This is a genomic window from Arthrobacter sp. FW306-07-I (assembly GCF_021800405.1).
GTDB lineage: Bacteria > Actinomycetota > Actinomycetes > Actinomycetales > Micrococcaceae > Arthrobacter.
The window spans coordinates 4267803-4324476 of record NZ_CP084550.1 but is presented as its reverse complement, the minus strand read 5'-3'; the positions used below and the strand labels follow the sequence as shown (position 1 = coordinate 4324476).

The following is a 56674-nucleotide window of genomic DNA, read 5'->3' as shown; positions in this document are numbered from 1 at the left end:
AACCGCCTGGTCCTGTTCCAGCGAAACACCAGTGTCTGGTTGGTACTGGAGGATGTGCTCCGGCCGGAGGTAAATGGTTGTACTGGTACCGGCGTCGGGGTGGGCGCCGCCGTCTTCCCGGACCAGGAGGCGTATGTCCGCGCCGTGGCTGCGGACCACATAGCGGCTGTGCAGGCCGTGGTAGGTGCGTGAGACCACGGTGGCGGGAAGTCCGACGGCGCTCCCTCCGTCCCCAGGCCGGTCCAGTGAGGCTTTTTCCACGCGCAGGTACGACCTGGCGTCCGTGCTAAGGGCGGCTCCCGAGTGCCGGTTCACTTCTGCGACAAATTCCGGCGTCAGCGTGGAGCTGTCGCCGATGAAGTTGCAGACGAACTCGGTGGCGGCATGGTCGTAGATTTCCTGAGGGGTGCCGACCTGCTCCACGACGCCCTTATTGAACACGGCGACGCGGTCACTCATGGCCAGCGCCTCGTCCTGGTCATGGGTGACGTAGACAGTGGTGATTCCGAACTCGCTCTGCAGGTCCTTGAGCTGCTGGCGCAACTGGTGGCGGAGTTTGGCGTCCAGGTTGGACAAAGGCTCGTCCAGCAGCAGGATCTTTGGTCGCAGCACCAGGGCACGCGCAACGGCCACCCGCTGCTGCTGGCCTCCGGAAAGTTCGGATACATTTTTCGTGAGCTGCTCGTCGCTGAGCTCCACCCGCCTTGCAATATCCCGGACAAGGCGGTCACTGTCCGCCGATTTTTCCTTCCGCACCCGGAGCCCGAAGGCGATGTTCTCCCACACGCTCATGCTGGGGAACAGGGCATAGTTCTGGAACACCATGCCTACCTGCCGCTTGTCGCTTGGGAGGCGGGTCACGTCCTTCCCGTCCACCCGGACGGTACCCCTGGCCGGCTGGATGAAGCCGGCCAGGGTGCGCAGCGCCGTCGTCTTTCCGCAACCGGAGGGCCCCAGGAGGGTGAAGAACTCGCCGGGGCGGACATGCAGGTCCAGGTGCGGAATGGCGGTGAAATCGCCAAAGGTAACTTCGATGTTTTCCAAGCGGATCATGGCAAACCTGTCTGATGGAACGCGGGGACGGCGGCTGGTAGATCGTGTTACGTCATGTACTCAAGTTCGATCTTCTCCACCCAGGCGCCCATGTTTTTCTGGACGAAGCCCCAGTCGATGTCCTGCTGTTTGAGGCCTGCAAAGAAGTTCACAACCTCAGGGTTGGCCTTTGCTTGGGCGCCCTTATTGACCGGCATGGCGTTGAACTTCTGCGCGAACTCGCCCTGGACCTCAGCGCTCCCGAACCAGTCAATGAATTTCTGCGCCTGCTCCTTCTTCTTGGTCCCCTTCACCAGAGCTATCTGCTCCACGGCAAGCGGAACACCCACGGAAGGGATGACCGTGTCCACGTTCACTTTGAAGGACTTTTCACGGTCGGCGATGATCGAGGACGGCATCTGGCCCATGTCCACCTCGCCCGAAGCTATGCGGGCAAAGAGGTCGGTCTTGGCGACGGCGGGGCTGCCGTTCTTGAAGTACTGCTCAACCTGCTTCCACCCGTCGTCGGAAATCCCCAGATCGCCGGAGTCGTCCCGGTACCGGGAGAGAATGCCGGCGAAGACCAGTTGCGCGGTGGCCGTGCCCATGCCGGTGACCCGTTCATAACGGCTCTTGAATTCGTCCTTGGTCCAGAGATCCGTCCAGTCCTTGGGTGCGGCGTCCTTGGCGATCTTGTCCGAGTTGTAGCCAAGGAGGATGGCCTGCTTCACCAGGGGCCAATACGTCTCACCGTCACCCAGGCCCTTGTCCACGTCACCGGCCCATGTGGGCTGGTAGCTCTCCAGCGCGCCTTCGTTCTTGATCTGCGAGAAGTACATGTTGTTTAGGCCGAAGGCGACGTCCGCGATGGGATTGTTCTTTTCGGCAATGAGCTTGTTGGTGGCATCGGCGCCCCCGGCCCCCACGATCTCGATCTTGAACCCGGCCTCGGCAGCCTTGGCGGCCAGCCAGTCCCCCCGGCCTTCGCCGTTGGAGTTGGTGTAGATGACCAGGGTGTCACCGGACGCACCTGCCTGCGTTCCGGAAGCTTCACCGGTTGATGCCGGCTGGGTGGAAGCACCACCGCATCCGGCGAGAAGGGTGGCGGCGACGGCGGCGGCAACCAAAGTCTGCATTTTACGCACGATCAGGACTCATTTCTGGACTGGAATCGGAGCATGTCCGCACAGCCTATAGCCGGGCATGACGAAAACCGGGCTGTTATAGCTATCGATTCGATAAACAGCCCGGCTGCTCACTTTGAACCAGTCAGGGAAACAATGGGGTCCGTGAGGGTGAACCGGGGGCGAACTTAGTCCTGTGACGGAGCCGCGCGGTACACCGGCAGGCTAGGCCATGGCGGTCTGGGCGGCGCTGTGGGCGTTGATGGTTTTGGCGTAGCAGGAAGAGTGTTCGACTCCGACGTAGGGTCCGAAGTTCGGGATCGCCTCGAAGCCGGAGTTCCGGTAGAAGTTGCGGCCGTCCGGCTGGGCGGAGCCAGCCTCCGCCTTGATCCGCGTGATGCCTTGCCTGTAAGCCTCCGCCTCAAGTGCGGCCAGGATTGAGCTGGCAACCCCGGAACCGCGGGTGTACGGCAGTACATAAAGGCGCTTGATTTCGGCCGTAGATGCATCCAGGAGCCGCAAACCGCCGCAGCCGACGGGTTGACCTGAACCTTTGTCATACGCCACGAGGAACACTGCGCAGTCGGCGCCCGACGGCGGCAGGCCGGGTTCGTGGTCAGGGCGGCCAAAGCGGGCATCCAGTTCGGCCTGCTGGGCACGGCGCAGGTCCGCACCTACGGGGTTGGGCCAGGGGACCTGACGGATGTTCAGCCGGGGGTTGGTCTGCATAACTGCCTCGTTTCGCCGGAGGGGTATGCCTGATAAGGCTAGGCGGGCGCGGTTACGCGGGTGTTTCCTGCCGGTTAGGGCCTGGATAACGGGTCTGGGAGGCGGCACAGCACTTTACTTGGCAGGCTAGTTATCAGCTGGTCTAGAATGATGGCATGGTTTCTACGGGCAACGAAGGATCCGGCTACTGGTATGGGCCCGACGGGCAGCTGGACTACAGTGCAGCGGTGTTGAAGTCACTCCGGGACTATCGGGCGGCCGAAACGGAAATCCGGCGCAGCACCAGGGACTCCATGGGCATGGGGGAAACGGACATCCTTGCCCTGCGGTACCTGCTGAGGGTCCAGGCGTCGGGCAAGCAGGTTGTTCCGAAGGATCTCAGCCAGTTCCTCAATATTACTAGCGCCTCCACCACCTCGCTCATCGACAGGCTGGTGGCCAGTGGGCATGTCCGCCGCGAGCCGCATCCCTCCGACCGCCGCTCGGTGGTGGTCGTGCCGACGGTCGAGTCCGACAAAGAGGTGCGCGAAACCCTCGGCGCCATGCATCGGCGGATGATGTCCGTGGCGGAGAGCCTCACTGCGGACGAAGCGCGGGTTGTCGTCGATTTCCTCCAGCGCATGACCGAGTCCCTTCAGGTGCAGGAAAACGAGGAATTACGAGTTCACTAGGCTGACTAGCTAGTTCAGCTAGTTATATGTATGCTTACGAATGTTCCTGAAGTTGCTTCCAACGGAGTCGTGAGTGTCTTGGTTACCTACACCGAAGTTTCACCGCCTGAGCCTCGCCTGGGCCTTGTAGTCCCTGACAACCACACCGGCCTCCCGGACAGCCATTCGGACCTGACCCGATCTACCCTGGACGGCACCACTGCGCCGCAGGGCGGACGCGTGGTCCACTGCGGCACTCCCATGCAGCTCGTGACGCCGGCAGTTGGCTTGGAAGCAGTGAGCTACACCTTCGCACCCGCCGACGCCGTCGGTACTGAGCTTCCGCCCGTTTGGCGCTGCGGCTGTGGGTTTCAGCTCGATGCCTGGTCCGCCGGTCCCCGCCGGGGACACGCGTCAGTGGTTTCCCCCGTATGAGGCTCCTGGACACAGAACTTGCTGCGCCGCTCCCTGTTCGTGCCGAGGGTGTCGTTGCCGGGCGCTGGCAGCTTCGGGAACGCCTGGGCCGCGGGTCCGCTGCCGAAGTTTTCCGGGCCGTAGACCCGGAAGGCGGTCCCGATGTTGCAGTCAAGATCGCCGCTGCCAACGGCCGGAAGCAGCACCAGCGCATCCAGAACGAAGCCACCGTCCTGGCTGGGCTCAACCACCCGTCCATTGTGCGGCTTCTTGCCCAGGGTGTTATGTCCCAGGGTGGTACCTACGCCGGGCGTCCCTTCTTGGTGGAGGAGCTGGCTCTGGGAACAAACATGGCCGAAACCATACGGCTGCAGAGCCCGCAATCAGGTGACGTAGCACGTTGGGCGCGCGGCCTTTTCGAAGCGCTCGCCCACCTTCACACCAGCGGCCTTGTGCACCGTGACATCAAACCGGCAAACCTGATGCTGAGCGGCCTGCGGAGAAGTCCCGTCCGGATCGTTGACTTTGGGATCGCAGCGGCGGCCGGGGCGGCTCCCGAGCCCGGGATTTCCTCCGGAACCGTGCATTACATGAGCCCGGAGCAAGCAGCCGGCGGGGCAGCGGAGCCGTCCTGGGACGTGTATGCCATGGGGCTGGTCCTGCTGGAACTGCTCACCGGCACCAAGGCGTTTCCCGGTACCGCCATCGAATCCCTCGTGGCCCGCACCTTGCGCTCGCCCGAGATCCCGGATTCCTTGGGTGACTGGGCTGTCCTGCTGCGTTCCCTGACGGCGATGGATCCCAGTGAACGCCCGACGGCGGCAGTCGCCGCGGCGATGGCGTCCCGGTTGATTCCGTCGGCATCGCCTTCCAGCCAAGGTTTCCAGCGCACGCTGCACAGCCCAAAGAGTCAGTGGGGCCGGCGCGGCGAGGCAGTTGCGGGGACGTGCCCGGCGACGCGCCCGTTCCCTCTCCGGCGCCACCGGCAGCAGGCCTAGGGAGCCGCTACGTCCCGGCCGGTGGGATCCCCGGCCGTTGGGTCTGCCAAGGCAAGACCGCCCACCGGACTTCCGTCCCAATGGATCAGGGTCCAGCCGGCAGCCAAGTCACCCTCCAGGGCAACGATCCCGGTGTTGGCCAGGACATGCCGTGCTGCGAACTCGTGGTCTGCGCCCTCGGCCCGACGTCCCGCCCAGGTGCGGATGGCAGCTCCGTGGCTGACCACGGCGACCGTGCCGTGCTGCTGCCGCTCCGCCCGTTCCACCACCTGCGCGATGGCAGCGTCGAACCGCTCGAAGAAGGCATGGCCGTCCGGGCCGGCAGGCATGCGGCGGTCCAGGTCACCGGCGGCCCAGGAGATCACCGTCCCCATATAGCGTTTGTGGGCTTCGTGGTCGGTCAGCTTCTCCAGTGAGCCGGCCTCAATTTCGTGCAGCCCGTCCAGGACCTCCACATCGAGGGTGTGCAGCCGGGCCAGCGGGGCGGCGGTGATCTGCGTCCTGACCAGGGTGGAGGCGTAGAGTGCCCCGATGCGTTCGTTGGCCAGGGCCCGCGCCATGGCTTCCGCCTGGCGTTCGCCCAGTTCGGTCAGACCGGGCCCGGGGTGGTCGGTATCCAGTTGGCCCAGCACATTGCCGGGGGTTTCGCCATGGCGGATCAGGAGCAACTTCATGTTTCCCAGTTTCCCACCTGAACCCTTCCGGACGTGCGCCGGCAGCGGCGTTGCCCTGCCGGGTGCAAGGAAGAAGGCGCCGGGCCTCGTCGAAGCCCGGCGCCGCCGTCGTACGTTCCTGCCCTGCGTGCGGGCTTATTTCAGGTGGTCTACCAGCTGGTCCGCGATGCCGGTGTACTTGCCGGGAGTGAGGGCCAGGAGTCGTGCCTCAGCCTCGGGGGAGAGGCCCAGGCCCTGTACAAACTCCTGCATGCGGGCGGCATCCACACGGTGGCCGCGGGTCAGGTCCTTGAGGCGCTCGTACGGGTTCTCCATGCCTTCGACGCCGGCAATCGCCTCGGCGCGCATGACCATCTGGATTGCCTCGCCCAGGACCTCCCAGTTCGTGTCGAGGTCCGCGGCGAGGACATCCCCGGCCACGTCCAGCCGGTCAAGGCCCTTGGCGACGTTGGAGATAGCCAGCAGGGAGTGGCCGAAGGCCACGCCGATGTTGCGCTGGCTGGAGGAGTCGGTGAGGTCGCGCTGCCAGCGGGAGGTCACCAGGGTGGAGCCCAGGACATCCAGCAGGCCGGAGGAGATCTCCAGGTTGGCCTCGGCGTTTTCGAAGCGGATGGGGTTGACCTTGTGCGGCATGGTGGACGAACCCGTTGCGCCGGCCACCGGGATCTGCGCGAAGTAACCAATGGAGATGTAGCTCCAGATGTCCGTGCAGACGTTGTGCAGGATGCGGTTGAAGCGCGCAACGTCGGCGTACAGCTCTGCCTGCCAGTCGTGGCTCTCGATCTGCGTGGTCAGCGGGTTCCAGGTGAGGCCAAGTCCCTCGACGAACGACTTGGATACCTGCTGCCAGTCGGCGCCGGGAACCGAGGCCACATGGGCTGCATAGGTGCCGGTGGCGCCGTTGATCTTGCCCAGGTATTCGGTCTTGGCGATCCGGTCCAGCTGCCGGGTCAGGCGGTGTGCGATGACGGCCAGTTCCTTGCCCAAGGTGGTGGGCGTGGCGGGCTGGCCGTGCGTACGGGACAGCATGGGCACGGCACGGTTGTCTTCGGCCATCTTGCTGATCTGGCCCACCAGGGCGCGTGCGGCCGGCAGCCACACGTCCTCCACAGCACCCTTGACTCCCAGGGCGTAGGAGAGGTTGTTGATGTCCTCGGACGTGCAGCCGAAGTGGACCATGGCGGTCAGGTTTTCGATGCCGATCGCGGGGAGGCGGCGTCCGATGTAGTACTCCACGGCCTTCACATCGTGGACGGTGACGGCCTCGATCTCGGCCAGCTCTGCCACGGACGCGGCATCAAATTCGGTGACGATGGCACGGAGCTGCTGTTGCTGTTGCGCGCTCAGGGGTCCCGCGCCGGGAAGCACATTGTTGCTGGTCAGGTGGATGAGCCATTCCACTTCGACGGCCACGCGGTCGCGGTTCAGCGCGGCCTCGGACAGGTAGTCAACGAGGGGTGCGACGGCGGACTGGTAGCGGCCGTCCAGGGGACCGAGCGCGATTTTTTCCGGTGACGCGGCGAGGGCCAGGCGTCCTGAGGGCGTGCGGGTATCAGCTGTGGCGGCAGTTTCAGGCATGTGCTGATTCTTTCACGAAGTCCGGCGCCGCCTTAAGCGCGTTCCTCACGTTACTTGTCCACATAGCCGACGGCGGCGCTTACCCGGGCAGGCAAGCGTCCCTAGCGTTGGGAGCGGCAAGGTTGGGGCGGGATCATCTGGCCAGGGAGACCGGGACGGGAAGCAGCATGGGGAACGAACTGATGGACGGGATCTGGGGCAGCGGGTTAGGTGTCAGCCTGGAAGTCCAAGAGGTGGGCAGGAGGGTGGCGCAGTGCTCGGAAAGTGCTGAAGGGGTGCTCTCGGGATTCCAGGACATCCAGCTGTTGGACTGGCAGTCGCCAGCGGGACAGGCCTACCGGGATTCTGTCGCTTTGCAGGCGGTGGCGGTGCGAAGGGCGCTGGACCGGATCCGGGAGGCTTCTGCCGCGGTGGCAGCACATGCCCGCGCCGCACTGACCTCAGAATGTTCGCCTGACGGCCGGTTCTGATGGCTGACGCAACTCCATCCGGAACGGGAGGACCTATCCGGGTTTTGCCGCCACTTCCGGACGGCAACCTGAAAGTCTCCGGCGGGGTGGGCGGCATTACGGTCCAGCTGGAGGAGTTGGAGCTGGGAGCCGGAAAGCTCGATCGGCTCGCCGAGCGGCTTGCCGCCATCGAATCCGGGCTTTTCACCGCATGGCAGGATCTCGCTGCACACCAGAACCGCCCGCGCACTACGGGAACTGCCGCCCTCATTGCCATGTGGGAAGCGAAGGATGCCGTCCAGGAAGTCTGCCTGGAACTGCAGCGGATCAGCGGCCAAGTGCGCAGCTGCAGGCGGGAGTATGAGATTGCCGAATCTGCTGCCCACCTGAAGTGGAGGCTGGGTCTGTCGGATCCCGACGTGGAGCTCCAGAAGCACGTGGACTTCTGGCGGACGGGTTTCCTGAACGGGGATGCCACGGAAATGCTCGTGGCAGACGCCGTCATCCTCCTCCCCGCGATCAAGCCCGCGGTTGAAGAAAATATCCCCTCACTGCGCACAGGCCCGGTAACGGCCACACAGGAAGAAAGTCTGCCCATCGATTTCGACGCCAGCCCGGGCGGGCTGCTTGAACGGGTACGGCTGATTGAGGCACGCGGCAGCGGCTACATCGAGGTTATCGAGGTGGACGCCGGAGGCAGGAAGGCCTACGTTGTGGTGGTTCCCGGAACCCAGGTCAACGAATCCGATGGCGGCACCAATCCTTTCGATCTGGGGGGCATCGTCGATGGCATGGGCGGCCGGTCCGAACGCGTGAATGCCGCCGTGATCCAGTCGCTGAGGGCGGCGGGCGCGGAACCGGGAGCGGATGTTGTTGCCGTTGGGTACAGCCAAGGCGGCATTCATGCCATGAACCTGGCGGCAGACGAGGCCTTCTTGAAGGAGTACCGGCTCAAATACGTCCTGACCGCCGGGTCGCCCGTTTCACGCATCATGCCTTCCCCCGCTGTCAGCTCCCTGCACTTGGAGCACCGAACAGACTGGGTGCCCGGCAGCGACGGCTTGCCGAACCGCGACGCCAGGAACCAGGTCACGGTAACCATGACCAATGACCTTTACGTGCGGGGCGGAGAAGATGCCGGGCTGGGTCCCGGACACAGCCTCACGGGCTATCAGGAGGCGGCCCGGCAGGTGGGCGCCAGCAAAGACCCCTCACTGGTCCAGTCCACGGCGGTGCTTGGCAGTGTCCTCGGCGCCGGAGGTGCTGCGACTGCCACCCGCTTTGTGTTGTCCAAGACTCCGCCGCCCCCTGTTCCCAAGGACCGCAGGGACCCCTTTTCCGGGCGGCCGCAACCGGGTGCCCGGTAGGGCGCCGCCTGGTCCCGGAGGTGGAGTCAGTAGAAGCGGGGCCAGTCAAGAGATCTGCGCGGCATGCAGCTCAGCGGACAGGTTTGGCCGTGTCTTCTCCGGCTTGGGGGCAGGCTCCGGAGCGGGTGGTGGCGCGGGCTGCGGAGCTGGCTGTGAAACCGGGGGCGGAACTGCGCCAGGGCACCGGTAGTTGTAGTCGAGGTCGTTCTCCGTGAACTGGGTCGTGGTTACAGTCCCGCCGGGCGTCAACGGGGCGGCCTCGCAGTATTCCTCTGCCGACTCAGCGGAGTAGGCGCCCGCCAGCCAGTTCTGAAGTTTGTAGAGGTTGCTGTCGGGACTGACATCGCCCACGATCTCGCCGAACTGGTACCCCGTGGAGTAAATCCCGACTTCTGCCCCGGCACCCTGCAGGTAGGCCGTCATGCCTTCCAGCTCGGCCGCATTGACCGCCTTGTCCCATAGCCAGCTGTTCCCGAATTCGACATCGAGCCACCACATCCGGTGGGGCACGTTGTGCCCGGCATGCTGCAGGATGTCGGCCGCGTTGGCGGCCATGGCGTAGCCGTGGACGTAGGCGCAGGCCGGCGAGCCGGTGCCGTCACATGTCCCGTAGGGGTTGCCGACAACAGCGTCGCGATAGGTGTTGCCTGCGGGCCACCACAGAGTGTCCACAGGACCGGTTGCGGCGGTGTTCACATACACGGCCGCCGGTGTCCCTCCTGCCGAGGCCGCGCTTTGGTCCGCCCAGGCCAGCTGGTCCGACAGGCACGGGTTGGCCGTATCCGGCCGGCCACCGTTCACGCCGACGATCGCAAACGCAGGGGGTGAAGGAAGATCTGTGCCGCATTGGGGCCAGGAGATGTCGTTGCCCAGCCCTGCGGGACTGGGTACAGGCCCCGATTCGGCGTCCGCGTAAGCGGGACCGGCCTGCCAGGCGAAAAGCAGGCACGCAGCGAGCAGGATTCTTATGGGCTTCATCTTTGGCCCCCATGTTCCGGAACTGACACCAACGGGCCTTCTTGCGGCCCGGTTCGCAGCCTAAAAGGCCGGCGCCACGGGGGTCATGGGTGGCTGGTACTGGTCTTTTGGGAACCGGCACGGGGGAAGGCACTGTTAGGTACATGGTTCCGCGGGCACTCCTACTTGGGTGGATGAATCCCGGCCGGTCCGCGGGCGCCGCCAGGGCGGCAGGTCACCCGGCGGACGTCAGCGCCGTCCGCCGGGCAGCAGCCCTGCCACCAGCGAGACCAGGGCGATGATGATCACGGCGAACACCGCGGTCCAGAAGAAGGAATCGATGGTGAGTTGCACGGACGTATAGCTGCTGATCCATGCCGTCAGGTAGAGCATGGCGGCATTGATGACGATGGCGAACAGGCCAAGCGTCAGGATGGTGATGGGCAGTGCAAGAAAGCTGACCAGCGGCCGGACAAAAGCGTTCACCAGGCCGAAGATGAGGCCGATGAAGAGGTAGGCGAGGACAATCCCGATGATTCCGGGGTCCTGGGAGATGCCGGTTCTGGCCACCGCAGCGGACGCCCCGGTGCTGGTGATGTCCATGCCCGGCAGGATCCAGTTGGCGATCCAGAGGCCGGCAGCATTAACCACGATCCGAAGGATGAAGGAACCCATGGCACCATGCTTCCATACCGTCCCTCCGGGCGACTGGCGGCGGCCTGAATTTCTGCCGTTCGTTCCCCGGAACCCTTGAGGGCCTCGAAGTAGGCTAGGGGCCATGACTTCATCTGAGACCAGGGCGGGCGGAATCACGCCGCGCCCGGTGCTGGACCGGCTGCCCCGCTACGCCGCCGGAAAGCCGCCGGCCGCGGTCAACGGACTGGCCAGCTACAAGCTGTCCTCCAACGAAAACCCGCTCCCGCCGATTCCGGCCGTGCTGGACGCCATCGCCAACCAGAAGGACGTCAACCGCTACCCGGATCCCCTGAGCAGCAAGCTCCGTGCCGCGCTCGAAGAGTTCCTTGATGTGCCTGCCGAGGACATCGTGACCGGAGCTGGAAGCCTGGGCGCGTTGAACCAGATCCTGGCCGCCTTTGCCGGCCAGAACGATGACGGCAAGGCTGACGAAGTCATTTACGCGTGGCGCTCCTTTGAGGCGTACCCCATCAGCGTGGGCCTGGCAGGCGCCGAGAGCGTACGGATCCCCGTGACAGCCGACGGACGGCACGACCTCGCAGCCATGGCGGCCGCCGTGAGTGCCCGCACCAAGGTGATCCTGCTCTGCACGCCCAACAACCCCACCGGCCCCGCCCTTACCGCGGCTGAAACGGAGGCCTTCATCCGGTCCGTCCCGGCCGACGTCGTGGTGGTTATCGATGAGGCCTACCAGGAGTTCGTCCGGGCGGAGGATGCAGTGGACGGGATCTCGCTTTACCGCAAATACCCCAACGTTGTGGTGCTCCGGACGTTCTCCAAGGCACATGGCCTGGCCGGACTTCGCGTTGGCTACAGCGTCTCCCATCCGGAACTGACCCAGTACCTTCGGGTCGCCGCCACACCCTTTGCCGTGTCCCAAATTGCCGAAAAAGCGGCAATTGTTTCCCTGGAGAATTACTCCCAGGTTGTGGAAAGGGTACAAAAGCTCGTGGCCGAGCGGACACGGGTCCTGGCCGGCCTCCGGGAGCTGGGATGGGCGGTTCCCGATGCCCAGGGCAACTTTGTGTGGCTTGCCCTTGGCGCTGAAAGCACAGCCTTTGCGGAGTTCGCGGGCACCCGGGCCCTGTCCGTGCGGGCATTCGCCGGGGAAGGCGTCAGGGTCAGCATCGGGGAACCCGAGGCAAACTCCCGGTTCCTCCAATTGTGTGCCGACTATACAAAGGCGCCAGCAAGTTCCTAGCGCTTAACAAGTAGCCCTCCAGCTACTTACCGCAGATAAAGTTAGGATCAGTAAGCCAATGTATATGCCGTAAGAGGAATGTATTCCTTGTAAGGCATATATCCTCACGACATCGCATTGCATCCGGATGCGGCAGGCAAGGAGACGGTATGGGCACTCATCTGCCTTCCACCGAGTTCGACGGAACAGCTGTAGACGACCAGCGCGAGGCCGATGCTGAGGCCGTCATGGGAGAGCCCCCTGCCCAGATGGTGCAGTTGCTGGGCCCCGACGGAAAGCTGGGCGCCGATCCGGTCTTCAGTGAGTACGCGGACAAACTCACCCCGGAGGACCTCCGCGGCCTCTACGCCGACATGGCCGCCATCCGCAGGTTCGACGTCGAAGCCACCGCCCTCCAGCGCCAAGGGCAGCTGGCATTGTGGGTCCCGCTTACCGGCCAGGAGGCAGCACAGATCGGCTCGGGCAGGGCCAGCCAGCCGCAGGACTACATCTTTCCCACCTACCGGGAACACGGCGTAGCGCTCACCCGCAACGTGGACCTGGCAGAACTCCTGCGCCAGTTCCGCGGGGTTTCCAACGGTGGCTGGAATCCCAAGGACACCAACTTCCACCTGTACACCCTGGTCCTGGCCGCGCAGACCCTGCATGCCGTCGGCTACGCCATGGGAATCCAGCGGGACCAGAAGCTCGCGGCGTCAGACCGTGCAGGAAGGCAGCCGGATGCGGCCGTCATCGCTTACTTCGGCGACGGTGCCAGCTCCGAGGGCGATGTCCACGAATCGATGGTGTTCGCCTCCTCCTACAAGGCTCCCGTGGTGTTCTTCTGCCAGAACAACCACTGGGCCATCTCCGTGCCCACCAACGTCCAGACCCGCGTGCCGCTCTCCAACCGTGCCAAGGGCTACGGTTTTCCCGGCATCCGGGTGGACGGCAATGACGTGGTCGCTGTACACGCGGTCACCGAGTGGGCGCTTGAGCACGCACGCCAGGGCAAGGGCCCGGTCCTGATCGAGGCCTTCACCTACCGGGTGGGTGCGCACACCACCGCGGACGATCCCACCAAGTACCGGCACTCCGACGAAGAGGACGCCTGGCGCGCCAAGGACCCGCTGGCCCGGCTCGAAAAGTACCTGCGCGCCGAAGGCCTGGCCGACGACGCCTACTTCGCAAAGGTGAAGTCCGACGGCGACGAGCTGGCTGCGTATGTCCGACGCACCGCCCATGATCTTGAAAACCCGGACATCCGGACGGCCTTCGCCAACGTCTACGCCGAAGCGCACCCGCTGGTGGCGGAGGAACTGGCGTGGTTCGAGGAATACAGCGCAGGATTTGCCGGCGAGGAAGAATCCGCCGGGCAGGCAGCAAAGGCAGGCCACTGATGACCACCATGACCATCGCGAAGGCCATCAACGAGGGCCTTCGCGCCACCCTCGCCGCCAACCCCAAATCGCTGCTCATGGGCGAGGACATCGGCCCCCTGGGCGGCGTCTACCGGGTCACCGACGGGCTGATCGGCGAGTTCGGCCCGGACCGCGTGGTGGACACTCCGCTGGCGGAGTCCGGCATCATCGGCACCGCCATCGGCCTGGCCCTGCGCGGCTACAGCCCCGTCTGCGAAATCCAGTTCGACGGCTTCGTATTCCCCGGCTTCAACCAGATCACCACGCAGCTGGCCAAGATGCACGCCCGCAGCAACGGCAGCCTCACCGTTCCGGTGGTCATCCGCATTCCCTACGGCGGTGGCATCGGCTCGGTGGAGCACCACTCGGAGTCCCCCGAGGCCCTGTTCGCCCATACGGCGGGACTGCGGATCATCACCCCCTCCAACCCGCATGACGCCTACTGGATGGTCCAGCAGGCCGTGCAGTGCCAGGACCCGGTGATCATCTTCGAACCCAAGCGCCGCTACTGGCTCAAGGGGGACGTGGATGTCCAGGCGCCGGGCCCCGCCGAAGACCCGTTCAAGGCACATGTGCTCCGTGAAGGGACCGACGCCACCGTCGTGGCCTACGGCCCCCTGGTTCCCGTGGCCCTGGCCGCCGCCAACGCAGCAGAAGAGGACGGCCGCAGCGTTGAGGTCATCGACCTGCGCTCCATTTCGCCGATCGACTTCGACACCGTCACCGCGTCCGTGAAAAAGACCGGCCGGCTGATCGTGGCGCACGAGGCACCCACGTTCGGCGGAATCGGCGGCGAAATCGCCGCCCGCATCAGCGAACGGGCCTTCCACTCGCTCGAATCCCCGGTGATCCGTGTGGGCGGATTCCACATGCCGTACCCCGTTGCCAAGGTGGAGGAAGACTACCTTCCGGACATCGACCGCATCCTGGAGGCGCTGGACCGCGCCCTCTCCTACTGAGGACACCATGACCCTGAACAAGTTCAACCTGCCCGACGTCGGCGAGGGCCTCACCGAAGCGGAAATCGTCTCCTGGAAGGTCAAGCCCGGCGACGCCGTGGCCATCAATGACGTCCTGTGCGAGATCGAGACCGCCAAGTCCATCGTGGAACTGCCGTCCCCGTTTGCCGGGACCGTCACCGAACTGCTGGTGCAGGAAGGGGTGACGGTCGACGTCGGGACTGCCATCATCAGCGTCAGCGACGAGGTTGCCGGCGACCCCACCCCCGCGGACGTGCGCGCACCCGAAGCACCCGCACAGCCGCAACGAACGGCGCAGCCGCTCTACGGCAAGCTCCCCCAGGATGAGGCGCCGGAGGGGACGGACGACGGCGGCACTGGCGCCGGTGCCCCGGCCGGCGGTCCGCTGGTAGGTTCCGGCCCGAAGGCCGACGCCGTCAAACGGCGCCCGCGCAAGACCTCACCAGCCGCTGCCGTGACGGTCAACGCACCCGAGGTTGAGCCTGTGCAGCCGCGCACTCCCGCTGAGGTGTCCGCCGGCGCGCCCGCCGTCGTCGACAACCGCCCAACCCTGGGCGGCACCATCACCGGCCTGGTCAACCGGGTCCTGGCCAAGCCCCCGGTCCGCAAGATCGCCCGTGACCTGGGCATCGACCTGGCGGACGTCGTGGCCACCGGCTCCCGTGGCGAGGTGACGCGGGAGGACCTGGTGAGCTACCAGGCCCAGCGCGACGCCGAACTGGACAAGGCGGACGGCTTCTGGGGCAAGGCAGGAAAGCCGCAGGACCAGCGGGTGGAGCGGATCCAGGTCAAGGGCGTCCGCAAGGCCACGGCGAAGGCGATGGTGGAATCGGCCTTCGCGGCGCCACACGTCAGCATCTTCGTGGACGTCGACGCCAGCCGCACCATGGAGTTCGTCAAGCGGCTCAAGGCCTCCCGGGACTTCGAGGGCGTCAAGGTGTCGCCGCTGCTCATCCTGGCCAAGGCCGTCATCTGGGCAGCAGCCCGCAACCCCAGCGTGAACGCGTCCTGGGTGGACAACCAGGACGGATCTGCCGAGATCCAGGTCAAGCACTTTATGAACCTGGGCATCGCCGCAGCCACGCCCCGCGGCCTCATGGTGCCCAACATCAAGAACGCCCAGGACCTGTCGCTCAAGGAACTCGCCCTGGCCCTGAACAGCTTGGCCACCACCGCAAGGGCCGGGAAGACGCAGCCAGCGGAAATGCAGGGCGGCACGCTCACCATCACCAACATCGGCGCCCTGGGCATCGATACGGGTACGCCCATCATCAACCCGGGCGAGGTGGCCATCGTGGCGTTCGGGACCATCAAGCAGAAGCCCTGGGTCCTGGACGGAGAGGTGATTCCCCGCTGGATCACCACGCTTGGAGGGTCCTTCGACCATCGCGTGGTGGATGGTGATCTGTCCGCCCGCTTCATGGCCGACGTCGCGGCCATCCTGGAAGAGCCCGCGCTCCTCCTGGACTAGCAGGTGACGGTAAGTGGCGGGTCAATCCGGGTCAAGAACCGGACGGCCAGATGGCTGACTGAGGTTTTCCAGCCACCGGTGGTGGTTTCCCTCCAGCTGCTGATCAGCCCGCTGGCGGAGGCGGGGTTTCCCGGGTCCATCGGTTACGGCGCGCTGGCGGCGGTCTTTGTGTGCGTGCTACCGCTGGTGGTGCTGCTTGTCCTGGTCCGAATGGGGAAGGTGACGGATCACCACGTCAGCGACCGGAAGCAGCGTGCGCCCGTGCTCCTGATGGCACTGGCCTGCATCGCTGTCGGCTTGCTGGTGCTCAACGCCGTGGACGCCCCGCCGAGTGTGGTGGCCATGGTCCTGGCGGTGGTGGGCGGAGTCGCCGTCCTGGCAGCGGTCAGCCCGTTTTGGAAAATGAGTGGCCACGCCGCGGCGATGTCCTGTGCCGCCGTCGTATCCGTGCTGATGCTGGGCCCGGCGTGGGCGCCGCTGCTGCTCCTGGTCCCGGCGGTCAGCTGGTCAAGGGTGGTCCTAAGGGCGCACACGCCGGCGCAGGTGGTGGCCGGTTCGCTCTTCGGCGGCGTGGTGATGGCCGGAATCTGGTGGCTGTTGCGGGGCTGGCTGGTGGGATGAAGCCCCGGGCAGCACGCGCAGCGCCGGGGCTTTAGTACGCGTTGTAGGCAGTCAGGGCGTCAATGACCGCCGGATCGGCAGTGGCTCCCAGGGCGACCGCAGCGCCGGTCATGAGGACCCCCATCAGGGCGGCCATGCCGGCCCAGGCGCTTAGCAGCTTCCAGTCCTCGCGCAGGACACTGCGGACGGTCTGCGGAAGCTGAAGCCCGGGAGTGATGAGGTTGGGCGCGCTGTCCAGGCTGCCGTCGTCCAGCAGCGCAACCACCCTGTCGTTGCCGCGGTCCACCCGCATGGAGCTGATGTGGTTGCCGTGGCGGGCCAGGAGGATATCGTGGCCAACGAGCTGGCGGCGCTGCAGAGTAATCAAGGAGGAGCCCTTCGCTGGGGGTGGAATCGTCAGTGTCCACGCCTTTGGGGGCCCCTACAACTTTATCGTTGCGCCACCAGCTGAAACGGTGATGTGGCGGTGAGAACGGACACCCCCCGCAGCGATGTCCGCCACCACGGGGAGTGTCCGGGGTTACTCCCGGGGGCTGGAGGGCCTAGTCGGCGTCGTAGGTGTTGGCGATGTAGACGTCGCACGGAGCGTTGTGGGCCACGCTGTTGGCCACGCTGCCAAGTACCCGGCCGATGCCGTGCATGCGCCGGTTTCCCACCACGATGATCTGTGCGTCCATTCGGACCGCTTCCTTGATCAAAGCGTCGGCGGGCCGTCCGCGTGCTGCCGAGTACGTCACGGTGATGTCGCGGCCCAGCGATTCCGCCACGGTGCGCGCCACCTGCTCTGCGGCATCCGCATCGGAGACGATCCACCGGTCGCTGCCGCTGCCGAAAACCTCAGTCCGGTCGCTGTCGAAGGCGGATACGACGTGCAGCGAAGCGCCCATGGCTGCTGCCAGGCCCTTGGCCGACTCGGCCGCCTTCTTTGCGGTCTCACTGCCGTCAACCCCTACAACGATGATTCCACCCATATGCATGCTCCTTTGCTCGGTTTACGGCTTTCGTGTGGCTTACGCTACAGCGCGGCGATGGCTTCCTGCAGCACCGGCGCCAGGCGGCGCACTCCTTCGGCGATCGCGTCGGGAGGCACGGCGCTGAAGGCGAGCCTCAGCTTGTTGGACGGCTCGTCCGACGGCGTGAAGGCGGCTCCCGGGATAAACACCACCCCGGCGTCGATCGCCTTGTGCAACAGAGGGTAGGTATCGACGCCTTCGGGCAAAGTCACCCAGACGAAGAAGCCGCCCTGCGGACTGGTCCAGGATGTTCCGGCCGGCATGAATTCCTTGAGGGCGGCCAGCATGGCCCGGCACCTTTCGGCGTAAAGCCCCCGGTAGGTCTCGATCTGCCCCTTCCAGTCGTACCCGCGCAGATAGGCCGAGACCAGCATCTGGTTCAGGGCAGGTGGGCAGAGCGTCACGGACTCCGCGGCAAGGTAATAGCGGCGCTGCAGGTGCTCCGGTACCAGGGCCCAGCCGATGCGGAGGCCGGGAGCGAAGATCTTGGAAAAGGAGCCCAGGTAGATCACGTCGTCCGGGTTGGCGGCCCGGAGGGGAGCCAGGGATTCCCCCTCGAAACGGAGCAGGCCATAGGGGTTGTCCTCCAGCACCAGGATATTGGCACGGCGACATATATCCACCACCTGCTGCCGGCGTTCCTTTGCCAGGGTGATGCCGGAGGGGTTGTTGAAGTTGGGGATGGTGTACAGGAACTTGATGCTCCTCCCGGCCAGCTGCAGGGCTGCGATGCGGGCCTCCAGCAGTTCCGGAACCAAGCCGTACTGGTCCATTTCCACCGTCTCCACCTGGACCTGGTACGCCTCAAAAGTGTTCAACGCGCCCACGTAGGTGGGGTCCTCCACCAGCACCACGTCGCCGGGATTGCAGAAAAGCTTGGTGGCCACGTCCTGTGCGGACTGGGAACCGGCGGTGATCACCACGTTCTCCGGTTTGGCATCGAGGATGCCTTCGGTGGCCATCACCTCGCAGATCTGGGCCCGCAGTTCAGCGGTTCCCTGCCCGGCGCCGTACTGCAGGGCTGTGAGGCCGTCTTCGGCGATGATCTTGGCGGCCGTCGCTGCCAGGCGGTCGAGCGGCAGCGACTGCAGGTAGGGGCTTCCACCGGCCAGGGACACCAGGCCAGGCCGCATGGAGATGTCGAAGACGTCGCGCACGGCCGACTGTCGGATGTTTGCCGCACGCTCGGAGAAGAGTTCCTCATGCCGGGGCGCCGAGGTGGCGGCACGTTCGATGGCGTCAATGGCCTCTGCCGGAAGCGTGCCGGCCGCAGCGTCAAGTGTCTCGTGGCTCACAGAGTCAGGATACAGCCAGCTGTTGCTTCAAAAGCAACAGCTGTTTATCCCTGATTTACCGGCGCGAGGTTCGGCACCGGGGGGCGCGCTACTTCAACTTCAGGTAGTCCGCCAAGGTCTCGCCGTTGATGTAGATGGCGGCTTTGACGGCGCCGACGGCTTCAAGTGCCGTCTGGGTCAGCTGGGCCTCAATGCGGGGAAGGTCGCAGGTCCCGCCCGGGTTGAGGGTTCCTGCCAGGTAGACCGTGACAGTGGTGCCGTCGAAGCTGCCGGACAGGAACCTTAGCCGGGAGCTGCCCAGCGCGTTGTACAGATTTTCCGGCTGCTGTCCACCGCCCAGGATGGCGTTGACAGCTGCCTTAAGCCTGTCGTCTCCCGCGCCGCCGGCCAGGGCAGCGCCAACCAGGCTGTCGTTGCAGCCAAAGCGGACGCCGTGCCTGCCGCCGTCGTCCATCAGCACGAAGTAGGCCCTGACCGGCGGGGCCGTAGCCTCGGTGCCGCTGCCAGGGGCGGGCGAGGCCGCCGGCGCCCCGCGTCCGGATTCAGTGCCGGCAATTGTGGGGGGAAGGAAGGCCAGTGGGGCGGCACTTGGTCCGGTGCTTCCCGCTGGAGCGGGGGATTGCCCCTCCGGGCGGGGGAGCGGGGCGCTGCAAGCGGTGAGCAGCAGGGCCAGGCATCCTGCGGCAGCCATGGCGGCACGCCCACAGCTGTCCCAGCGTCTTTTTCCTGCCATGGGGCCGCAATCCGATCCGGTAGTTCCAGTGGATTAACGCTACGGCCGGTCTTCCCGCCGGGGATGTCCGGACGGTACCGGTTGGGACAAGAGTTGGTCACGGTGCCTGGGCCTGCCCTTAAACGCGGCAGTGTCCGGGACGCACGGGGCGTACCGGACACTGCGGGGTGCGTGACGGGCTAGGCTGCGGGCGCGGATGCGGCCAGGGCGTCGAAGATGCCCTTGATCTGCTCCACTACCTCGGCGTCGTCCTTGGGGTGGACCTCGGCGAAGCGCACCATGGAGCCGGGGACGGCAAGCTTGACGTCTTCCAGGACCTTGGCGCCTGCGATGCCGGCGGCCTTGCGGGCCTCATCCTGGGCCCACACGCCGCCGTACTGGCCAAAAGCGGTGCCGACGACGGCGGTCGGCTTGCCTGCCAGGGCGCCGGCGCCGAAGGGGCGGGACAGCCAGTCGATGGCATTCTTCAGGGTGGCGGGAACGGTGCCGTTGTACTCGGGGGTGACCAGCAGGACGCTGTCAGCCTCTTCAGCGGCAGCACGCAGTGCTGCCGCCGCGGCCGGGACCTGGCCTTCGACGTCGATGTCCTCGTTGTAGAACGGGATGTTGCCCAGGCTTTCGTGGATCACCACGTCCACCTGCTCCGGCGCGTTGAGCTGGATGGCTTCCGCCAGCTTCTGGTTCGTGGATCCGGCGCGGAGGCTGCCGACAAGGGTCAGTACGGTGCTCTTGGTCATGGAAACTCCTGGTTTGGGGGGCGCGGCCGCAGGCCGCCTTCGGTCGAACTTCAGGCTTCGAGCCTTTCAACAGAGTAAACGGACCGCGGTCCGTTTCTATTCCCTCTGACTACACTGTCTTTGTGAGTTCCATCCCAGTGCGGCCGGAAACGGCTCCGGTTACGGCCGCGGAGCGCAGCGATGCTGCCCGGAACCGGGAGCGCCTCCTGCTGGCTGCCCGCGAACTGATCGAGCAGGGTGGAGCGGCCGCGCTCACCATGGACCGCCTGGCCGAGCACGCAGGCGTGGGCAAAGGCACCGTCTTCCGCCGCTTCGGGAGCAGGGCCGGACTGATGCTGACCCTGTTGAATGACTCCGAGGCCGCCTTCCAGGCCCGCTTCCTGTTCGGTCCGCCGCCCATGGGGCCGGGCGCTGCGCCCCTCGAGCGGCTCATTGCCTTCGGGACCGAGCGGATTGCCTACGTGGTGGAGTTCGGGGACCTGGTCCTCGCGGCCGGTCATGCCTCCCGGGGACGGTTCGAGGTGCCGGCCGTCGCCCTCTGGAACCAGCACGTGGAAATGCTGCTGCGTGAAGCCGGAGTGCAGTCGCCGGAGCCGTGGTTGATGGCCGGCTCCCTTACCGCAACCCTGGACCCCGAACGGCTCCTGCACCTCATCCGCGACCACGGAGTCACACGTGACCGTCTTGCCGTCTCGTGGCGCGATCTTGTGACACGTGTTGTAACAGCCGCGTAGGTTACGTGCTGGAGGTTCCGCCCGTCCAGTCATACAAACTTCACAGAACTATTCATAACGATCTGATACGGCGCGCCCGATTTCCGTGGATTACCGAGCTTTTTGGGTTGGGGCTTGTGATAGTTTCCTCTGGAATGTGACCCGCGACATAGTCCACCAGGACCGGCCCCAGGGCTGCGGGAAGCCAGCTACCCGCTGGTGCAGGACCCGGTGAGGCGGCACAATCCGTGCTTGTCCGGGGAAGACGGAAGGATCCAGCAGCGCACATGCTCAAGTACCTCGCCAGCCCGGCATCACCTATGTGGTGATGATCTTCCTCACCACGTCCGCCGGTTATTTCCTGGCTGTCAGTTCACTCAAGCCGGCACTCCTCGAGCAGGAGCGGATCCCCCGGCCAACCCCGGAACAGGTCGCCAACTCCATGCGGTTGAAGGGACTGGACCCGGACCTCAGCCCATGGGAGCGCTACGTTGACTGGCTGACCGGCATCGTCACCCGCTGGGACTGGGGCCGGAGCCCCAACGGTGCCTACGTCAACGCCGAGTTCGGGGACCGCGTCTGGATCTCCACCCGGCTCTTCCTGGCGTCGATCATTTTGACCCTGGTCATCGGTGTTGCCTTGGGCGTCTATTCGGCGGCCCGGCAGTACAAGTTCCAGGACCGCGCCATCACGTCCTACAGCTACCTTGCCTACATCGTGCCCGCGCCCATCGCCTACTTCCTTGTGCAGTTGGCCGCCATCAGCATCAACGAATCAGCGGGGAACCGCATCTTCTTTGTCACGGGCATCTCAACTCCAGGTGTCGAGCCCGGCTGGCCCCAGTTCGTTGACCTGCTGGCCCATTATGTTGTGCCCACGGTGGCCATCACCCTGGTGGGCTGGGGCGCCTACCAGATCGCGCAGCGGCAATACCTGCTGGACAACGTCAACGCCGACTTCGTCAGGACCGCCCGGGCTAAGGGCCTGAGCCGGAACCAGGCCATCGCCCGGCATGCACTGCGCGTCTCCTTCATCCCGGTGGCCCAAAGCATCGCCTTCACCATCCCGGCCATCTTCGCCGGCGGTTTCTTCGCCGAAAAAATCTTCGCCTGGCCCGGCGTCGGTTCCTGGAGCATTGATGCGATTTCGCTGCAGGACGTCAACGCCGCCACGGCCACCCTGGCCTACGGCTCCGTGATCTTCGCCATTGGCGCCATCCTGGCGGACTTCGCCACCACGCTTGTCGACCCGAGAGTGCGGGTGCAGTAGCCATGACCAACCTCAACGCCGTCGACCCGGCAGCCGTGGCGCAGGACGCGCACCTGGACAATGCCGATGTCGTCATCGGCAAAAACACCATCATCTTCCGCCGGTTCCTGCGCAACAAGACGGCCGTTGCGGGGCTGGCCATCTTCCTGGCCCTGACGGTTTTCTCGTTCATCGGCGGGTTCTTCACCCAGTGGGACAAGGAGACCATCGACCCCTTCAGCATCGGGATGCCGCCGTCAGCCGACCACTACCTCGGCACGTCCCAGGCGGGCATCGACCTCTACGCCATGACCGTCGAGGGCACCAGGATTTCCATCCTGATCGGCCTGGTGGTGGGACTTGTCTCGGTCCTGATCGCCGCGGTCTACGGCTGCACCATGGCCTACTTCGGCGGCAAGGTGGACAAGGTCATGCTGTTCGTCCTGGAAGCGCTGATCATGATGCCAGCGCTCCTGGTGGTGGCAGTGGCCACCAGCGGCGGAGGCGCAGGCCTTAAGCGCGAGCTGCCGTCGTGGCTGCTGCTCATCATCGTCCTGCTGGTGTTCAGCTGGATGGGCACCGCACGCCTGATCCGTTCCATGTCCATGTCGCTGATGCAGCGGGACTTCGTCAAGGCGGCCCAGTACATGGGCGTCCCGCCGCGCCGGATCGTCTGGCGGCACCTGGTGCCGAACATCGGCTCGCTGCTGATCCTGGACATCACCCGCGGCGTCACCGCCGCAATCCTTGCCGAGGTGGCCTTCTCCTTCATCGGCATCGGCATCAAGGTCCCGGATGTGAGCCTCGGCGTGTTGATCGGCGCCGCAACCTCGCAGGTGCAGACCTTCCCATGGATGTTCTGGGTTCCGCTCGCCGTCATGTTCCTGCTGACCGGATCCCTGGCCATGATGAACGACGGCCTGCGTGACGCCTTTGACCCCAGCTCCAGTTCCACCGGCAAGGCCAAGAAGGCCAGGGCCCGGAAAATCACGGCGGAAAAGAAGACGGCATGAGCAGCGAAACCACCACCGGAGCCACCCAGCCAGCACGGTCCGACGTCGAGCGCCTGCACGTGGCAGGGCTACATGCCCCGACGGACGCGGTCCTGTCGGTCCGCGACCTCAACGTCCGTTTCAATTCCGAGAACGGCGTGGTCCACGCGGTCCGGGGCGTCGACTTTGACCTGATGCCGGGAAAGACACTCGGGATCGTGGGTGAATCGGGCTCCGGCAAATCCGTCACCTCCCTGGCCATCATGGGACTCCTCCCGCCAACAGCAGAGGTTTCCGGGTCCGTCCGGCTCAAGGGCCGTGAACTGCTGGGACTCAGCGACAAGGACATGTGCCAGTACCGCGGCAACGACCTGGCGATGGTGTTCCAGGACCCGCTGTCCTCCCTCACGCCGGTCTTCACGGTCGGCACCCAGATCATCGAAGCGCTCACCATCCACCACCCCACCATGAGCAACAAAGCCAAGGAGGCGCGCGCCGTCGAACTCCTGGCCATGGTGGGCATTCCCAGCCCCAAGGAACGGCTGAAAGCATTCCCGCACGAGTTCTCCGGCGGCATGCGCCAGCGCGTGATGATCGCCATCGCCATCGCCAACAACCCGCGTGTCCTGATCGCCGACGAGCCCACCACGGCCCTGGACGTCACCATCCAGGCGCAGGTCCTCGAAGTGCTGCACACAGCACAGGAGGAGACCGGAGCCGCCGTCGTCATGATCACGCACGACCTGGGCGTGGTGGCCGGGATGGCGGACGACATCATGGTCATGTATGCGGGCAAGCCCGTGGAGACCGGCGCCGTGGACGATATCTACTACAACCCCCGGATGCCCTACACCCTGGGCCTGCTCGGCGCCGTCCCGCGCGTAGACATGGCTGAGAAGACTTCGCTGGTTCCCATCGCGGGCATGCCGCCGAACCTCCTGCAGCCGCCTACCGGTTGTTCGTTCGCACCCCGCTGCCCGCTGGCCTCCGACGCCTGCCTGGAGGGCGAGCCCGCCCTGGAATCCGTCGACGGCCAGGGACTGCACCGTGCCGCCTGCATCAAGTCCGACGCCCTGGGCGGGGATGTGGACGTCCACGATGTGTTCGCGGCCCCGCCCGTGCCGGTGTCCCGCTTCGACGCAATTCCCCGGGCAGAGCGGACCACCGTGCTGCAACTCAAGGACGTGAAGAAGCACTTTCCGCTGACCAGGGGCGCCCTGATCAAGCGCAGGATCGGCACTGTCAAGGCGGTGGATGGCCTGAGCTTCGATATCCGTGAAGGCGAGTGCTTCTCCATCGTGGGCGAATCGGGGTCTGGAAAGACCACCACGCTGCTGGAGATCATGGAGTTCCACCCGGACCAGGACGGCGAGGTGGTGATTGGCGGCCTGAGCAACAAGCAGGCGGCGGACGCTAAGACCAAGGGCAAGATGCGCCGCGAACTCCAGATGGTGTTCCAGGACCCCACCGGTGCCCTGGATCCGCGGTTCACGGTCTACGAGGTCCTTGCCGAGCCGCTGCAGAACGCGGGCATGGACCGCGCCGCCATCAGGAAACGGATCATGGAGCTGATGAAGCTCGTGGGTCTGCAGCCGGACCACGTCAACCGCTTCCCCAACCAGTTCTCCGGCGGCCAGCGGCAGCGGATCGGGATCGCCCGCGCGTTGGCCGTCAACCCCAAGCTGGTGGTCCTGGACGAGCCGGTGTCGGCCCTGGACGTGTCCGTCCAAGCCGGCGTCATCAACCTCCTGGACCACCTGCGCGCCGAACTGGGCCTGAGCTACCTGCTGGTGGCGCACGACCTTTCCGTAGTGCGCCACATCTCCAACCGCGTGGCCGTCATGTACCTCGGCAAGTTCGTGGAGATCGGGGCCGTGGACCGGGTGTTCGACAACCCCCGCCACCCCTATACCCGGGCGCTGCTCTCCGCCATCCCCGTGCCGGACCCGCACCTGGAACGAACCCGCGAACGCATCATCCTCCAAGGTGACCTGCCCTCGCCGCTGCAGGCACCCAAGGGCTGCAACTTCGCCACCCGTTGTCCTGTCTTCGCGGCGCTGCCGCCGGCCAAGCAGGAAAAGTGCCTCACCCTCGAACCACCACTGGAAGGCGCGGCATCCGCCACGGACCAGCGGTTCGCCTGCTTCTTCCCGGACGGGGAACTGGATGAGGACATGTTGGTGGTCCACGAACCCGCGGACCACCATGCACCCTGAGACTTCTCGACCCACACGCTCCACCACTCGCACCTATGAAGGGAAAACCATGAGGAAACTGAACAGGATCGGCGGAGCTGCAGCAGTTGCTGCGGCCCTGGCGCTGACGGCCTGCGGCGGCGGTGGCGGTGCCGGCGGCCCCGAAACCGCGAAGGGGCAGGAATCGGGCAGCGACCTGTCCAAACTGATCAGCATCAACGAGAAGCCGGCAGCGGACCTTCAGCAGGGCGGCAAAGTCACCCTGCCGCTGGGTAACATCGGCCCCGACTTCAACGGGTTCTCCAACAACGGCAACAGCGCAGACAACACTGCGCTCCACCGTCCTATCGATGGGGCCGGTACGTGGGGCTGCTGGGACATCGCCTTCGATGGCAAAGTCACGCCCAACAAGGACTTCTGCGAGTCGGTGGACAGCGAAGTCAAGGACGGCAAGCAGACCATCACCATCAAGGTGAACCCCAAGGCCACCTACAACGACGGCACGCCCATTGACGTCAAGGCCTTCAAGAACACCTGGAACATCCTCAAGAGCCCGGACGCCGGCTACGACATCGTCAGCTCCGGCAATTATGAATTCGTTGAGTCCGTGGAGGCGGGCAGCAGTGACAAGGAAGTCATCGTCAAGACGAAGCAGCCGGTCTACCCGCTCGACTCGCTCTTTACGGGTTTGATCCATCCCGCCGTCAACACTCCTGAGATTTTCAATGAAGGCTTCAACGGCAACATGCACCCCGAGTGGATGGCCGGTCCCTTCAAGGTGGACCAGTACGACACCGCCGCCAAGACGGTAAGCCTTGTGCCGAACGACAAGTGGTGGGGCCAGAAGCCGGTTCTGCAGAACGTGGTGTTCCGCCAGCTGGAAACCAGCGCGCAGATCGCCGCGTTCAAGAACGGCGAGATTGATGCCATGAACGCCAACACCATCTCCCTCTACAAGCAGCTGGACGGCACCAAGAACACCGATATCCGCCGCGGCCAGCGGCTGTTCGCCGGCGGCCTGAACCTGAACGCCCAGCGCATCACCGATGTCAACGTCCGCAAGGCGATCTTCGCCGCCGTAGACCGCGAAGCGCTGCGCAAGGTCCGTTTCAACGGCCTCAACTGGGAAGAGCCGAGCTCCGGCTCCATGATGCTGCTGCCGTTCTCCGACTACTACCAGGACAACTACCCGGTCAAGGAAACCGGCGCGGACGCTGCGAAGAAGGTGCTCACTGACGCCGGCTACAAGGCGAACGCCAACGGCGTCATGGAGAAGGACGGCAAGCCCGCCGCCTTCAAGATCAGCAACTTCGGTGACGATCCCACCACCTTGGCTGTGGCCCAAACCCTGCAGAAGCAGCTCCAGGCAGGTGGCATGGACGTGGGCATTGACCAGCGCGCCTCCGCCGACTTCGGCAAAGTCCTGGGCAGCCGCGAATTCGACCTGAGCATCTCCGGCTACACCGTCGGTGCGGATGCCACGGAAGCCGTCAAGCAGTACTACGACTCCAAGACCAATGAGAACAAGCTGGGCGACGCCGAGCTGGATAAGAAGATCGCCGACCTCGCGTCCATCGAGGACAACGCCGCCCGCAACAAGGCAGCCATGGATGTGGAGAAGGAACACATGGCCAAGTACTACTCCATGGGCGTGGTCTTCAACGGCCCGCAGATCTCCTTCGTCCGCACGGGTCTGGCCAACTACGGGCCGTCCCTGTTCCGCAGCCTCTCCCAGGTTCCGGACTGGACCACCATCGGCTGGGAGAAGAAGTAACCACCACTTCGGCGGCCTTAGCCACCTGACGTAGAAGCCGGCATCCCTGGGCACCAGGGGTGCCGGCTTTCTTCTTTGTGCCTTCGGCAGCGGCGGTAGCGTAGTTTCCATGACCGGTACCGAAGGCGAACCCCGCACCATCCGCACCGCCGTTGTCGGCTATGGACTCGCCGGCAGCGTGTTCCACGCGCCGCTGTTGGCCACCAACGCCAGCTACTCGCTTGACGTCATCGCAACATCCGACGCCGGGCGGCAGTCGGCTGCCTCATCCGGGCTCCCGGGGGTGAAGGTGGTGCGCGACGGGGCCGCCGTCCTTGAGCGGGCAGCGGACCTTGACCTTGTGGTGCTGGCGACGCCGCCACTGACCCATCACCCCCTGGCCAAGGCTGCGCTGGAGGCGGGCCTGGACGTGGTGGTGGACAAGCCATTCGCCGTCACCAGCGGGCAGGGACAGGAACTGGTTGACCTGGCCCGGCAGCGGGGCCGCGTCCTGACGGTGTTCCACAACCGCAGGTGGGACGGCGACTTCCTCACCCTGCAAAAGCTGTTGGCCGCCCAGGCCCTGGGTGCGGTGACCAGGTTCGAGTCGCGGTTTGAGCGCTGGTCGCCCACCATCGCCAAAGCCTGGAAAGCAAGGGCCACCGCAGCCGACGGGGGAGGAGCGCTCTTCGATCTCGGCAGCCACCTGATCGACCAGGCGCTGCAGCTCTTTGGTCCGGCCAGCGTGCTGCATGCTGAGCTGACGGCGCGGCGTTCCGACGAACGGGCGGAGGACGACGTCTTCCTGGCCCTGCAGCATAATTCCGGAGTGGTTAGCCACCTGACCACGAACATGCTGTGCGCGCAGCAGGGGCCGCGCTTCCGGGTGCTGGGGTCGATTGGCGGCTTCACCAAGCATGGGGTGGACCCGCAGGAGCCGTACATCGCCGCCGGCGGGAGCCCCCTGGACGCGGAGTACGGCGTCGAGGCCCCCGAGTGGGCCGGACTCCTGGGCCGCGGCGGCCACCTGGACCGGCTCCCCACCGAACAAGGTAACTACCCGGAGTTCTACCGCCTGCTGGCGAACAAGATCCTCGACGGCGGGGCAGCGTCACCCCTTCCCCTCCCAGTAAATCCAGAGGACGCCGTTGAGGTCCTGAAGATTATCGAGAGGGCGCGCCAACTGGTTAAAAGCCAATCGATTGCTCCGTAGGTGTCGTTTTGAGGGTTCAAAAGGACAAGTACGGAGCAATCGATGGAGGGACTAGGCCGAAACGAGCTCGTGCCAGTCGGCGACGAGGGGCAGGCCGTGGGCCTCGGACACGGAGTGGTGTGCCACGTGGCCGGCGGCGATGTTGAGGCCGGCGGCGAGGGCCGGATCGCGGTCGAAGGCGGCCTTGACGCCCAGGTTGGCCAGTGCCACGGCGTACCGCAGGGTGACGTTGGTCAGCGCGTAGGTGGAGGTGTTGGGCACGGCGCCGGGCATGTTGGCCACGCAGTAGAAGATGGTCTCGTGCACTTTGTACGTCGGTTCCTGGTGCGTGGTGGGGTGCGTGTCCTCGAAGCAGCCACCCTGGTCCACGGCGATGTCCACCAGGACCGAACCGGGCTTCATGCGGGCCACGAGGTCGTTGGTGACGAGCTTGGGGGCCTTGGCGCCGGGAATCAGGACTGAACCGATCACCAGGTCCGCATCCACCACGGACTTTTCGATTTCGTACTTGTTGGAGGCCACGGTCTTCAGCCGGCCCTGGTACTGGGTGTCCAGTTCACGGAGGCGGTTGATGTTGATGTCCAGGATGGTGACGTCGGCGCCGAGGCCCAGGGCCATGGCTGCGGCATTGGTGCCGGCCACGCCGGCGCCCAGGACAACCACCTTGGCGGGGCGGACGCCGGGCACGCCGCCGAGCAGGACGCCCTTGCCGCCGGCCGGAGCCATCAGTGAGGTGGCGCCCACCTGGACGGAGAGGCGGCCGGCAACCTCGGACATCGGGGCCAGCAGCGGGAGGGTCCGGCCCTCCTGGACGGTTTCGTAGGCGATGGCGGTGACGCCGGAGTTGATGAGCTCCTTGGTCAGCTCCGGTTCGGCGGCCAGGTGCAGGTACGTGAAGAGGATCAGGCCCTTGCGGAAGCGGTGGTACTCGGACTTGATGGGTTCCTTGACCTTCATCACCATGTCCGCGCGGGCCCAAACGTCATCGGCTTCGTTGACGATCTCGGCGCCGGCAATTGAATATTCCTCGTCGGTGATGCCCGAGCCCAGGCCCGCCCCACGCTCCACCAGGACGGTGTGTCCGTGGGTGAGGAACTCGTGGACGCCGGCGGCGGTGATGGCCACCCGGAATTCGTTGTTCTTGATCTCTTTGGGGACGCCGATGATCATCGTCTGCTCCAGTTTTTGGGGCCGGTGGGCCGGGAAATGCGGAAGGATTTTCGTGTTTCAACGATAAATCCCGCTGTGAGCCAGCCGACATGACGGGTGGGGGGCGCAGACTTCAAAACCGCGGATTTCTGAGGTTTTCCGCCGCTTCAGCTCGACATCTGTCGAGTCCTGAAGCGTCAGGTGTCGCCTCCTGTCCGTTCGTCCAGGGCGCTTTGAAGGCAGTACTGTTGGCCCATGCAGCAGCAGGGTGTGGAACAGCTGGTCGAACAGGTGGCGCAGAAGCTGGGCCGCGGCCTGTCCCTAGAAGATCTGGACGGCCTGCTGCTTGCCTACAGCTCCAACCAGTCCCACGCCGACCGGGTGCGGGTGAACTTCCTCCTGAGCAAGAAGGTACCTGCGGACGTGAGCGCGTGGCAGCTGTCGCATGGGATCGCCACCGCCGTGCGCCCCGTCGTGGTCCCGGCCAACCCGGACCTGGGCATGCTGGGCCGGGTCTGCGTCCCGCTGATGGTCCGGGGTTTCCGGGTGGGGTACCTCTGGGTGCAGCAGGACTCGGCGGAGGAAAGCCCGACGGCGATCCTCACCCAGCTGCCGGCCGTCAACCATGAGCTGGAGCTGCTTTCCGGCCTCCTGCTCGACTCCAATACTGCCGAATCCGAATTCCGGCGGAGTCGGGAGCGTGAGTTCCTGCTGGCCTGTTCCGGAGAACCCAACGCGGTGGCGGCGGTGGCGGGATGGAAGGAAGTCCAGGGCCGGGGGCCGTGGCAGATGGTCACGGTACTTGATGCCGACGGGTGGGCCAGCGGCCCGGACCCCATCGCGTCCACACTGATCCACCGCTCCACGGCGCTGCAGGCAACGGTGGGCATGGATGCCGCCCTCTTCAGTGCCGGCACGGAGACCCATTCGGTGGTGCTGTTCCGGGAATCGACCGGCCGCGCCAACCATGCGCAGGTCCTGGTCCACTACCAGCTGGAGCTGGCAAAGCGCTCTGGCCGTCCGGTCCACCGGATCATCCTGGGCATCAGCGAGGGCTTCGCCAAGACCAGGCAGCTCGCCGAGGCATACCGGCAGTCCCGCGTGGCGGCCCAGGCCGCGGCGGTGGATCCGCAGCTGGGCGAGCTGGTGGATTGCAGGTCCACCGGCGTGTACCAGCTCCTGGCTTCGGCCGGGGGAGGAGTGGGGGCCTGGGCGGACTCCGGATCGGTGTACTTCCGAATGCTTGAGGACCACGACCGCAACGGCGAGCTCATCCCCGTGCTGGAACTGCTCTATGACAACGACGGATCGGTCCAGGACGTGGCTGGCAAGCTCCACCTGCACCGGAGCAGCATCTACAACCGGCTGGGCCGGATCCGCCAACTGCTGGGCGTGGACCCCCTGAAGGGGCTTCCCCGCCTGGAACTGCACGCCGCGCTCAAGATGCGCCGGTGGGCCGCGCGGCCCAGGATTTGATGGCGTCGGCCACCAGCCGGGGGCGCAGGTGCTGGACCACGTGCCCCGCTCGCGCTATCTCGACGAAACTGCCTTGCTGCACCACGCGAGAGAGCCGGAGCGACCAATCGCCGCCTGCCACCTGGTCGTGGCTGCCCCGCAGGACCAGGACCGGCACGTTGATCCCCGCGAGCCGCAGCTCGGTTGGATAGGACATCATCACGGGCAACTCAGTCAAGTACCAGCGCGGGCCGCAGCGGAAGTAGTCCGAAACGACGAGCCAGTTGGAGGAGGCGCTCTCGCGGAGGAGCGCATCAAGGAACAGGGCCAAGCCCTGCCGCCGCAGGCTGCGGTGCCGCGAGTCCACCACCGGGCCCATTAGCACCACCCGTTGCGCCTGGCCTGGCGCGTAGAGGGCGGCCTCGATGGCGAACTGCACGCCCATCGAATGCCCCACCAGGATGTACGAGCTGATGCCGCTGGCCTTCAGCACCTGCGCGATGAAGGCGCCATAGTCCGCCACGGACAGCTGCCTGCCGGGCTTGGGTGTTGCGGCGAATCCCGGAAGGTCCAGCGAATAGGTGGGCGCGACGGCGGCAAGTTGGCCATGCAGGCGCCGCAGGTAGCGGTGCGAAACACCGATGCCGTGGATGAGGATATAGGCCGGTGCTGCCGCACCGGCCGCAGCCTCCAGTCCCGGTGCAGGAGTTCCGTCTGACCAGAGGATGCGCCCCTGAAAGCCGTTCGCTTCCACGTCGGCTGACTGCAGCGCAATGTCTTTCCGGGCCCGCGGCCAAGCCATCCGCGTCCGCACTACTCGCCCGCGCCGGCGTTGTCCCCGGCGTTCTTTTCCTGCTTGCGCTTCTGTTCCGCAAGCTTCTGCTTTTCGAGCCAGGCCATGATGTCGGCCGTCCGGATGCGGCGGTGCGAGCCGCGGTACTCCACCGGGATCTCGCCGCGGTCAGTCATGTTGCGCAGGTAGGTGTGCGAGATCCCCGCCAGCTCGGCTGCCTGCGAGGTGGTCAACATGTCCTCCACGCTGCTCACGGTCACCGTCTCGCCACGGCCCAGCCTGGCGAGGAGGTCCACGACGGCGTCCCGCGCCTGTCCGGGCAGGCGGTGGACGGTGCCGTCAACGAACACGGTGATGTCATTGCTGTCCTCAAGGGCGCGCGCAAGGCTGCGCGCATCGCCGGCGGGCAGGCCGGCCGTGACTCGGGGGGCTATCAGTGCCATGCATGTAGCCTATCCCGGCCGCAGCCGGCGTACCGGAGGCGGGCGGGGGCGTCAGAGCCCCAGCTCCTCCAGGACCGGCAGCTTCTCCCGGACCCATGCCCGTGCCTCGGTGGCGCTCGGTGCGGACAGGGCCAGCTTGGCCAGTTCCTGCGCCTCGGACAGGGTGACCGTCTTCAGGACCGCTGCCACTGCGGCCAGCGAGCGGGCGGTCATGGACAGGGTGCTGACGCCAAGGCCGGTAAGGACGACGGCGAGGGCGGGATCGGCGGCAGCCTCACCACAGACGCCCACGGGCTTGTTGTGGCCTTCCGCGCGGGAGCCTTCGACGGTCAGCCCAACGAGGCGCAGGACCGCGGGCTGCCACGGGGTGTTCAGGTTGGCCAGCGGGCCGAGCTGGCGGTCGGCGGCCATGGCGTACTGCGTGAGGTCGTTGGTTCCCAAGCTCGCGAAGCCGACTTCGCGGAGGATGGATTCGGCGGTGAGGGCCGCGGACGGAACCTCCACCATCACGCCCGGGGTCTTGATGCCGGCGTCAGCGCACATGGAGGCGAAGCGGGCGGCTTCTTCCGCCGTGGAGATCATGGGTGCCATGACCCAGACGTCGGCCTGGGACTGCTGCTCGGCCAGGGCGATGGCTTCCAGCTGCCGGTCAAGGACACCGGGGGTGGTGAAATCGGTGCGGTAGCCGCGGACACCCAGGGCCGGGTTGGGTTCGGTGGAATCGGTCAGGAAGGGCAGCGGCTTGTCGGCGCCGGCATCCAGCGTCCGCAGGACCACCTTCTTGCCGGGGAAGGCGTCGAAGACGCTCTTGTAGGCTGCGGCCTGTTCCTCGACGCTGGGTTCGGTGTCCCGTTCCAGGAAGCAGAACTCGGTGCGGAAGAGCCCCACGCCCTGGGCTCCCAGCTTTGCGGCCGCCTCGGCGTCCTTGCCGCCGCCCACGTTGGCCAGCAGCGGCACTTCGTGGCCGTCCGCCGTCGCGCCCGTGCCGGTGAATTCCGCGAGCAGCGATGCCGTGGCAGCCCAGGCTTCCGCCGTTGCGCGCAGGGAATCGTCCGGCTCGACGGTGATGAGGCCGGCAGCGCCGTCCACGTAGACCTCGGTGCCGTCGGGCAGTTCGTCAACACCGACGGCGGCCACCACGGCGGGCAGGCCGAGGGAGCGGGCGATGATGGCGGTGTGGGACTGGGGGCCGCCGCCGGCGGTGACGAGGGCCAGGACCTTGTTGGGGTCCAGGGTTGCGGTGTCCGCGGGGGCCAGGTCTTCTGCCACCAGGACGAAGGGGGCGTTGGAGGCGGGGATGCCGGGTGCGGCTACGCCCCGCAGCTCGGCGACGATCCGGGCGCGCACATCGAGGACGTCGGTGGCGCGTTCGGCCATGTAACCGCCCAGGTTGTGCAGCATTTCGGACACCGAGGAGCCGGATTCCCAGATGGCGCGTTCGGCAGAAACACCCCGGGCCACCAGCTTGGCCGCGCCCTTGATCAGCATGGTGTCCTTGGCCATCAGGGCAGTTGCTTCCAGGACGGCCTTGCCGTCGCCGGTAGCGTGGGCGGCACGGTCCTTCAGTTCGTCGTGCACGGCCTGGGCTGCAGCCTTCAACGCTGCGGTGGCTTCTTCGGCAGTGGTGTCAGGGGCCAGCTGTTCACCGGCGGGAGGCTCGCTGATCGGCTTGGGCATCTGCCGGATCGTGCCGATGACGCGGCCTGGGCTGACGCCTACTCCTGGGAAGTTCTGCACTGAAGGTCCTCATTCTCTGCCGGTAGACAGGCCCGCCAAGTGCTCCGGCGCCATGCCGGGTCCGGCCGGAGGACTGCTACGTCCAGGGGCAGGAAACGTGCCTGAAAAAATTGTATGTGATTCAGTTCATATAGCAACGCTATAGGTGCTAGGGTAGCGGTTATGAGTTTGGATGGCCAGCTTCCCCCCAAAATGCGGCTGCTTCGTGCTGCCGCGGAACTGTTGGCCAATTCCGCGGGAGCCCCGGTCTCCACCCGCCAGATCACCCAGCTGGCGGGGGTTTCGGCTCCCACGCTGTACCACCACTTCGGTGACAAGGAAGGTTTGTTCGACGCCGTCGTCGCCGCAGGGTTTGAAGAATATGTCGCGGGCGAAAGGGATTTCGCCCCCTCCGGACAGCCGCTTGAGGACATCCGGAGAATGTGGGACAACCACGTCCAGTTCGGCCTCAACCAGCCGGAGCTGTACCTGGTGATGTTCGGCAATATCCGCCCGGAAAGCCGGCCGGCCATTGTGGCCGATGCCGAAGCGTTGATGGAGGAGATGCTGAACAAGGCAGCGGCGGCGGGCCAGCTGAATGTCCAGCCAAGGGAGGCGGCCAGGTCCATCCTGGCGGCCAACGTGGGTGTGACGCTGATGCTGATTGCGGAGCCCGCCACCGAACGCAACCTCGAATTGTCCACCATGACCCGGGACGCCATGATCTTCGCGGTGTCCGCCGAGCCTGCCAGCGGCCCGGCCCCGGGCGGCACCGGGAAGTCCTCGGTGGTGGTGGCAGCGATCGCCCTGAACGCCGCACTTCAGGCTTCGCACTCTGACCAGCTTTCCAGCTCGGAACTCAAGCTCTTCCTCGAATGGCTCCACCGGATCTCCACCAGCCCGGCAGGTTAGCCGCACAACCCGGTAATACCCAGCAGTACATCGTCGTAATCATCGAAACCAATCCTGCGGAGCAGCAGGAAATGACGGTTAGGAAATCACATGGCAACAGAGACAGTTGCAAAACCCCGCACCAGCGCGCGCGTGCACGTCCAAAAGTTCGGGACATTCCTGTCCGGCATGATCATGCCCAATATCGGGGCGTTCATCGCCTGGGGCATCATCACCGCCCTCTTCATCGAGAAGGGGTGGCTGCCGGTTCCGCAACTGGGTGGTTTCGGTGAGACTGGCGGGAAGCCGAACATCGGCCTGGTAGGCCCCATGATCACCTACCTGCTGCCGCTGCTCATCGGCTACACCGGCGGCAAGATGGTCTACGACGTCCGCGGCGGCGTGGTGGGAGCAATCGGCACCATGGGCGTGATCGTCGGCGCAGGCATCCCGATGTTCATCGGCGCCATGATCATGGGCCCCCTTGGCGGCTGGACCATGAAGAAGATCGACTCGATCTGGGACGGCAAGATCCGCCCCGGCTTCGAGATGCTGGTCAACAACTTCTCCGCCGGCATCTGGGGCGCCCTGTTGGCGTTGCTGGGGTTCTACGGCATATCGCCTTTGGTCACCGCCTTCAGCACCGCCGCGGGCAATTTCGTGCAGTTCCTGGTACAGAACGGCCTCCTGCCGCTGACCAGCATCTTCATCGAGCCGGCCAAGGTCCTGTTCCTCAACAACGCCATCAACCACGGGGTGCTCACCCCGCTGGGCGTGCAGCAGTCCCTTGAGCAGGGCAAGTCGATCCTCTTCCTGCTGGAAGCCAACCCCGGCCCCGGCCTGGGCCTCCTGCTTGCGTACACATTCTTCGGCCGCGGTGCCGCCAAGGCATCGGCTCCCGGCGCAGCCATCATCCAGTTCCTCGGCGGCATCCACGAGATCTACTTCCCGTACGTCCTGATGCGCCCGCTGCTGATCCTGGGTACCATCGCCGGCGGCATGACCGGCATCGCCACCCTTGCCGTTACCAACTCCGGCCTGGTGGCGCCGGCCGCCCCTGGCTCCATTTTCGCCGTGCTGGCACAGACCTCCCGCGACAGCTACTTCGGCGTGATCCTCTCCGTGGTCCTGGCGGCCGCAGTTTCCTTCCTGGTCTCTTCGGTCATCCTGAAGACCACCAAGCACAGCGACGAAGCGGACCTGGGCGATGCCACCGCCCGCATGGAGGAGATGAAGGGCAAGAAGAGTTCCGTGTCCTCCCACCTGACCGGTGCCGGAACGGCTGCGGGCGCAGCGGCGGGCCGCGGCGGAGTGGGCGTGCTGGCCGGTCCTGTGCGGAACATTGTGTTCGCGTGCGACGCCGGCATGGGCTCCAGTGCCATGGGCGCTTCGGTGCTGCGGAACAAGATCAAGGCGGCCGGCTTCCCGGACGTCAAGGTCACCAACGCCTCCATCGCCAACCTTAGCGACACCTACGACGTGGTGGTCACCCACCAGGACCTGACCGAACGCGCCAAGCCTGTCACCTCCAGCGCCATGCACTACTCGGTGGACAACTTCATGAACAGCCCCCGCTACGACGAGATCGTTGACCTGGTCCGCGAGAGCAACACTGAAGGTACTGCGGCAACCGAAGGGCCGGACGCGGGAGCAGGTACACCCGGCGGCGCCTCCGCCTCCGGGCCGGCAGTGGCAGCGGCGGCCGACGCCGGCACCACCCACGGAGCCCACGCCGCCGACGCCCCGGCCGACGCAGCCCCTGCCCCCGCCGCCGGCTCGCCGGAGATCCTGGCCCGCGAGAGCGTGGTGCTGACCGGTTCGGCCACCACCCGCGACGCCGCCATCGACGAAGCCGGCCGGTTGCTGCTGGCCCGCGGCGCCGTGGACGAGGGCTACATCGCTGCCATGCACGAACGCGAGGAATCGGTGTCCACCTACATGGGCAGCTTCCTGGCCATCCCGCACGGCACCAACGCCGCCAAGGACCACATCCGCAAGTCGGCCGTGTCCGTCATCCGCTACCCGGAAGGCATCGACTGGAACGGCAAGCAGGTGAAGTTCGTGGTGGGCGTTGCCGGCATCAACAACGAGCACCTGCACATCCTGTCCTCCATCGCCAAGGTCTTCACCAACAAGGAGCAGGTGGCCCGCCTGGAAGCCGCCACCTCCGTGGATGAAGTCCTGGACCTCTTCGGAAAGGTCAACGCATAGTGAAGGCAGTACATTTTGGTGCCGGCAACATCGGCCGCGGGTTCGTGGGCCTGCTCCTGCACGATGCCGGGTACGAAGTGGTGTTCGCGGACGTGGCCGAGGAGCTGATCAACCGGCTCAAGGAGGCGGACAGCTACGCGGTGCACGAGGTGGGGGAGAACCCTGCCGTGCGCACCGTGGACAACTTCCGTGCCCTGAACTCCAATGCCCAGGAAGCGGAACTGGTCCAGGAAATTTCGACGGCGGACATCGTCACCACTGCGGTGGGTCCGCACATCCTGAAGTTCGTGGCGCCCGTGATCGCCAAGGGCATCGTTGCGCGGGAGCCGGACCTGGCACCCCTGCAGGTGATGGCCTGCGAGAACGCGATCAACGCCACGGACATCCTGGCCAAGGAGGTGGCATCCCAGCCCGGGGTTACCGCTGCGGTGCTGGACGGCAAGGCAGTTTTCGCCAACACCGCCGTGGACCGGATCGTGCCCAACCAGGAGGCCGGACAGGGCCTGGACGTCACCGTGGAGACCTTTTACGAGTGGGTCATCGACCGCACGGCCTTCGGTGATTCCGCCCCCGTGATCCCCGGTGCCACGTTCGTGGACGACCTTTCGCCCTACATCGAGCGCAAGCTGTTCACGGTCAACACCGGGCACGCCTCGGCGGCCTACTTCGGGTTCGAAGCCGGACTGGAGAAGATCTCCGACGCCATGGCGGACCAGGACGTGGCCGAGGACGTGCGGGCGGTGCTGGAGGAGACCAAGCAGCTGCTGGTGGACAAGCACGGGTTCAGCAACGACGAGCAGGAGGCTTATGTCCAGAAAATCCTGGTCAGGTTTTCCAACCCGTACCTGCCGGACACCGTCAACCGCGTGGGCCGCGCTCCGCTGCGGAAGCTGAGCCGGCACGAGCGGTTCATCGGCCCGGCCGCGGAACTTGCCGAACGCGGCGTGGTGCCCGAGGCCCTGCTGGGCGCGATCGCCGCCGCGCTGCGGTTCAACGATCCCGCCGACGCCGAGGCCACCGAGCTGGCCGGCATCCTGGGAGCGGCCAGCCCCGCAGAGGCCACGGCAAGGATCACCGGCCTCGAGCCGGAGCATCCGCTGTTCAATGCCGTCGCCGTCCTGGTGGAGGAGCGGCAGGCGGAGATGGCCCGCACCCCCGCCTGACCCGGTCCCCCGGGACTTACCGACGCACTGCGGAAACCACGACGCCGGCACTTACCCCTTGGGTTCTAGTGGTCGTTGCAACACCCCTTAGTTTTGGGAGTTGCAACGACCATGTCGTCTTTAAGCGAGGGCAGGACCCCTCGACGGAGCTATACCTCCGGGGAAAGGGAAGGGTTCTTCCGGGCACTGGCAAGCGCGGGGAGTGTTGCTCTTGCCGCGGCTGAGCTCGGGCTTAAACCGTCGGCGTGCTACCGGTGGCTGCGTGAGGCGGGAATATCTGCCGGCACCATAAATGGCGGGAATGTCCGTGGGGCGAGAGTAACCCCGGAGGTGAAGGCAGCGTTCTTCAAGGCTTTGGCGCGTACCGGTAGCACTACGGTTGCCGCTGCCGAACTGGGGTTGAGCCGTCAAACTTGTTACAAGTGGACCCAGAAGGCCGGGCTTGCGCGGAAACGCACGGAAGGCCCCAGCCGTGAGGATTTCCGCAAGCTCCGCGAAGCTGGAATGACACGCCGGGAGGCTGCCAAAGAACTGGGCATTAACCGGTGCACGGCCCAGGAATGGGACAACGGGGTCAGAAGGACACGGAACGGGCGAATCTACCGTGATGGCCGCCGGGTCGATTACACCAGTGGTGTGATGACACTGACCACCGACGAAGCGATCACCGATTCTGGCGCGTTTCCCGCACTTGCGGCCTTGGAGAAACCACTGGATGCCAGATTCCTGACTTTGCAGGACCGGGAACGGATTGCTGACCTCCGCGCTGCCGGCACACCGGTCCGGAAGATCGCCAGGGAGCTGGGCCGGTCCGCCTCGACCATCAGCCGGGAACTGGCCAGGAACAGTGTCAACGATGGGAAGTATTACGCCTATGCAGCCCAACGTGCCGCGACCGCCCGGCGGCCCCGGCCCAAGGACAGCAAGCTGGTCACTCACCACCGGTTACGAAAGTATGTGAAGAAGAAGCTGCTTCGGCGCTGGTCACCGGAACAGATCAGCAACAAGCTGATCAGGAAGTTTCCCAACGACCCGGAGATGCGCGTGAGCCCAGAAACGATCTATCAGGCCCTCTACTTCCAGGCCCGCGGAGGACTCAAACGTGAAGTCCAGGCAGCTCTGCGCACCGGCCGGACGCGCCGTAAGCCTCACAAGGACCCCCAGCAGCGGCAGCCCCGCTTCGCTGACCCTATGGTGATGATCTCCGAACGCCCACCCGAAGTTGAAGACCGCGCCGTTCCAGGACACTGGGAAGGAGACCTGATCACCGGGGCAAGCAACCAGTCCGCCATCGCCACCCTCGTTGAACGCACCACCAGATACGTCATGCTCGTCCATCTGCCCGGAGACCACACCGCCGAAACCGTCCGTGATGGCCTCATCGCCACGATGAAGACACTCCCCGAACACCTCCGAGGCTCCCTGACCTGGGACCAGGGCGCGGAAATGGCAGCCCACAAATCCTTCACCATGGCCACGGACATGCAGGTCTACTTCTGCGACCCCGCCAGCCCCTGGCAACGCGGCTCCAACGAAAACACCAATGGCTTGCTGCGCCAATACTTCGAAAAAGGCACGGACCTATCCATCTATGGCCCCGAAGACCTCGAACACGTCGCCCAAGAACTCAACAGCCGACCACGCAAAACGCTCGGCTGGGACACCCCAGCCGAGCGTCTGCGTGATCTACTAATGACCACATAACACCAGCAGTGTTGCAACGACCCCTAGAAACCGCCCCCAAGTGCCGGCGTCGTTCTTTGTTTGTGCCAAGCTGGGCGGGTGACCCTTACCCCGGATGCCGCGCCCACAGTGTTCACCGCCGACGTCGACGGCGGCACGTTCCGCCTCCGCCACGCCGCCCGCGCGGACCTGCCCGCCATGGTGCAGCTGCTGGCTGACGATGCTTTGGGGGCCGGCCGCGAGGCGGCCCGGGACCTGGAGCCGTACCGGCGCGCCTTCGAAGCCATTCAGGCTGATCCCGCCCACCTGCTGCTGGTAGGGGAAGCAGTGCCCCCGGGCAAGAACGCGGGACCGGTGGTTGCCACGTTCCAGCTGAGCTTCCTCCCCGGCATCTCCCGCCAGGGAGCCTGGCGCTCGCAGCTGGAGGGCGTCCGGGTGGCAGCGTCCCTTCGCGGCCAGGGCATCGGCAAGCTGATGGTGGGATGGGCTGTGCAGGAGTCCCGGAGCCGGGGCTGCACCCTGATGCAGCTGACCACCCACAAAAGCCGCTCGGCGGCACACCGGTTCTACGAACAACTGGGATTCGAGGCCAGCCACGTCGGCATGAAGCTGGCCCTCTGACGCATTGACCGTTAGGGTGCCTAAATGTTAGGCTACCTAACGATGAATACCGACGATGCCAAGCTGCAGGAACTTGCCAGCGGGTTCCGCGAAGCCCTCCGCCACAGTGTGTACCTGGTCCGGCGCCTCGACGCCGACGGTGAGCTCAGCGCCGCCCAGCTCAGTACCCTCAAGATGCTGCTCGGTGAAGGCCAGCGCGTCGGCGAGATCGCCCGGAACCTGGGGGTCCGCGTGCCCAGCGCCACGGAACAGATCATCAAGCTTGAGCGCGCGGGCCTGGCCCGCCGCGAGCCGGACCCTGCGGACTCCCGCGCCGTCCGGGTGATCCTGACTGAAGAAGGCCGCGCCGCCGTCGACTCCGCCAACAGGCGCCGCAACCAGGTGATGGCCGAAATCCTAAGCACCCTCACCGACCAGGACCGCAAAGCCCTGGCCGAGGCCCTGCCGGTCATCGACAAAATCAACGCCTCCCTCCAGAACTGAACCGATTCGTACTGAAACTTAGGAGTACCCTCCATGGACGGCCAGCTCGCAGAATCCCTGCAAGCACCAGAATCAACTTTGCAGGCTGAAAAAGCCTCATTCCTGAAGCAGCCCAAGGCGGTATGGGCAACCGCCCTCGCCGCGGTGTTCGCCTTCATGGGCATCGGGCTGGTGGACCCCATCCTCCCGGCCATCGCCACCAACCTGGACGCCAGCCCCAGCCAGGTATCCCTGCTGTTCACCAGCTACTTCCTGGTCACGGCGCTGGCCATGCTGATTACCGGCTTCGTCTCCTCCCGGATCGGCGGCAAAAAGACGCTGCTGATCGGCCTGGCCGTCATCGTAGTCTTCTCCTCGCTGTCCGGCCTGTCGGCAAGCGTCGGTGAACTGGTGGGCTTCCGCGCCGGCTGGGGGCTGGGCAACGCCCTCTTCGTGGCCACCGCCCTCGCCGTGATCGTGGGCGTCGCCAGCGGCGGCGCCGGCACCGCCATCATCCTCTACGAAGCCGCCCTGGGCCTTGGCATCTCCCTCGGCCCGCTCCTTGGCGCCCTCCTGGGCGGTTGGCAGTGGCGCGCACCCTTCTTCGGCACCGCCGTCCTGATGGCCGCCGCCTTCATCGCCTTGATCGCCCTACTGCCCAACACGCCGCTGCCCGAACGCAAGGTGCGCCTGCGCGATCCCCTGCTGGCGCTGGGCCACAAGGGACTGCGAACGACGGCGGCAAGCGGCCTGTTCTACAACTACGGCTTCTTCACCATCCTGGCTTTCACCCCGTTCATCCTGGGCATGAATGCATATGGAATCGGCGGCGTCTTCTTCGGCTGGGGCGTTGCCGTGGCCGTGTTCTCCGTCTTCGTAGCACCGCCCCTGCAGAACCGCTTCGGCGCCGTCAAGGTCCTGACCGGAACGCTGTTCCTGCTCATGCTGGACCTCGCCGGGCTGGGACTGGCAGCCGGACACTCGGTTCCCGCCGTCGTCGTCCTGGTCATCGCGGCCGGTGCGCTCCTGGGCATCAACAACACCATCTACACCGAACTGGCCATGGGTGTGTCCGATTCGCCGCGGCCCGTGGCGTCCTCCGGCTACAACTTTGTCCGCTGGATGGGCGGCGCGCTGGCACCGTTCCTGGCGGCGCAGCTCGGTGAACACTTTGGCCCGCAGGTTCCGTTCTTCGCCGGCGCCCTGGCGATGGTGATCGCCATCGCCATCGCCTTCGGCGGACGCAAGTACCTGTCCTCGCACGAACCGCACGTCGTCTAACCACTGCCCTTCAAACAGCAGACCCTCCATCACGCCATGTGATGGAGGGTCTGCTGTTTTCCTGCGGAAGGGGAGGGGGCGTTACTTCACCTTCGCCGACCCCTTCGGGACGAACAGGGTCTCCGCCTGCTCCAGGGACATCCCGTTGGTCTCCGGCACCTTGAACATCACGAAGAAGAAGGACGCGGCCGCGAACAGGGCGTACATGGCGTAGGTCAGCGGCAGCGAGGCGGCCGCCATCGCCGGGAAGCTGAGGGTGATCACGAAGTTGGCCACCCACTGCGCCGCGGCGGCAAGGCCCAGGGCGCGGGCGCGGATCCTGGACGGGAAGATCTCACCCAGGAGGACCCACACCAGCGGGCCCCAGGAGGCGCCGAAGCTGATGACGAAGACGTTGGCGGCCACCAGGGCAACAGGACCCCACGCGCCGGGGAGGGTGATGTCCTCGCCGCTGCCGGTTGCGGACGAGAATGCCAGCGCCATGGCGCCCAGGGACACGGCCATGCCCACGGATCCGGTCAGGAGGATGGGGCGGCGGCCCACCCGGTCCACCAGGGCGATGGCCACCAGGGTGACCAGGATGTTGGTGACGGACGTTGCCACCGAGATGGCCAGGGAGTCCTTCTCCTGGAAGCCCACTGCCTTCCACAGGGTGGTGGAGTAGTAGAAGATCACGTTAATGCCCACGAACTGCTGCAGCACGGAGAGGGTGATGCCCACCCAGACCACGGCCTGCAGGCCCAGGGTCTTGCCGCGCAGGGAGCCCTTCTGGCCGGCGATCTTGTCCTCCTCGATGGCTTCCTGGATGTCGCGGATGTGCCGGTCGGTGTCCTCGGAGGGGGCGATGGAGGCGAAGACCTTCCGGGCCTCCTCCTCCTTGCCCTTGAAGACCAGGAACCGGGGGGATTCGGGCAGGGTGAAGGCGATCCAGCCGTAGACGACGGCGGGGACTGCTGCGGCAAGGAACATCCAGCGCCACGCTTCAATGCCCAGCCAGAAGCGCTGGTCCGCACCGCCTGCGCTGGTGGCCAGGAGCGCGTCCGACAACAGTGCCGCGAAGATGCCGGTGGTGATGGCCAGCTGCTGCAGCGAGGCCAGGCGGCCGCGGACCTTCCGGGGTGAAATCTCGGAGATGTAGGCGGGGGCGATAACGGAGGCCAGGCCGATGCCCAGCCCGCCCACCAAGCGCCAGAACACCAGATCCCATACGCCGAAGGCGAAGCCGGTACCCAGGGCGCTGACCAGGAAGAGCAGTGCGCCCAGCTTCATGGCGGGGATGCGGCCATGGCGGTCCGCCACCCTGCCCGCCAGGAAGGCGCCCGCCGCGCAGCCCAGGAGGGCGACGGCCACGGCGAAGCCGGTCACGGCCTCGGACAGCGCGAATTCTCCCTTCAGGGCGTCCACGGCACCGTTGACCACGGACGAGTCGAACCCGAAGAGGAATCCGCCCACCGCCCCCGCGAGGGCCAGCCAGATCACCCGCCGCGGTATCCCGGTGTTGGTCTGCTCCTGTGCAGTGGGCATGGTTCTCCCTGGGTTCTGGAATGGGTGGAAGCGGTGCGGACGTCGTCGGCTGCAGAACCGACCGAATGGCCAGTGTACTTACGGTAGTGTTCCACGCCATGGCTCCCCGATCCACTTAGGGGGCCCGCCCAAGCGGTGATGCGCGCCAAAAAGAAGACGACGACGACGGGCCGTGCCGCCGTCGTCGTCTGGTCTTAGTGCCCGGGCTAGTGTGCCGGGATCTGCATGTCGTCCTTGTCCTGCGGCGAGGCCTTCTGGTCTGTCAGCTTCTTCCGCGGCAGGGCGAAGCTGATGAGGAACGCCAGGCCGGTGAGCGCCGCAGCCGTCAGCATCACCGTGTCGATGGACGTGGCGAACCCTTCGGTGATGGGGCGGGTCAGCGTGCTGTTGGCCGTGTGCAGCCAGCTGGTGTCGTTCAGCGAATCGTTGGAGGCGCCGTTCTTGAAGAAGTCGTACAGCTTGGCGTTGGCCGGGTCCGAGGCCACCGCGGGATCCTTGAGGACGGCCAAATAGGCAGGATCCGTGGCGGCGGACTTCATGCCCTCGGCGATCCTGTCAGCGGCCAGGCTGAACAGCATGGAGATGAAGACGGCGGTGCCCACGGCGCCGCCCATGGAGCGGAAGAAGGCGGCGGAGGAGGTTCCCACGCCCATGTCGCGCGGCGGCACCGAGGTCTGCATGGCCAGGGTGAGCGGCTGCATGCAGAAGCCCAGGCCGACGCCGAAGAACACCGCGATCAGGCCGGGAACCCACAACCCTGTGTCCACTTTCAGGACCGAGCCCATCACCAGGGCGGCGGCGGTGAGGATGCCGGTGCCCATGATGGGGAAGATGCGGAATGTGCCGGAGGCCGAAATGGTGCGGCCGGCGGTGATGGAGCCAAAGAGGATGCCGACGGTGAAGGTGATCATCATCAGGCCGGCCTCCGTGGGGGTGAGGCCCTTGACCAGCTGCAGGTACATGGGGAGCATCGCGATGGCACCGAACATGCCGATGCCGATGATGAAGTTCAGCAGCGAGGACAGCCCGAACGTGATGTTGCTGAAGAGCCGCAGCGGAATCAGGGCATAGTCCCCCGCGCGCTTCTCGGCGAGCAGGAACCACGCGATGCCCAGGATGCCCACCCCGTAGCAAAGGAACGAGTTGGTGGACGCCCAGCCCCACGAGCGGCCTTGTTCGGCCACCAGGAGCAGCGGAACGATGGCCACCGTGATGGCGGCGGCGCCCCAGTAGTCGATCCTCTGCTTGAGGTGTTTCGCCGGCAGGTGCAGGAACAGGAACACCACCACCAGGGCGGCCAGTCCGATGGGCAGGTTGATGAAGAACACCCAGCGCCAGCCGTCAAAGCCCAGGATGTTGGCGGAGCCGGCGAACGCGCCGCCCACCACCGGGCCCAGGACCGAGGAGATGCCGAACACGGACATGAAGTAGCCCTGGTACTTGGCGCGGTCCTTCAAGGAAACGATGTCCCCGATGATGGTCAGCGCCAGGGCCAGCAGGCCGCCGGCGCCCAGGCCCTGGATGCCGCGGGCAATGGCAAGCTCGGTCATCGAGTGCACGGACCCGGCGTAGATGGAGCCCACCAGGAAGACGGCGATCGCGGTCAGGTACAGCGGACGGCGGCCAAAGATGTCGCTCAGCTTGCCGTACAGCGGGGTGCTGACAGTGGAGGTGATGAGGTACGCCGTGGTGGCCCACGCCTGCAGCGAGAGCCCGTCAAGGTCATTGGCGATGGTGTAGATGGACGTGGAAACGATGGTCTGGTCAAGGGACGCCAGGAACATGCCCAGCATCAGGCCCACCATCACGGTGACGATCTGGCGTCGCGTCAGGGTTTCTCCCGCGCCGGGCGCGGCCGTGGATTTGGACATGGGTGCTCCAAGGGAAAGAAAAGGATATAAGCAGCGATAGTTGCTTTCAGTAACTATCTTACCCGCTCTTTCTATTCCCCGCCCTGCGGACTTTTCCGCTACGGCTCCACGAGGATTCCGTCCGGGTCGCACCAGACGGTGGCTCCGGGGCGGAAGGTCACGCCGTCAATCACCACATCCACGTCCACCTCGCCTGCGCCGGCCTTCAGGCTCTTCCTTGGGTTGCTGCCCAGGGCCTTGACGCCCAGGTCCAGCCGCGCGATGGCCAGTCGGTCGCGGATGGCCCCATTGATGACGACGCCGGCCCACCCGTTCGCCACGGCGCTTTCGGCGATCATGTCCCCCATCAGCGCGGTGCCCAGCGAACCGCCGCCGTCCACCACCAGCACGGCCCCGTTGCCTGGGGAATTGAGCGTCGACTTCACCAGGGCGTTGTCCTGGAAGCAGCGGATGGTGCGCACGGGACCGCTGAAGTGCGAGCGGCCGCCCAGGGACTGGAACTGCAGGGAGACGGACGCCAGTTCGTCCCCGCGCTCATCGTAAAGGTCTGCCGTGTTCACCGCTGTGCCTTCTGCCGGGGTGGGTGCGCTCATCTGGGTCTCCTTTGTCCTTGCCAACGTTGTTCCTTGGGCGATAGGCCGCCAATTACCCGGGCGGCCGGCTACCGCCCACGATAGTCTGATCCCACCGCCAACCGGCCGCAGCAGGGGGAGCCAAGCGAATGAGTCCGTTCCACACGCCCGTGCCGCCGGGTGGCACCTCCGAAGGTGTTAGTACGACGGCGGCGCTCGCCGAACCGGTGCACAAAGTAACCGCCCGCTGGGTCACCGGCCTGGTGCTGGTGAACGTGGGCATCAACGCGGCGTTCTTCGGCCCCATCAACGTGTTTATCGGCCAGCAGGCGATCAGCATCGACGCGCCCGGCAAGGAGGCTATCCTTTCGCTGGTCACGGCCTGTGGCGCGGCGGTCTCCCTGGTGGCCAATCCGCTCTTCGGTGCGCTCTCGGACCGGACCACCTCCCGCTTCGGGCGGCGCGCGCCATGGGTGCTGGCCGGTGCGGGGCTGGCCACTGCGGCGCTGCTGGCCATGTCCTTCTCCGGTGCCGTGGCGCTGATGGTGCTGTTCTGGTGTCTGGTGCAGCTTGGCGCGAATGCCGCTTATGCTGCCATCACCGCCGCCGTCCCCGACCGGGTACCGGTGGTCCAGCGCGGGGGAGTGGGCGGGCTTGCCGCCATGGGCCAGACACTTGGAATCCTCACCGGAGCCGTCTTCGGTGCCGTGGTGTCAGGCAACTTCATGGTGGGTTACTGGCTGTGCGCCGGGGCGCTGCTGGTGTCCGTGCTGCCATACCTGTTCCATAGCAACGACCCCGCACTGCCGAAGGACGCTGCCGGACGGTTCGGGCTTGGCCGGTTCCTGCGCGGATTCTGGATCAGCCCCCGGCGCTACCCTGACTTTGCCTGGGCCTGGCTGACGCGGTTCCTGGTGAACGTTGGCAACCAGCTGACCATCGTGTACCTGCTCTTCTTCCTGCGGGACATCATCAAATACCAGGATCCGGCCACCGGCGTGCTGGTCCTGACGGGGATTTATGCCGTGATGGTGATGATCACCGCAGTGTTGGCGGGGCCCTGGAGCGACCGGATGGGGAGACGGAAGCCCTTCGTCATCGGCTCCTCCGCCACCATTGCCATGGCCGGCGCCATCATGGCGTTCTTCCCTGTGTGGCCGGGCGCCCTTGCCGGCGCCGCCGTGCTGGGCATCGGCTTCGGCGCGTACCTGGCCGTGGACTTCGCACTGCTCACCCAGGTCCTGCCCTTCGCCGTCAGCCGCGGCAGGGACATGGGCGTCATCAACGTGGCCAACTCCCTGCCGCAGGTGGTCGCCCCGGCGCTGGCGCTGCTGGCCGTGACCTACGGGGGCGGCTACCGGACACTGTTCCTGACGGCAGCCGTCATTGGGCTGCTGGGCGCCGTCTTCGTGGTGAAAATCAAGGGCGTCAGCTAACCCTGGAGGTACCGATAGTAAGGCTGGCTGACAAATTAGGGCATGGTTCTGTGCCGTATAGTTGAACCCGGCTGCAGGGCGGTACGGAAGTGGGGGCGCTCCTGGCCGCAGTCGCTAAAACACAACCCCGGAATGCTGGTGCCCGAGACTTTTTCAGACCATCCGCCCATGGCCGCCCGGCCTTCCGCTCCACGTCAGCGCCTCCGCTACACGCGGATCCTCGATACTGCTGCAGGGTTCGCCCGCACGGGACTCGACGGTGTGGAACTCTCCCAGGTCGCAGAAAAAGCAGACGTACCGCTGGGCACCCTTTACCGCTACTTTCCGTCGCCCACGCACCTGATGCTGGCGCTGTACCGGCAGCAGCTTGATGAGCTGCAGGCCGGAACCCGCAATTCCTCACCCCGCTTCCGTGGCCGAGCACTTTCGGGCCTGCTGATGGAGATCTTCCACATGCGCGTCATGCAGCCCGCCGTGGAGCAGTGCCTTAGCCGGGGCGTGTACCTCCCGGAGAAGGACACCACCGACCTCCTGCGCGAGATCGACGTGCTCAGTGAGAAGCTCGTCACCTCCGCCTGCGGCGATGCCGTAGGGGCGCGGGTCCTCCTGCTGACCGTCACTGGTCTGGTCCAGTCCGTCCGGAACCGCCGGCTTTCCCTCTTCGAAGCCGAGGAAGACCTCAAAAAGGCGTGCGGCAGGCTGTCTCCCGCGGCCGACTCCGGGTTCACAGTTACCAAATCCGCGTAACTGGTCTAGACCAAAAGCGGATTAAATCCGCCATAATGCCGTGATCTGGACCATAAAAACGTCTGCCTAAACGTTTTTGCACCTTCCTTCCTTGTCAAGGGGCACCAGAAGCTGGTTCCCCGGCTGCCTACCATGGAGGCACAGGAGCGGCAGGGCGGAAACATCCCCGGCGTTCCCACGGACCCGCCACCCCTGGGTTTCCTGTCGCACTACTTTCCCTGCTTGGGCCCGGCCGGGCCCAAGCCCCATGTGCCGTGCGCCCACGGCGAGCACCAGGAGACAACGACGTGTCCATTGACGCAATCACTGCCATTGACGATTCCGCGACCGCCCCGCTGACCGAGGACGAGATCTTCGGAGCCCACCAGGGCGGCAAGCTGTCCATCAGCACCACAGCCCCGCTGTCGAACAAGCGTGACCTGTCCATCGCCTACACGCCGGGTGTCGCCGAAGTCAGCCGCGCCATCCACGCGAAGCCTGAACTGGCCCGAACCCTCACCTGGGCCGAACGCCTGGTGGTCGTGGTCAGCGACGGCACCGCCGTCCTGGGCCTGGGCAACATCGGCCCCAGCGCCTCGCTGCCCGTCATGGAAGGCAAGTCCGCCCTGTTCAAGACCTTTGGTGACCTCGATTCCATCCCGCTGGTCCTCAACACCACCGACGTGGACGAGATCGTGGAAACCCTGGTCCGCCTGCGCCCCAGCTTCGGTGCAGTCAACCTTGAAGACATCTCCGCTCCGCGCTGCTTCGAGCTCGAGGAGAAGCTCATCGAGGCCCTGGACTGCCCGGTCATGCACGACGACCAGCACGGAACCGCCGTCGTGGCCCTCGCCGCCCTGACCAACGCCGCCAAGGTGACCGGCCGCGGCCTGGAAGGGCTCAAGGTGGTGGTGTCCGGCGCAGGGGCTGCGGGCATCGCGGTCGCCGAAATCCTGCTGGCCGCCGGCATCAGCGACGTCGTCCTCCTGGACTCCCGCGGCGTCCTCAACAGCAGCCGCCCGGACCTGGCAGCAGACTCCACGAGCAAGAAGGCCGACATCGCCGGCCGCAGCAACCCCCGTGGCGTTGCCGGCGGCCCCGCCGAGGCACTGGCCGGAGCCGACGTCTTCATCGGCGTCTCCTCCTCCAAGCTGGACGAGGCACACCTTGCCACCATGAACCAGGACGCCATCGTGTTCGCGCTGTCCAACCCGGACCCCGAGGTCCTGCCCGAGGTGGCCGTGAAGTACGCCGCAGTGGTGGCCACCGGCCGCAGCGACTTCCCCAACCAGATCAACAACGTCCTGGCGTTTCCGGGCATCTTCCGCGGCGCCCTTGATGCCGGTGCCCGCCGCATCACGCCGGCCATGAAGCTGGCGGCGGCCCGCGCCATCGCGGACCTCGCCGCAGAGGATCTTTCGGCAGAGTACATCGTGCCCAGCCCGCTGGACCCCCGTGTTGCCCCCGCCGTCACCGCGGCAGTCGCCGCGGCGGTGGAAGCGGAGTAAGGCTTCTTCTTCCTGCAGGAAACCACGACGGCGGCGCCCCCTTTGTGAAGGAGGCACCGCCGTCGTGGTTAAGAAGCCGCGCGTTAAGCGGCCCCTAGACTGGGGACCATGAGCTCCGAGACCGTAGTGACCATCCTGTGCGGCCTGGCGATCCTGGTGGGGGTGGCGGGCACCATCATCCCCGTCCTGCCCGGAAGTGTCCTGATCGGCGTCAGCCTGTTGGCGTGGGCTATCTGGGGCGGCGCCGGGACTGCCGGATGGGTGGTCTTCGCGGTGGCCATGATCTTTGTCGCCGCGGGGATGACTGCAGGGGCGGTCCTCACGGGGAGGAAGTTGAAGCAGCATGCCATTCCCAGCCGCAGCATCGTGCTGGCACTGGTGGCGGGCGTGGTGGGGATGTTCATCATCCCGGTCGTGGGGCTCTTCGTGGGCTTTGCCGCCGGCCTGCTGGTCAGCGAGTTCCTGCGGACGCGGGACATGTCGACGGCGGCGAGATCCAGCTGGGCGGCGCTGAAGGCCACCGGCCTGGGCATGCTCGCCGAATTCGGACTCGCCTGCCTCGCCGCCAGCACCTGGATCATCGGCGTGTGGATAGCCGCTGCCAATGGCTAAAGCCGTTGCTTGCTAAGTGCGGCGCGGGTAAAACCAAGATATGACCCAGCCAGCTTCAGCCTCCGAGCACGTCCACGCCTGGATGGAGAGATACCAGGCCGCCTGGACCAGCAACGCGGCCGACGATATCGGTGCCCTCTTCACCCCTGACGCCGTCTATGAAACCCGTCCCCACGATCCCGAACCGTGGCGGGGCAGGGACGGGATCGTCGACGGCTGGCTGGCGGCCAGGGACGAACCGGGAGGCTGGACGTTCACCTGGGAGCTGCTCGGGTGCGACGGCGCCACCGCCTTTGTCCAGGGCGTCACCGTCTATTCGGGCGGCGGGCCGACGTACGACAATCTGTGGGTCATCAGGTTTACCGAGTCAGGCCGCGCCGCCTCCTTCACCGAATGGTTCATGGCCAGGAGCTGACCTTTCCCGGCCCGGTAGTCCTACAGGCCCAGTCCGCCGAGCTTGTCGCCCAAGCCGCCGGGAAGTTTGTCGCCCAGGCCGCCGGGAAGCTTCGACAGCAGGTCCGCGGGATTGATGCCGAGCCTGGAAAGCAGGCCGGCATGCTGTTCGGTGTCCACCTGGTCCGGCAGCTCGGACTCCGCCTGCGACGCCTTGTCCTGGTCTCCCTGGGACCGCAGGAGTTCGAGGATCTGGTTCTTGTCGATCTGCATGGTATTTCTCCTACTGAGGATAATTACTAAGGGTGCTTACCACCCTTCCTGAAAACGGCGCCGGGGACAAGGGCCGGGCTCGGGGTCCGCGCCCTGGAGACCGCGTCCGGCGGGAGCTCCCCACAGCTAGCATGGAAGGATGAGCTCCGGGGATACTGCACCGATCTACTGGGACAGCCGCGACCTCACTCCTTTCGGGCAGGCCCAACTGCGCACCCCGGTCCATGACCTTGCTGGGGGAGTAGGTGGCTTGCTCACAGGGGTTTTGGGCGGACGCAATCCGGCCCTGCTGTCCATCGACGGCGAGGTGCCGCGGCTTAAGCGGCTGATGCCCAAGCCGGCCAAGGCGGTCCACGAGGCCGTCTTCACCAGCCGTGAACCGGAGCGCCTGATCACCTTGGCCCGCGCCTACCCTGGTTGGGCCGGGCTCTGCTACCTGATGGCCGGGCTGCTGGTGTACAAGCACGGCGGCTACCTGCGGGCCTCCGAGCTCCTCCAGCGCGGGCTCACCACCAGGAACGACGACGAAGCGAACCGCTACTCCTCCACTTACCTCACCCGCATCGTCACCAGGATCGAACTCGCCGAGCGGGTGGAGATCCCTGTCCTGTTCAGCGAGGAATCGGTGTTCCTGGCGCTGGCCCATTCGCTGCGCGAGACGGGCCGCACGGAAGCTGCGCTTGATGCACTCGCCGGCCTGCCGCCGTCGCTCCCCATGGCCCTGGCGCGCTGTTCGCTGGCCCTCGCGCTGGGCCGGAGCCGAACCGTCATCGACTGGACCGAGGGCCTGCTGAACGCGGACGACCTCTCTGCCGCCCTGCTGCTGGTCCGTGCCCGTGCCCTGCGCCGGGAGGGCCGGCTGGATGCTGCACACCAGGCGATCGCTGAGGTGCTTCGCCGCCGCAAGACCCACCTGGCGCTCCGCAACGACGCGCTCACGGACCGTGCACTGCTGGTGCTGGAATCAAGCCGCCGGTCCCTGAACCCGCGTGATTGGGGACGTCGGCGGGAAGACCCGGAACCGCAGCGTGAGCTCGAGGCGCCGGTACCCATCCGCAAGGACGAGGAAATGCGCCGGATCTGGGAGCAGGACTGGAAGGAACTCAGCGGGGACTAGGAATTCCGCTGTGAACCAGGCATGGCCGGGATCTAGGCCCGCCCGGCCAGGAACGGCACCAGCTGCTCACCCAGCAGCACTGCCCCCAGCGCCACCATGATGATGCCGCTGGCCAGGGTCACTGACCGAGCGGCGCCGGGCCTACTCTGCAGCAGTTTGCGCGAGAGCAGGGCCACAACGGTGTAGACCACGCCCACCAGCGCCACGAACGTCATGCCGAGGAGCCCGGATTGCACCGGCACCGGCAGTGAAGCGTCGGCGCTGACGAACTGCGGGATGAGCGCCACGTAGAAGAGCAGGCCCTTGGGGTTGATCCCGCTGGTGCCCATCCCCTGCAGGAAGGTACGCAGTTGGGTGCCGGTACCGCCGTCGGCAGAGGCGCTGAAGCTGGCACCGCGCCAGGACCGAAGGGTTCCCACCCCTAGCCACAGCAGGTAACCGGCACCCGCCAGCGTGATCCAGCCCAGGACGCCGGGCATCCCGGCCAGCACTGCGGCGAGCCCTGCCACCAGCAGGACCGTGTGGAGGACGTAACCACCGCAGAGCCCGGCCACCGCGGGGACGAAGCTGCGCTGCCGGAGCCCTGCGGCAATGGTGTACGCCCAGTCCACTCCCGGAGTGCAGGCCAGTGCTGCGGCCACCACCAGAAAGGCCAGGAACAGCTGCGGATTCATGGGTTTCTCCTGTCGAAGGGCTCTCAGGAGCAACCATAGGGAGAATCCGGCCAAAAGTGCTCTCCTGTTTTCGCCCGACTCACGGCCCAAGCAGTATGTTTATTGCGTGCTGGACAACATCGACAGAAGTATTTTGCGCCACCTCCAAGAGGATGGGCGGATGACTGCCACCGCCCTCGCTTCGAAGGTGGGCCTAACGGTGGCGCCATGCCACCGGCGGCTACGGGACCTGGAACAGTCCGGGGTGATCCGCGGGTATAAGGCGGACGTCGATCCGGCAGCCGTGGGCCTGGGCTTCGAGGCAATCGTCTTCGTCACGCTGCGGCAAGTGGACCGGCCCACCATGGAAATCTTCGAGAACCGGGTGGCGGAGAATCCCAACATCATCGAGGCGCAGCGGCTCTTCGGTTCCCCGGACTACCTGTTGAAGGTCATCGCCGAGGACCTGCCGGCCTACCAGCGCTTTTACGATACCGAGCTCACGTCCCTGCCCGGGGTGGAGCGGCTGACCTCAACACTGGTGATGAAGAACCTGAAATCAAACGCGGGTCCGCCGGTTTAGCCTCAGCGCTCCGGCTCACCCTGAAGGAGGCCGGTGGTGCGGTACGGGATGACCTCACGCAGGAACATGCTGGTGGAGGTGCGGACGATGCCTGGGCAGAGACGGATTTCTTCGGAGACCCGGTAGAGGTCGTCCGGGCTTTTGGCCACCACCCGGATCAGCAGGTCGGTGTCCCCGGCCGGTGCATGGCATTCCAGGACTTCGGGAATTTTGCGGAGGGCGGCAATGGCCTCGTTGAGGTGGCTCTGGTCCAGTTCGGCGCTGACGGCTGCGGCCACGCCCCTTCCAAGGGCGGCCGGCAGCACCCGGCTGCTGTTGGGCCGCAGCGCCCCCGACGCCGTCATCCGCTCCAGCCGGCTTTGCACGGTTCCGCGGGCAAGGCCAAGCCGCTGCGCCAGCACCATGATCGGGACTCGCGGGTCCTCGTCCAGGGCATTCAGGATGCGCTTGTCCGTGGCGTCCAGTTCCTGCAATCTGACCACTCCCTGCTTGTTCTAGCGTCAGGAATTAGTCAGAGTGACCAATCCAACTCCTGCCGGTTGTCCCAACTGTATGGTGTCTGCTGAAATTGTGGCAACAAGGGCAAAAGCTACCGCTGGTCCCCTCAGGCTACAGTTTCCCGGCACACCACCCGGCACGCTGGACACCGCTTCCCGCAAGGAGGCCGCCGCTGGATGAGTCTTGTTCACACCACGCTCACTCTGCAAACACGGCAAGAGCCCCTGAGCTACCGACGTCGGAATTCCGCAGTCATCGGTAGCTGAGGGGCTCTTGTGTTGTCCTGGCATTCCGGTCTCCCGCATAGGCTGGGTCCATGACCTCCGCCGGCCGCTTTGCCCCCAGTCCCTCCGGTGAACTGCACGTGGGAAACCTGCGGACCGCCATCCTTGCCTGGCTCTTTGCCCGCTCCACCGGGCGCAGGTTCCTGCTGCGGGTGGAGGACCTCGACCGCGCCCGTGCTGGAGCGGAAGCCGTGCAGTTGCGCGACTTGGCCGCCATTGGCGTGACTTGGGATGGGGACGTCGTTCGACAGACGGATCGGCAAAGCCTGTACGCCAAAGCGATTACCCGGTTGCAGGAAGCGGGCCTGACCTACGAGTGCTTCTGCACCCGACGCGAAATCCAAGAGGCGCCCTCGGCCCCGCATGCGCCCCAAGGTGCCTACCCGGGGACTTGCCGCAACCTGGACCCGGCAGAACTGGAGTTCAAGCGGTCCCTGCGTCCTGCCGCCATCCGGTTGCGGGCGGATGTGGCGGAATACACGGTGCGGGACGTCCTCCGCGGCGACTACACGGGAGTGGTTGACGACCTTGTGCTGCGCCGCAACGACGGCGTGGTGGCGTACAACCTCGCCGTCGTGGTAGACGATGCCGAACAAGGCATAGACCAGGTGGTCCGCGGCGATGACCTGCTCCCGTCCACCCCGCGGCAGGTATATGTGGCGTCCCTCCTGAATATTCCCGTTCCGGAATATGCCCATGTTCCATTGGTGGTCAACCACGACGGCGCCAGGCTGGCCAAGCGTGACGGAGCCGTAACGCTGGCGGACCTGGCAGCCCGGGGCACTACTGCCGACGCGGTGCGGGACCATCTGCTCGGCTCATTGGGGCTCCCGCCGGGTCCGCTCGAACGTGCCTTGGCAGAGTTCAATCCCGAACTGCTGCCCAGGGAAGCGTGGGTTTGGTCCGCCCCGGGCGGCCGCTCTGCCCCGTAGGCTGGTGGCATGCCGGAACCCACTGATCAGCGCTCTGCCAGCAGTTTCACTCCCGAGACGGCCCGTGTCCTTGCCGAGGTGGCGCACAACCGCCAGAAGGACAAGCTCAAGCGGCCTTACAAAGACCACGTGCTGGCTGTGGGGGATGCGCTGGCAGACTTCGACGACGACGTCCGGATCGCCGGCTATCTTCATGACATTGCCGAAGACACCCCCATGACCCGGCAGGCTCTGCTTGAAATGGGGGTTTCCGAGCGCGCGGTCGACATCATTGAACGCGTCACCAATCGGCTGCACAGCAACCCCGATGACTACCTCGCCGGTATCCATGAGATAGCCCAGGACCATGACGCCGCCCTGGTCAAAATCGCCGACAACGCGCACAACTCACTGCCCGAACGCGTCCGTGCCCTTGCCGAAAAATGGCCCGATAAGCCGCCTGTTACCAAATACCGGGACGCCCGGCCGGTGCTTTACGCGGCCGTTGAAGCGGAGGAGATCCGCAAAATCCTGGCCCGCGTCAACCCTTGGCTGCTGGAGGAGTTCGACGCAGAGTTGGACGAGGCGGATGACACCGACTACGAAAACCTCCGATACGACGACGCTCCCGGGAGCTAGACCCGGCCCAACGCCTCGATGTCCTCCAGGAAGTCCGCCTGCACTTCGGGACTGACCGTGGTGCGCGTGTCGCCGATGGCGTCGAGGTAGTCCTGGGTGGAGGGGCCCTTCCGGACCGCCTCGCGGACGGAAACCCCGCCTCCGGAGGCCAGCCCGCCGTCGTCGTACACTGCTTTTTCCAGCGCCCGCTGGGAGGCGCTCCGGGCTGCGTACTCGATGTCAGCCGGGGAGAAGCCTTGGGTCTTCTCCACGAGCAGTTCCACGTCCACGCCGTCCACCACCGCCGCAGGGATGAACCGCTGCCACATCGCTTCCCGCGCCTGCCGGTCCGGCAGCCCGATGGGGATGACGTAATCGAACCGGCCGTGGCGCAGGAAGGCCGAGTCCAGGGCGCGGATGAAGTTGGTGGCGCAGACCAGGAGCCGGCCCGGCTGTTCACGGAACGCGGGGATGATCTTCAGCAGTTCATTCGTGACGCCCTGCAGCGGCGACGGCGGATCGCCCGCGCGCTGGGACGCGATCTCCTCCACCTCGTCGATGAACACCACGGCGTGCTCCAGCTCCGCGATCTCCAGGAAGGTCTCGCGGAGGGCACCGGCCAGGCCCTGGGGATCGCCGGCCAGGCGGGAGGGGAACACCTCCACGAACGGCCACTCCAAACGGGACGCGATGGCCTTGGCGAAGGTGGTCTTGCCGGTACCGGGCGGGCCAAAGAGGACGACGGCGCGCGGCGGCACCACGCCGAATTCATCCGCCAGGTCCGCCTCGGCGAGCGGCAGCACCAGGCGCCGTTCCAGCAGTTCCTTCTCCTTGCGCATGCCCGCCACGTTCTCCCACAGGTCGCGGGCCAGGACGCGGCCGCCCAGCTGGCCCAGGGCGCCGAGCTCCTGCCGCTGGACCGGGATGGTGCGCTCGAAGTAGCGCAGGTTCTTCTTGAGCGCGAAGCCGCGCCCCAGGAAGGCCTCCACCCGG

The 56674-nt window shown here is 65.8% G+C and carries 53 protein-coding genes and 2 pseudogenes (2 of these 55 only partly in view); 32 read left to right on the top strand and 23 right to left on the bottom strand.

The genetic code is table 11. The features are described 5' to 3' along the window. The 3 genes from LFT46_RS20065 to LFT46_RS20055 form a co-directional block, all read right to left on the bottom strand. On the bottom strand, positions 1–1053 hold the 5' portion of the coding sequence (locus tag LFT46_RS20065) for an ABC transporter ATP-binding protein (RefSeq protein ID WP_236800275.1). Its footprint begins 12 nt before the window's first position; the window shows 1053 of its 1065 coding nt (coding positions 1–1053); the start codon lies at positions 1051–1053; the stop codon falls past the left edge of the window. A 47-nt stretch (positions 1054–1100) separates the two neighbouring features. Then, positions 1101–2177, bottom strand: coding sequence for an extracellular solute-binding protein (locus tag LFT46_RS20060; RefSeq protein WP_236820825.1), 1077 nt, complete (start codon positions 2175–2177; stop codon positions 1101–1103). A 204-nt stretch (positions 2178–2381) separates the two neighbouring features. After that, positions 2382–2885, bottom strand: coding sequence for a GNAT family N-acetyltransferase (locus LFT46_RS20055; RefSeq protein WP_236820824.1), 504 nt, complete (start codon positions 2883–2885; stop codon positions 2382–2384). A 155-nt stretch (positions 2886–3040) separates the two neighbouring features. Here LFT46_RS20055 and LFT46_RS20050 point away from each other — a divergent pair, with 155 nt between their 5' ends. After that, positions 3041–3556, top strand: coding sequence for a MarR family winged helix-turn-helix transcriptional regulator (locus LFT46_RS20050; RefSeq protein WP_236820823.1), 516 nt, complete (start codon positions 3041–3043; stop codon positions 3554–3556). Between the two features lie 410 nt (positions 3557–3966). Further along, positions 3967–4947, top strand: a complete 981-nt coding sequence (locus LFT46_RS20045; RefSeq protein WP_236820822.1) for a serine/threonine-protein kinase — start codon at positions 3967–3969, stop codon at positions 4945–4947. Here the strand turns inward: LFT46_RS20045 and LFT46_RS20040 are convergent. Next, positions 4944–5621, bottom strand: a complete 678-nt coding sequence (locus LFT46_RS20040; RefSeq protein WP_236820821.1) for a histidine phosphatase family protein — start codon at positions 5619–5621, stop codon at positions 4944–4946. The two genes, LFT46_RS20045 and LFT46_RS20040, sit on opposite strands and share 4 nt — an antisense overlap. A 135-nt stretch (positions 5622–5756) precedes the next feature. Continuing rightward, positions 5757–7199 (bottom strand): adenylosuccinate lyase, encoded by a 1443-nt coding sequence (gene purB / locus LFT46_RS20035; RefSeq protein ID WP_236820820.1) that lies wholly within the window; start codon positions 7197–7199, stop codon positions 5757–5759. Between the two features lie 167 nt (positions 7200–7366). Between purB and LFT46_RS20030 the strand changes: the two genes are divergently transcribed. Together LFT46_RS20030 and LFT46_RS20025 are read left to right on the top strand one after the other, a co-directional pair. Then, a complete protein-coding gene (locus LFT46_RS20030; protein WP_236800268.1) occupies positions 7367–7669 on the top strand; it encodes a hypothetical protein in 303 nt (100 codons plus the stop codon). Between the two features lie 44 nt (positions 7670–7713). Then, positions 7714–9015: a hypothetical protein gene (locus LFT46_RS20025; RefSeq protein WP_236820819.1), complete on the top strand. Its 1302-nt coding sequence runs from the start codon at positions 7714–7716 to the stop codon at positions 9013–9015. 45 nt (positions 9016–9060) lie between these two features. On the opposite strand, the gene LFT46_RS20020 is transcribed toward LFT46_RS20025, so the two are convergent. Together LFT46_RS20020 and LFT46_RS20015 are read right to left on the bottom strand one after the other, a co-directional pair. Beyond that, a complete protein-coding gene (locus LFT46_RS20020) occupies positions 9061–9993 on the bottom strand; it encodes a hypothetical protein (protein WP_236820818.1) in 933 nt (310 codons plus the stop codon). A gap of 228 nt (positions 9994–10221) precedes the next feature. After that, positions 10222–10647: a phage holin family protein gene (locus tag LFT46_RS20015; RefSeq protein WP_236820817.1), complete on the bottom strand. Its 426-nt coding sequence runs from the start codon at positions 10645–10647 to the stop codon at positions 10222–10224. A 103-nt stretch (positions 10648–10750) separates the two neighbouring features. Between LFT46_RS20015 and LFT46_RS20010 the strand changes: the two genes are divergently transcribed. The 5 genes from LFT46_RS20010 to LFT46_RS19990 all read left to right on the top strand — a co-directional run bounded on the left by LFT46_RS20010 (position 10751) and on the right by LFT46_RS19990 (position 16341). Next, complete coding sequence (locus LFT46_RS20010; protein WP_236820816.1) at positions 10751–11869, top strand: histidinol-phosphate transaminase; 1119 nt, start codon at positions 10751–10753, stop codon at positions 11867–11869. A 149-nt stretch (positions 11870–12018) separates the two neighbouring features. After that, the gene (gene pdhA / locus LFT46_RS20005; RefSeq protein ID WP_236800263.1) at positions 12019–13248 is read left to right on the top strand and encodes a pyruvate dehydrogenase (acetyl-transferring) E1 component subunit alpha; all 1230 of its coding nucleotides are present in this window, start codon (positions 12019–12021) and stop codon (positions 13246–13248) included. Beyond that, a complete protein-coding gene (locus LFT46_RS20000) occupies positions 13248–14228 on the top strand; it encodes an alpha-ketoacid dehydrogenase subunit beta (RefSeq protein ID WP_236800262.1) in 981 nt (326 codons plus the stop codon). The genes pdhA and LFT46_RS20000 overlap by 1 nt, the downstream gene beginning before the upstream one ends. 7 nt (positions 14229–14235) lie before the next feature. Continuing rightward, positions 14236–15720, top strand: coding sequence for a dihydrolipoamide acetyltransferase family protein (locus LFT46_RS19995; protein ID WP_236820815.1), 1485 nt, complete (start codon positions 14236–14238; stop codon positions 15718–15720). 3 nt (positions 15721–15723) lie between these two features. Beyond that, entirely contained in the window at positions 15724–16341 is a 618-nt protein-coding gene (locus LFT46_RS19990; RefSeq protein WP_236800260.1) for a phosphatase PAP2 family protein, read from the top strand. Between the two features lie 31 nt (positions 16342–16372). On the opposite strand, the gene LFT46_RS19985 is transcribed toward LFT46_RS19990, so the two are convergent. The 5 genes from LFT46_RS19985 to LFT46_RS19965 form a co-directional block, all read right to left on the bottom strand. After that, complete coding sequence (locus LFT46_RS19985; protein WP_236800259.1) at positions 16373–16708, bottom strand: hypothetical protein; 336 nt, start codon at positions 16706–16708, stop codon at positions 16373–16375. Between the two features lie 175 nt (positions 16709–16883). After that, a complete protein-coding gene (locus LFT46_RS19980) occupies positions 16884–17312 on the bottom strand; it encodes a universal stress protein (RefSeq protein WP_236800258.1) in 429 nt (142 codons plus the stop codon). A 44-nt stretch (positions 17313–17356) separates the two neighbouring features. Further along, on the bottom strand, positions 17357–18649 hold the full coding sequence (locus LFT46_RS19975) for an aminotransferase-like domain-containing protein (RefSeq protein ID WP_236820814.1): 1293 nt from the start codon (positions 18647–18649) through the stop codon (positions 17357–17359). 88 nt (positions 18650–18737) lie between these two features. Further along, positions 18738–19340 (bottom strand): GerMN domain-containing protein, encoded by a 603-nt coding sequence (locus LFT46_RS19970; RefSeq protein ID WP_236820813.1) that lies wholly within the window; start codon positions 19338–19340, stop codon positions 18738–18740. A gap of 221 nt (positions 19341–19561) precedes the next feature. Further along, complete coding sequence (locus tag LFT46_RS19965; RefSeq protein WP_236820812.1) at positions 19562–20119, bottom strand: NAD(P)H-dependent oxidoreductase; 558 nt, start codon at positions 20117–20119, stop codon at positions 19562–19564. A gap of 122 nt (positions 20120–20241) precedes the next feature. On the opposite strand from LFT46_RS19965, the gene LFT46_RS19960 reads away from it, so the two are divergent. From LFT46_RS19960 to LFT46_RS19935, 6 genes and pseudogenes are all read left to right on the top strand, one after another. Beyond that, on the top strand, positions 20242–20853 hold the full coding sequence (locus LFT46_RS19960) for a TetR/AcrR family transcriptional regulator (RefSeq protein WP_236820811.1): 612 nt from the start codon (positions 20242–20244) through the stop codon (positions 20851–20853). 266 nt (positions 20854–21119) lie between these two features. Then, positions 21120–22102 (top strand): annotated as a pseudogene (locus LFT46_RS19955) (ABC transporter permease). Between the two features lie 2 nt (positions 22103–22104). Next, a complete protein-coding gene (locus LFT46_RS19950) occupies positions 22105–23094 on the top strand; it encodes an ABC transporter permease (protein ID WP_236800252.1) in 990 nt (329 codons plus the stop codon). Beyond that, complete coding sequence (locus tag LFT46_RS19945; protein ID WP_236820810.1) at positions 23091–25289, top strand: ABC transporter ATP-binding protein; 2199 nt, start codon at positions 23091–23093, stop codon at positions 25287–25289. The genes LFT46_RS19950 and LFT46_RS19945 overlap by 4 nt, the downstream gene beginning before the upstream one ends. Before the next feature lie 49 nt (positions 25290–25338). Continuing rightward, a complete protein-coding gene (locus LFT46_RS19940; RefSeq protein ID WP_236820809.1) occupies positions 25339–27042 on the top strand; it encodes an ABC transporter family substrate-binding protein in 1704 nt (567 codons plus the stop codon). Positions 27043–27151: 109 nt separating this feature from the next. Then, complete coding sequence (locus LFT46_RS19935; RefSeq protein ID WP_236820808.1) at positions 27152–28234, top strand: Gfo/Idh/MocA family protein; 1083 nt, start codon at positions 27152–27154, stop codon at positions 28232–28234. A gap of 51 nt (positions 28235–28285) precedes the next feature. Here LFT46_RS19935 and ald read toward each other — a convergent pair whose 3' ends face one another. Continuing rightward, complete coding sequence (gene ald, locus LFT46_RS19930; protein WP_236820807.1) at positions 28286–29404, bottom strand: alanine dehydrogenase; 1119 nt, start codon at positions 29402–29404, stop codon at positions 28286–28288. An 89-nt stretch (positions 29405–29493) separates the two neighbouring features. Here ald and LFT46_RS19925 point away from each other — a divergent pair. After that, positions 29494–30859, top strand: a pseudogene (locus LFT46_RS19925) (PucR family transcriptional regulator). On the opposite strand, the gene LFT46_RS19920 reads toward LFT46_RS19925, so the two are convergent. Genes LFT46_RS19920 through ptsP form a run of 3 tightly spaced genes read right to left on the bottom strand, consistent with a single transcriptional unit; the run spans position 30822 to position 33811 of the window. Continuing rightward, positions 30822–31640, bottom strand: coding sequence for an alpha/beta fold hydrolase (locus LFT46_RS19920; protein WP_236800247.1), 819 nt, complete (start codon positions 31638–31640; stop codon positions 30822–30824). The pseudogene LFT46_RS19925 and the gene LFT46_RS19920 overlap by 38 nt on opposite strands. Positions 31641–31651: 11 nt before the next feature. Next, positions 31652–32074 carry a helix-turn-helix domain-containing protein gene (locus LFT46_RS19915; protein WP_236800246.1) on the bottom strand — a complete coding sequence of 141 codons (423 nt, stop codon included), beginning with the start codon at positions 32072–32074 and terminating at the stop codon, positions 31652–31654. A 51-nt stretch (positions 32075–32125) separates the two neighbouring features. After that, on the bottom strand, positions 32126–33811 hold the full coding sequence (gene ptsP / locus LFT46_RS19910; RefSeq protein WP_236800245.1) for a phosphoenolpyruvate--protein phosphotransferase: 1686 nt from the start codon (positions 33809–33811) through the stop codon (positions 32126–32128). A 162-nt stretch (positions 33812–33973) separates the two neighbouring features. Between ptsP and LFT46_RS19905 the strand changes: the two genes are divergently transcribed. From LFT46_RS19905 to LFT46_RS19875, 7 genes are all read left to right on the top strand, one after another. Beyond that, complete coding sequence (locus LFT46_RS19905) at positions 33974–34702, top strand: TetR/AcrR family transcriptional regulator (protein WP_159629673.1); 729 nt, start codon at positions 33974–33976, stop codon at positions 34700–34702. A gap of 90 nt (positions 34703–34792) precedes the next feature. Beyond that, positions 34793–36892, top strand: a complete 2100-nt coding sequence (locus LFT46_RS19900) for a PTS mannitol transporter subunit IICBA (protein WP_236820806.1) — start codon at positions 34793–34795, stop codon at positions 36890–36892. After that, complete coding sequence (locus tag LFT46_RS19895; RefSeq protein ID WP_236820805.1) at positions 36892–38055, top strand: mannitol-1-phosphate 5-dehydrogenase; 1164 nt, start codon at positions 36892–36894, stop codon at positions 38053–38055. The genes LFT46_RS19900 and LFT46_RS19895 overlap by 1 nt, the downstream gene beginning before the upstream one ends. A 504-nt stretch (positions 38056–38559) precedes the next feature. After that, the gene (locus LFT46_RS19890) at positions 38560–39759 is read left to right on the top strand and encodes an IS30 family transposase (protein WP_442863690.1); all 1200 of its coding nucleotides are present in this window, start codon (positions 38560–38562) and stop codon (positions 39757–39759) included. A gap of 108 nt (positions 39760–39867) precedes the next feature. After that, entirely contained in the window at positions 39868–40359 is a 492-nt protein-coding gene (locus LFT46_RS19885; protein WP_236822091.1) for a GNAT family N-acetyltransferase, read from the top strand. Positions 40360–40401: 42 nt separating this feature from the next. Then, on the top strand, positions 40402–40842 hold the full coding sequence (locus LFT46_RS19880) for a MarR family winged helix-turn-helix transcriptional regulator (RefSeq protein ID WP_236820804.1): 441 nt from the start codon (positions 40402–40404) through the stop codon (positions 40840–40842). A gap of 33 nt (positions 40843–40875) precedes the next feature. After that, positions 40876–42102 carry an MFS transporter gene (locus LFT46_RS19875; protein WP_236800241.1) on the top strand — a complete coding sequence of 409 codons (1227 nt, stop codon included), beginning with the start codon at positions 40876–40878 and terminating at the stop codon, positions 42100–42102. A gap of 81 nt (positions 42103–42183) precedes the next feature. Here LFT46_RS19875 and LFT46_RS19870 read toward each other — a convergent pair whose 3' ends face one another. The 3 genes from LFT46_RS19870 to rraA form a co-directional block, all read right to left on the bottom strand. Further along, on the bottom strand, positions 42184–43626 hold the full coding sequence (locus tag LFT46_RS19870; RefSeq protein WP_236820803.1) for a sugar porter family MFS transporter: 1443 nt from the start codon (positions 43624–43626) through the stop codon (positions 42184–42186). Positions 43627–43832: 206 nt separating this feature from the next. After that, positions 43833–45497: an MDR family MFS transporter gene (locus LFT46_RS19865; protein WP_236820802.1), complete on the bottom strand. Its 1665-nt coding sequence runs from the start codon at positions 45495–45497 to the stop codon at positions 43833–43835. A 98-nt stretch (positions 45498–45595) separates the two neighbouring features. After that, a complete protein-coding gene (rraA, locus tag LFT46_RS19860; RefSeq protein WP_236800238.1) occupies positions 45596–46090 on the bottom strand; it encodes a ribonuclease E activity regulator RraA in 495 nt (164 codons plus the stop codon). A gap of 128 nt (positions 46091–46218) precedes the next feature. Here rraA and LFT46_RS19855 point away from each other — a divergent pair, with 128 nt between their 5' ends. The 5 genes from LFT46_RS19855 to LFT46_RS19835 all read left to right on the top strand — a co-directional run bounded on the left by LFT46_RS19855 (position 46219) and on the right by LFT46_RS19835 (position 50766). Further along, positions 46219–47505, top strand: coding sequence for an MFS transporter (locus LFT46_RS19855; RefSeq protein WP_236820801.1), 1287 nt, complete (start codon positions 46219–46221; stop codon positions 47503–47505). A gap of 168 nt (positions 47506–47673) precedes the next feature. Then, the gene (locus LFT46_RS19850; RefSeq protein WP_236820800.1) at positions 47674–48252 is read left to right on the top strand and encodes a TetR/AcrR family transcriptional regulator; all 579 of its coding nucleotides are present in this window, start codon (positions 47674–47676) and stop codon (positions 48250–48252) included. A gap of 287 nt (positions 48253–48539) precedes the next feature. Then, positions 48540–49739 (top strand): NAD(P)-dependent malic enzyme, encoded by a 1200-nt coding sequence (locus LFT46_RS19845; protein ID WP_236820799.1) that lies wholly within the window; start codon positions 48540–48542, stop codon positions 49737–49739. Positions 49740–49847: 108 nt separating this feature from the next. Beyond that, positions 49848–50351 (top strand): DUF456 domain-containing protein, encoded by a 504-nt coding sequence (locus LFT46_RS19840; protein WP_236820798.1) that lies wholly within the window; start codon positions 49848–49850, stop codon positions 50349–50351. A 40-nt stretch (positions 50352–50391) separates the two neighbouring features. Further along, on the top strand, positions 50392–50766 hold the full coding sequence (locus LFT46_RS19835; RefSeq protein ID WP_236820797.1) for a nuclear transport factor 2 family protein: 375 nt from the start codon (positions 50392–50394) through the stop codon (positions 50764–50766). 20 nt (positions 50767–50786) lie between these two features. Here LFT46_RS19835 and LFT46_RS19830 read toward each other — a convergent pair whose 3' ends face one another. Then, positions 50787–51017 (bottom strand): hypothetical protein, encoded by a 231-nt coding sequence (locus LFT46_RS19830; protein ID WP_236800232.1) that lies wholly within the window; start codon positions 51015–51017, stop codon positions 50787–50789. A 139-nt stretch (positions 51018–51156) separates the two neighbouring features. Between LFT46_RS19830 and LFT46_RS19825 the strand changes: the two genes are divergently transcribed. Then, complete coding sequence (locus LFT46_RS19825; RefSeq protein ID WP_236820796.1) at positions 51157–52134, top strand: hypothetical protein; 978 nt, start codon at positions 51157–51159, stop codon at positions 52132–52134. Positions 52135–52166: 32 nt separating this feature from the next. Here the strand turns inward: LFT46_RS19825 and LFT46_RS19820 are convergent, their stop codons facing one another. Continuing rightward, positions 52167–52808, bottom strand: coding sequence for a LysE family translocator (locus LFT46_RS19820; RefSeq protein WP_236800230.1), 642 nt, complete (start codon positions 52806–52808; stop codon positions 52167–52169). Positions 52809–52914: 106 nt separating this feature from the next. On the opposite strand from LFT46_RS19820, the gene LFT46_RS19815 reads away from it, so the two are divergent. Beyond that, positions 52915–53370: an Lrp/AsnC family transcriptional regulator gene (locus LFT46_RS19815; RefSeq protein WP_236800229.1), complete on the top strand. Its 456-nt coding sequence runs from the start codon at positions 52915–52917 to the stop codon at positions 53368–53370. Between the two features lie 2 nt (positions 53371–53372). On the opposite strand, the gene LFT46_RS19810 is transcribed toward LFT46_RS19815, so the two are convergent. After that, positions 53373–53843 (bottom strand): Lrp/AsnC family transcriptional regulator, encoded by a 471-nt coding sequence (locus LFT46_RS19810; protein WP_236802963.1) that lies wholly within the window; start codon positions 53841–53843, stop codon positions 53373–53375. Between the two features lie 341 nt (positions 53844–54184). Between LFT46_RS19810 and gluQRS the strand changes: the two genes are divergently transcribed. Together gluQRS and LFT46_RS19800 are read left to right on the top strand one after the other, a co-directional pair. Next, positions 54185–55084, top strand: coding sequence for a tRNA glutamyl-Q(34) synthetase GluQRS (gene gluQRS, locus LFT46_RS19805; protein WP_236820795.1), 900 nt, complete (start codon positions 54185–54187; stop codon positions 55082–55084). A gap of 9 nt (positions 55085–55093) precedes the next feature. Further along, the gene (locus tag LFT46_RS19800; protein WP_236800227.1) at positions 55094–55702 is read left to right on the top strand and encodes an HD domain-containing protein; all 609 of its coding nucleotides are present in this window, start codon (positions 55094–55096) and stop codon (positions 55700–55702) included. Here LFT46_RS19800 and LFT46_RS19795 read toward each other — a convergent pair. Then, a protein-coding gene (locus LFT46_RS19795; protein ID WP_236800226.1) for an ATP-binding protein crosses the window boundary here: on the bottom strand, positions 55699–56674 show its 3' portion. Its footprint extends 341 nt past the window's final position; 976 of the gene's 1317 nt are visible here — the last part of the coding sequence; its start codon lies off the right edge, out of view; it ends in the stop codon at positions 55699–55701. The genes LFT46_RS19800 and LFT46_RS19795 overlap by 4 nt on opposite strands.

Bases quoted from the DNA above. Each gene is read 5' to 3' on its own strand.
- pdhA (WP_236800263.1), top strand. From the start codon at position 12,019: ATGGGCACTCATCTGCCTTCCACCGAGTTCGACGGAACAGCTGTAGAC.
- ald (WP_236820807.1), bottom strand. From the start codon at position 29,404: ATGATCATCGGCGTCCCCAAAGAGATCAAGAACAACGAATTCCGGGTG.
- LFT46_RS19900 (WP_236820806.1), top strand. From the start codon at position 34,793: ATGGCAACAGAGACAGTTGCAAAACCCCGCACCAGCGCGCGCGTGCAC.
- LFT46_RS19855 (WP_236820801.1), top strand. From the start codon at position 46,219: ATGAGTCCGTTCCACACGCCCGTGCCGCCGGGTGGCACCTCCGAAGGT.
- LFT46_RS19995 (WP_236820815.1), top strand. From the start codon at position 14,236: ATGACCCTGAACAAGTTCAACCTGCCCGACGTCGGCGAGGGCCTCACC.
- LFT46_RS19840 (WP_236820798.1), top strand. From the start codon at position 49,848: ATGAGCTCCGAGACCGTAGTGACCATCCTGTGCGGCCTGGCGATCCTG.
- LFT46_RS19920 (WP_236800247.1), bottom strand. From the start codon at position 31,640: ATGGCTTGGCCGCGGGCCCGGAAAGACATTGCGCTGCAGTCAGCCGAC.
- purB (WP_236820820.1), bottom strand. From the start codon at position 7,199: ATGCCTGAAACTGCCGCCACAGCTGATACCCGCACGCCCTCAGGACGC.
- LFT46_RS19980 (WP_236800258.1), bottom strand. From the start codon at position 17,312: ATGGGTGGAATCATCGTTGTAGGGGTTGACGGCAGTGAGACCGCAAAG.
- LFT46_RS19820 (WP_236800230.1), bottom strand. From the start codon at position 52,808: ATGAATCCGCAGCTGTTCCTGGCCTTTCTGGTGGTGGCCGCAGCACTG.
- LFT46_RS20040 (WP_236820821.1), bottom strand. From the start codon at position 5,621: ATGAAGTTGCTCCTGATCCGCCATGGCGAAACCCCCGGCAATGTGCTG.
- LFT46_RS19970 (WP_236820813.1), bottom strand. From the start codon at position 19,340: ATGGCTGCCGCAGGATGCCTGGCCCTGCTGCTCACCGCTTGCAGCGCC.
- LFT46_RS19875 (WP_236800241.1), top strand. From the start codon at position 40,876: ATGGACGGCCAGCTCGCAGAATCCCTGCAAGCACCAGAATCAACTTTG.
- LFT46_RS19940 (WP_236820809.1), top strand. From the start codon at position 25,339: ATGAGGAAACTGAACAGGATCGGCGGAGCTGCAGCAGTTGCTGCGGCC.
- LFT46_RS19945 (WP_236820810.1), top strand. From the start codon at position 23,091: ATGAGCAGCGAAACCACCACCGGAGCCACCCAGCCAGCACGGTCCGAC.
- LFT46_RS19870 (WP_236820803.1), bottom strand. From the start codon at position 43,626: ATGCCCACTGCACAGGAGCAGACCAACACCGGGATACCGCGGCGGGTG.
- LFT46_RS20055 (WP_236820824.1), bottom strand. From the start codon at position 2,885: ATGCAGACCAACCCCCGGCTGAACATCCGTCAGGTCCCCTGGCCCAAC.
- gluQRS (WP_236820795.1), top strand. From the start codon at position 54,185: ATGACCTCCGCCGGCCGCTTTGCCCCCAGTCCCTCCGGTGAACTGCAC.
- LFT46_RS19965 (WP_236820812.1), bottom strand. From the start codon at position 20,119: ATGACCAAGAGCACCGTACTGACCCTTGTCGGCAGCCTCCGCGCCGGA.
- LFT46_RS19890 (WP_442863690.1), top strand. From the start codon at position 38,560: ATGACACGCCGGGAGGCTGCCAAAGAACTGGGCATTAACCGGTGCACG.
- LFT46_RS20015 (WP_236820817.1), bottom strand. From the start codon at position 10,647: ATGGGTTCCTTCATCCTTCGGATCGTGGTTAATGCTGCCGGCCTCTGG.
- LFT46_RS19905 (WP_159629673.1), top strand. From the start codon at position 33,974: ATGAGTTTGGATGGCCAGCTTCCCCCCAAAATGCGGCTGCTTCGTGCT.
- LFT46_RS20010 (WP_236820816.1), top strand. From the start codon at position 10,751: ATGACTTCATCTGAGACCAGGGCGGGCGGAATCACGCCGCGCCCGGTG.
- LFT46_RS19950 (WP_236800252.1), top strand. From the start codon at position 22,105: ATGACCAACCTCAACGCCGTCGACCCGGCAGCCGTGGCGCAGGACGCG.
- LFT46_RS20030 (WP_236800268.1), top strand. From the start codon at position 7,367: ATGGGGAACGAACTGATGGACGGGATCTGGGGCAGCGGGTTAGGTGTC.
- LFT46_RS19830 (WP_236800232.1), bottom strand. From the start codon at position 51,017: ATGCAGATCGACAAGAACCAGATCCTCGAACTCCTGCGGTCCCAGGGA.
- rraA (WP_236800238.1), bottom strand. From the start codon at position 46,090: ATGAGCGCACCCACCCCGGCAGAAGGCACAGCGGTGAACACGGCAGAC.
- LFT46_RS19850 (WP_236820800.1), top strand. From the start codon at position 47,674: ATGGCCGCCCGGCCTTCCGCTCCACGTCAGCGCCTCCGCTACACGCGG.
- LFT46_RS19835 (WP_236820797.1), top strand. From the start codon at position 50,392: ATGACCCAGCCAGCTTCAGCCTCCGAGCACGTCCACGCCTGGATGGAG.
- LFT46_RS20020 (WP_236820818.1), bottom strand. From the start codon at position 9,993: ATGAAGCCCATAAGAATCCTGCTCGCTGCGTGCCTGCTTTTCGCCTGG.
- LFT46_RS19935 (WP_236820808.1), top strand. From the start codon at position 27,152: ATGACCGGTACCGAAGGCGAACCCCGCACCATCCGCACCGCCGTTGTC.
- LFT46_RS19865 (WP_236820802.1), bottom strand. From the start codon at position 45,497: ATGTCCAAATCCACGGCCGCGCCCGGCGCGGGAGAAACCCTGACGCGA.
- LFT46_RS20000 (WP_236800262.1), top strand. From the start codon at position 13,248: ATGACCACCATGACCATCGCGAAGGCCATCAACGAGGGCCTTCGCGCC.
- LFT46_RS19915 (WP_236800246.1), bottom strand. From the start codon at position 32,074: ATGGCACTGATAGCCCCCCGAGTCACGGCCGGCCTGCCCGCCGGCGAT.
- LFT46_RS20045 (WP_236820822.1), top strand. From the start codon at position 3,967: ATGAGGCTCCTGGACACAGAACTTGCTGCGCCGCTCCCTGTTCGTGCC.
- LFT46_RS19880 (WP_236820804.1), top strand. From the start codon at position 40,402: ATGAATACCGACGATGCCAAGCTGCAGGAACTTGCCAGCGGGTTCCGC.
- LFT46_RS19800 (WP_236800227.1), top strand. From the start codon at position 55,094: ATGCCGGAACCCACTGATCAGCGCTCTGCCAGCAGTTTCACTCCCGAG.
- LFT46_RS19825 (WP_236820796.1), top strand. From the start codon at position 51,157: ATGAGCTCCGGGGATACTGCACCGATCTACTGGGACAGCCGCGACCTC.
- LFT46_RS20050 (WP_236820823.1), top strand. From the start codon at position 3,041: ATGGTTTCTACGGGCAACGAAGGATCCGGCTACTGGTATGGGCCCGAC.